Raw genomic sequence first — 57,179 nt, 5'->3', positions numbered from 1 at the left:
ACGAACGACTTATCTTTAGAATGGTTTGGTTGTTCTCAGTATGGGCTAGGTGATGGATTATTACTTCAATAGGTACTTCAAAAAAAGTAGCTTGATCGGAAGATACCACGATCTTGTACGTATACCTTTTTCTATCGTTGAGCCCATTTAGGCCCAAAATGCTCATCGGCTCTGAAATTTGACAGACCAAAACCTCTTCCTCCGTATCCTTGGTTGTTGTAAAATAGTCAAAGGTGCCTTGTAGTAACCATCGGAACGTATTCACTTTGGAATGTATGTTGCAAATGGCATGTCCCTTTTGGTGTATGTTTAGGATACCGTTGGGAAATTGTTTTTTTAGATAAACTATATCCGTTTCAATTTGGTTCACAGGCCTGTTTCAAGTGTGGGTTGGTAATGTTAACTTCATCAAAAAAAAGCGGTTGACGAAAGAATTTGGGAATAAAAATCAATTTCAAAATAGGAGGGAGGTATGATAGCGATATTTATAAAATTAAGCCTTGTTATTGATCAATCCAATATTGCGAAGTGATCAAAAATATATCAGTTTTTGACTTTTGTAGTACTGCAGGAACATGTTGTGTTCAGACTGTTGAAAACTGATAATGGTCATGGTATTTAGGTTTAATGTGGGGTACTTTTAATACTTAGAAGGAAATCTTGCTTTCTTCAAAGAGGAACTGGGATATTTACAATTAACTATAACAATTATGAACCAAAATCAAAATAAACTGAAAGCCAGTGTTGCCTTGCTTCGCATCTTTATCGGGTGGCACTTTTTGTTTGAAGGTGTGGTGAAGATGTATAATCCGGAATGGACATCTTTTGGGTATTTGGCCACCGCACAAGGACCATTTGAATGGTTTTTTACCATGTTGATTGGTGATGCAACCATAGGTTGGGTAGATACCATGAACATTATTGCCCTTATGGTGGTAGGTGTAACCTTTACCTTGGGGGTTTTTGAACGAATCGGTGCCTTTGTCGGGGTAGGGCTATTGGCACTTTATTTTTTGGCACATCCGCCATTCCCAGGACTCACCCAAATGAACGTCGAGGGAAACTACTGGATCATCAATAAAAACTTGATTGAGCTGGTGGCCTGTATTGTAATATATCAATTGCCCACGGGAAGTTACTTTGGCTTGGATTATCTCAGAAAAAACAAACTTAAAACACAGGAACAATGAAATGGACTAGAAGAGACCTATTGATAGGGTTGGGCGGCCTTCCCATACTTGGAGCTGTATGGTGGGCAGGAGCGGCAACCTCGGTCAACTCGCGCAAGAAGCGTTCAGAAATATTGGAGCAGCTCAATATAAAACCATCATTGCCACCTGCGGTTCCCGGGATAGGAGGCGACCCAGTTCGCATAGGGGTAATTGGATTTGGTATTCGTGGAGAGCAATTGACAAGGGCCTTGGGCTTTGCTACCGACGAGTGGAAAGAAGAAATGCGCTTGGCTGCCGAAGAAGACCCCAATAACAAAAGACTGGAGGATTTTGAGGCCCAAGAACGTCTCAACGTGAAATTGGTGGGCATTTGTGATGTATTTGATGTGCGGGCAGAGAAATTCATCAACTCTTTCTCCACGGAGGACAATAAGATCAAAAGATATTTGAATTATAAGGATATGATCAAAAGTGGTGCAGTGGATGCCGTGGTGATCGCAACACCAGATCATTGGCATGCCCCCATGTCCATTGAGGCTTTGAACCATAATGTACATGTCTATGTGGAAAAACCTATGACACATACGGTTGAAGAAACCTACACTTTGCGCGATGCTGCCGAAAAATCCGAAGCAGTGTTCGCTGTGGGACACCAGCACAGGCAAACCCTAAGTTTTAGTACCGCCCGCGATATTGTGGAAAAAGGGACTTTGGGACATGTGTCGTTGATCCAGACCAACACAAACCGTAACGATGACAATGGCGCTTGGAATTATGATCTCCATGAGAAAGCCAGCCCCGAAACCATTGATTGGGAACAGTTTTTAGGCACTGCACCAAAAGTACCGTTCAATAAGAACCATTTTTTTAGGTGGCGTAAGTGGTGGGCCTATGGTTCGGGTCTTTCGGGCGATTTGTTGACCCACGATTACGACAGGTTAAATTGTGTGCTGAACATGGGTATTCCGACTGCGGTCAGCGCTTCGGGCGGAATTTACACCCATAACGATGGTAGAAATGTTCCGGATGTGATCCAGGTGAATATGGAATTTCCCGAGTTCAGTACCGGAAGCAGTCAAACCAAGGGCAAAGAAAGGGGAATGACCTTTTGTTACAGTGCCACTTTGGGTAATGGTTTTAATCGACCTACAATTTTAATGGGACACGATGCTACCATGGAACTGGGCAATAGATTAACTGTTTGGCCCGATAGCGCATCCACCCGATATGCCGACATGTTGGAGGCTGAGAAAATGAAACCCAATGTGCCCATTTACCAATATGATCCAGCTGCAGGGTCGACCGATGCGGTTTCATCGGCCACATCGCAATATTTTGCCGATAAGGGTCTTATGTGGACCTATATAGATGGTGTTCGTGTAGATTCTACTTTCTTACATATGCGGGAGTGGCTGAGTGTAATTAAGAATGGCGGAAATGTGAGCTGTGGTATTAAAGAAGGTTTTGATGAGGCCATTTCGGCACACATGGCCGGCTTGTCCTGGAAATTGGGCAGAAAAATAGAGTGGGATGCGGCCAGTCAAACATTAAAGCCTATTGAGGGTGTCGATTTTGACCAAGTACTGTTGGCCAACGATAATTGGAACATCCAGCCAGAAATGGTTGATGAGGTTTCTTGACTTTTAGGATTTTAATCCGGAAGTGGGATGTTGCCGAGTAAGATAAGATTACGAGGCAATGTCCCGCTTTTTTATAATGGTATATTTTAGGGATGGATTATTTCTTCCTCTCCAACTCGATTTCATAAATTTCTCTTCCTAACTGTGCCAGAAACGGGATTCCTATTTCGTCATACTCATAAGTGTTATCGTTAAATATGCCATTGCTGTTTACCAATATAGTTGCGGTCAGTATAAAATCCACATCGTTTTCTGCGTCTTTAATGTAGGCGCAATCCGTTAAGGTGCCGTAGGCATAGCCTACTTTGTTGTATATTTTTATGTGGTCTGGCATGGGGTCCGTATTGTCTCCAAACATAAAAAACTTAACATAACTATCGTAATACTCATCCGGGTCATAACCCACCTTAGCGGGTAAGGTGTGCATGGCGGTGTGGAGAAGCTCGTATTGTTCTTCATTTAAATTAAAACGCTCTTCTGCTGGAAATGCTTCAGGAAACATCACTCTTTTTAATAAGTTGCTCTGGGCTTGGATAGGGTAGTAATTCTTTAAACTAAAATCGAACGGGGTCTTTTGGAGTTTATCATCGCCCATAAAACCGATTCCCTTTTTAATGTTTTGCAAATCTAATGGGAGTATCGGATCGTTGACTATAGGAGCGCCCATGGTGGTCGTGGAGTCGTTTAGGTAAAAAACCAAAGACTTTGTGGTGACCTCGTCGGCATTGCTGGTGGATAAACGGTGGGAAATCCTAATGGGGGAAACGCCACGCTCCAACATTCTTTTATTAAGGTCGTCCTGACCCAAGAATTCAATTAACCTGTTGTTGGCGGCATTGTCCGAAACCGCAAAAATCTCCGATATGGCCTTTGCGAATGTGGTTTGTACAGAATCGCCTTCCACAAAAAAGGTGGAATGGGCGTTCAGTGTATCGATTTCGTTCAACTTTTCCAAGGCAGCCACTGCAGCAGGGAACTTGACTGTGCTCGCTGGATAGAAATAATTGTTTTTTTCTACCTGAAAATCATAATCGGTAAATATAATGCTGTCGTTCCTACGGTCAATTTGAGTATATCTGATCTGCACTTCGTGGGCATCCAGATTTTGCATAACATTGGCAATCTTTGGATCGGTAGAGGAAAGCGCTTTTTGCAAAGGGTCGCTGGGGCCATTCTCTGCACAGGACGTTATTAAACCCAGCATACAGAGAATTGAAAGTTTACGTAACATATACTTAAATTTCACCGTTATACACCTGACCCCTGTGTGGTTTAAGGATGCTTCTCACTTCCTTTAGCTCAAATTCTGCGACGACCAAAAAGGCAATACTGTGCGTGGGACTGTAATGTTCGATACCGCCCAGGTCGTATTTTAATTCCTCGACTTCAACAAACTCTTTTAGGTGTTTTAAATAGTGTTCTGCGGTATGGGCTGCGCTTGGTCCTCTAAAATCCCAAATAATTTTTATTTTTCTATCCAAAAGTTTTTCCATTGTTTTTAAGATTCGGTTACAGATTTACCGGTTTCGGCAAAGGCTTTAAAGTCTTGCATATATTTGAACGATTGTTTTTTGAACGCTCCGGGCATTAGAAAACCCATTAACTTCATACCAAATCCAGAAAATTGAAACTCGGTTTCGGAAACCCAACGGGTTTTATCTCCTTCATCCTTAAAGTAGTTTTTTTGGATGTTGTGCACTCCCTTGGTGTCGTAGGTCATGTGCATTTCTTCGGGCAGTTTTCTTTTGATGATGGTCTCTACCATGTCCATTTCCCTTTTCCCCATTTTATAGCTGAGGCTCATTTGGGCACCTTCTTGTCCGGGCGTCTTGGACAGTTGTTCATACTTGATCAATCCTCGTTGCCAATGTTTCATATTTTCGGGGTCGTCCATTTTTTTAATGAACTCGTCCCGTGGAATATCCACAACAATTTCGGTAGTGTACTTCATTTTTAGTTTGGTTTTGCACTAAAGTAGCAATTTCTGTACATCTATCCCGATTAAAAAATCTGTTAATGATATGAGAACCTTCTTGTAAGGGATTTAGTAATTGTTATTTTTGCGAAATGCTTAAGCACCAAAAAAATACGCTTTTCCTTTTTTGTGCATTGTTGGTCATACTTTTTTCTTCGTGCGAAGGTATGTTCAATAAAGATGAAGAAAAGGAACCTTTGGCACGTGTGGGGGATGTCTATCTGTACAAAGAGGATGTTGCATCGTTGGTAGATGATGACATGACAGCCGAGGATAGCACAATTTTCGTTACCAACTACATTAATACTTGGGCATCCAAACAATTATTGTTGACCAAGTCAAAAATCAACTTGCCTGGAGAAAAGTTGGCAGAATTCGATCGTTTGGTGTCCGATTATCGTGCTGATCTCTACACAAGGGCCTATATAGAAGCATTGGTGAACCAGTCCCAGGATACTGCTGTTACCCAAGGCCAATTGTTGGAATTTTACGAACAGGAAAAAGAAAACTTTAAACTTAACGAAAAGTTGGTGCAGTTGAGGTTTGTGGGCATGTCCAGTCAGTTTTTGGATAGGAAAGGTGTGGAGGACAAATTAAAAAAATGGGACAAGGCCGATAAGCGATATCTTGATTCTATTGCGGTACAGTTTAAAAAAATACATTTTAACGACTCCATTTGGGTAAGCGCTTCGAGGGTAATTGCAGAAATCCCGCCGTTGAACCGTGCCAATGAAGAGACGCACTTAAAAAAATCACAATTTTTTGAGTTACAAGATTCGTTAGAAGTATATTTGGGCTTGGTGACCAATGTATTGGAAGTCAATGAAACAGCTCCTTTTGATTATGTTGAGCCCGATATTAAACAACTGATCTTGAACAGAAGACGATTGAGCTACGTAAAAAAACTTGAAACCGATATTATTGATGAAGCCATTAAGAAGAAAGAATTTGAGGTTTATGACAATGAGAATTAAAGGACTTTCCATCGCATTTTTTGCCATTGTAGGATTGGTGCAAGCACAGGAAATGGACCAAGCACTTGGAACAGACTCCACGGCTAGTGGAAACAAAATAAAACTGGATGGAATTGCCGCAGTGGTAGGAGATTACGTAATCTTGGAATCCGACATAGACAAAACACTTATCGATTTAAAGAACCAAGGCGCCTCCACCGAAGATATTACACGCTGTAGCCTCTTGGGAAAATTAATGGAGGATAGACTTTATGCGCACCAAGCCGTACAGGATAGCTTGTTGGTATCGGACGATATGGTAAATGCACAAAGTGACCGACAGATACAACAGCTTACCCAACAGATCGGTAGTGTGGAAAAAATGCTCAGCTATTATAAAAAGCCGGATATGGAAAGTTTTCGTGAAGAGCTTTTTGAAATAAACAAACTTCGAATGCTTTCCGAAAAAATGCAAAGCAAGATCGTAGAGGAAATCGAAGTTACTCCCGAGGAAGTACGTCAGTTTTTTTACAAGATACCCGAAGATGAACGCCCGGTATTTGGTGCAGAACTGGAAATAGGACAAATTGTAAAACAGCCCGAAGCACCAGAAGAAGAAAAACAAAAGGTGATCAATGAGCTGAACAAGATCAGGCAAGATGTTCTGGAAAACGACGGAAATTTTAGGGTAAAAGCCATTCTACATTCAGAGGATCCCGGTTCTAGACCAAATGGCGGTTTTTACAGCATTACCAAAGAAACTCAATTTGTTAGGGAATTCAAGGATGTGGCCTTTAGTCTAAATGAAGGCGAAGTTTCCGAACCATTTGAGACTATTTTTGGCTACCATATCATTTTCGTGGAGAAAGTGAGAGGGCAAGAGCGGGATATTCGTCACATTCTCATGATTCCGGATATACCACAAAGCGCAATAGATAAAGCAGTAAGCGAATTGGACACGATTCGTCAGCATATATTGGATGGCAAATACACTTTTGCAGAGGCAGCATTGAACTTTTCCGATGAAAAAGAAACCAAGTTCGATGGCGGATTGTTGCGTAACCCTATCAATTTTGATTCTCGTTTTGAGCTTACCAAAATGGATCCAACACTTTACAACCAAGTTAGGGACCTAAAGGATGGGGAAATATCAAGGCCCATCCGTGAAGATGATCCAAGAGGAGGACCTCCAAAATTCAAGATCATGAAAATCTCTAACCGTTACGATGAACATGAAGCGGATTTTGCCAAGGATTATCTAAAAATCCAAGAGCTCGCCCTAAGGGAAAAACAGTTTAAGGCCATAAAAGAATGGATGGACGAGCATATCGAAGACACTTATATCCATGTGGACGATGAGAGTAAAAGCTGCAATTTTGCGAACAACTGGGTAAAGCAATAATTGTATGTCGGATGTAACAGCGGTTGAAAACCTGGTAAAAAAGCACCAAGATTTAAAAAAAGAGATCGCCAAGGTCATTGTTGGCCAAGAAGAGGTTATCGAGCAAATACTGCTATCCATATACACAGGGGGGCATTCACTGTTGATCGGTGTTCCCGGTCTGGCAAAAACCTTGATGGTCAACACCATTGCCCAGACATTGGGGCTGGACTTTAAAAGAATACAATTTACACCAGATCTAATGCCGAGCGATATCTTAGGTAGCGAGGTGCTGGATCAAAACCGCAATTTTAAATTTATAATGGGGCCGGTTTTCGGTAACATTATTTTGGCGGACGAAATTAACCGTACCCCGCCCAAGACCCAGGCAGCTCTGCTGGAAGCAATGCAAGAAAGAGCCGTTACCATTGCGGGCAAACAATACAAATTAAATCGGCCTTATTTTGTTTTGGCCACACAAAACCCGATAGAACAGGAGGGAACCTATCCGTTGCCCGAAGCCCAATTGGACCGTTTTATGTTTGCCATAGAACTAAAATACCCCTCCATTGAAGAAGAAATACAAGTGGTGAAATCTACCACTTCGGATAATGAAATCCAGATAAATACCCTGTTTAATGCCGACGAAATCATTGAGGTTCAGCACTTGATCAGGCGAATACCCGTTCCGGACAATGTGGTGGATTATGCCGTAAGACTGGTTAACAGAACCCGGCCAAATCAAAACGGTGCATCGGACTATGTAAATAATTATATCGATTGGGGGGCAGGCCCACGGGCATCACAAAATCTGGTACTCGCAGCTAAGGCACATGCGGCAATCCATGGAAAATTCTCTCCGGACATCGAAGATGTAAAAGCAGTGGCCCTGGGAATATTGCGCCATAGGATACTTAAAAACTACAAAGCGGAAGCAGAAGGTATCACAGAGGATAAAATTATTGGGGAATTATTATAAAATAATTTTCCTCGCACTTATTTAGTACGATTCTAATTCCAAATTACTTTACGATTTAGTAAATTTACCGAATTACGAAAATCTAAAAACTCAATTGTATAATGGCATTTGATATAAACATGATTAAGGGCGTTTACGCTTCCATGGGGGAACGCGTGGAAAAAGCCCGAGAACTGGTTGGTAAGCCCCTAACGCTTTCGGAAAAGATTTTATACTCCCACTTGTGGGACGGCGATCCAGAAAAGGCATATGTAAGAGGAAAGGATTACGTTGATTTCGCTCCCGATAGAATAGCTTGTCAGGATGCAACAGCCCAAATGGCCTTGCTACAGTTTATGCAAGCAGGAAAAGATAAAGTGGCGGTGCCGACCACAGTTCACTGTGATCACTTGATTCAAGCCAAAGATGGTGCTGCGGCAGATTTAAAGCATGCCAACGAGACCAGTAGCGAGGTATTTGATTTCTTGGGTTCTGTATCAAATAAGTATGGAATAGGATTTTGGAAACCGGGAGCAGGTATCATCCACCAAGTAGTATTGGAAAATTATGCATTCCCGGGCGGAATGATGATCGGAACAGATTCCCACACCGTAAATGCAGGTGGCCTGGGTATGGTAGCTATCGGAGTTGGTGGAGCCGACGCGGTAGATGTAATGGCCGGTATGGCATGGGAACTTAAATTCCCAAAGTTGATCGGTGTAAAACTTACCGGTAAACTTTCTGGTTGGACAGCACCCAAGGACGTAATTCTAAAAGTGGCCGAAATCTTGACCGTAAAAGGGGGAACAGGTGCCATTGTTGAATATTTTGGCCCTGGCGCAACCGCAATGTCCTGCACAGGAAAAGGAACTATTTGTAATATGGGGGCCGAGATAGGTGCAACCACTTCTACCTTTGGATACGACGAATCCATGGAGCGTTACCTAAGGGCGACCGATAGATCTGATGTAGCCGACGAGGCCAATAAGGTAAAAGAGCACTTAACAGCAGATCCAGAAGTATATGCCGACCCAGAGCAATATTTTGATCAAGTGATCGAAATTAACCTATCCGAGTTGAAGCCCTTGTTGAACGGTCCTTTTACCCCGGACTTGGCAACGGAAGTTGGAACTATGAAAGAAAAAGCCGAAGCCAATGATTGGCCTTTGGCAGTGGAATGGGGATTAATAGGATCCTGTACGAATTCGTCTTATGAAGACCTTTCAAGAGCATCGTCCATTGCGCAACAAGCGTTGGACAAAAAACTAAAAACAAAAGCGGAATTTGGAATTAACCCAGGTTCTGAGCAAGTTAGATATACGACGGAACGTGACGGTATCTTGGAAATATTCGAAAAATTGGATGCCAAGATATTTACCAATGCCTGTGGACCTTGTATTGGTCAATGGGCACGTTACAAGGACCCAAAAAATGCACCAAAGAACAGTATTGTACACTCCTTTAACCGAAACTTTGCAAAACGTGCGGACGGTAACCCAAATACCCACGCCTTCGTAGCTTCACCGGAAATGACCGCTGCAATAGCCATTGCAGGCCGTTTGGATTTTAACCCGTTAACGGACAAGTTGATCAACGAAGATGGCGAAGAAGTAATGTTGGACGAACCAACAGGATGGGAGTTGCCACCAAAAGGATTCGAAGTAAAGGAAAACGGATACGAAGAGCCCCAAAAAGATGGAAGTGGTGTGGTTGTAAAAGTTTCTCCGGATTCTGAGCGTCTACAACTTTTGGAACCTTTTACACCTATTACCGTGGATAACCTACAGGGTATGAAGTTATTGATCAAAGCCTTCGGAAAATGTACCACGGACCACATTTCCATGGCAGGACCTTGGTTGCGTTTTAGAGGTCATTTGGACAATATTGCCAACAATACGCTAATTGGTGCGGTAAATGCATTTAACCAAAAAACCAATTTTGTCAAGAATCAATTGACTGGAGAGTACGGCGGTGTGCCAGATACGCAACGTGAGTACAAAAAGAATGGAATTATGACGATAGTTGTGGGTGATCATAACTATGGAGAGGGATCTTCCAGAGAGCATGCTGCCATGCAGCCACGTCATTTGGGCGTTGCGGTCGTTTTGGTAAAATCCTTTGCAAGGATCCATGAAACAAACCTTAAAAAACAAGGGATGTTGGCCTTGACCTTTGCCAATGAGAGTGATTACGATTTGATTCAAGAAGACGATACATTCAATATTGTGGATGCTGCAGAATTTGCGCCGGACAAACCATTGACCATTGAGGTTGTCCATGCGGATGGAAGCAAGGATACCATCATTGCCAACCATTCGTATAACGATGCCCAGATAAAGTGGTTCAACGAAGGTTCGGCCTTGAACTTGATCAAAAAACAGAATGCTTAATTGTATCTAAATAATTTGTCAAAACTCCTGACGTTATACTGATGTCAGGAGTTTTTATTTTTTGAGAAACACAATTTAATGAAGATCAGTAGAAAGACCATCCTCAATGTTATATTGATTCTTTTCATCCTATCTTTTTTTGTTACTCCGATTGGGTATTATGGGAAAATTTGGTTGAACCGTGCTTTTTCATTTTCACCATCGGTAATAGAAAAGTCGGAACGTCAACAAATAACCGATTACGATTGGCAGCTAAAAGATGAAGATTGGAACTTTTTTAACTTTAAAAGATCTAAAGGAAACGTAATCCTTATCAATCTATGGGCATCCTGGCGATTGCCCTCCGAGGCTGAACTTGCAAGTATTCAAGAGTTATACGACAAATATAAAGGGAAGGTGGATTTTTACATCGTTACCAACGAAGAGCAAGAGCCTGTTAATGCTTTCATGGAAGAAAACAATTTTACATTCCCTGTTACCTATTTGATCATTGGGGAAAAAACCGCAGTGGATACTAGTAAAGTGCCAACCTCTTATGTAATCGATAAAGCGGGAAATATTGTAATCCATAACGAAGGAATCGCTGACTGGAGCACTACAAAGGTGTACAATTTACTGGATGAATTGATTGCGGAATGAAAATTACCAAAGAACAGATCAGTAATGGTATATGGATATTGGCCATCTTGCTAATACTTTTTACACCTATTGGTTTTCATGTAAGGGTTTGGGTCAATAAAGTGGTTGCTGTTGTAGTTAGTCCGGGCACGGTAAACAAAAACGAGCAGGCGGTACTGGAAGATTACCATTGGGAACTTGTGGATAGGGAGGGGAATAAAATGAACCTTATTTCTCACAAAGGCAAAGTTGTATTGATCAATGTTTGGGCTACATGGTGCCCGCCTTGTGTGGCAGAATTACCAGGTTTCGCCGCTTTGTACAAGGATTATGGCGATAAAGTTGTTTTTGCTTTTGTCGCCAATGATGAGGAGGACAAAGTTTCGGCCTTTTTAGAGAAAAAGGAATATGATCTTCCCGTTTATTTTCAAGCTTCCTATACGCCAAAAGTTTTGGCAAGCAACTCAATTCCTGTTACTTATATTTTAAATAAAGAAGGCAACATTGTGGTCAATAAAACAGGTGCTGCCAATTGGAACTCGGACAAGACCAGAGCACTTTTGGATAATCTACTTGCCGAATAAAATCAGTTTTTCTTAAAATATTTAAAGGGAACCAGCAACATGCCAAAACACTCGCCATCTTCTTTTCCCAGATGCTTGTGGTGAATTTTGTGCGCTCGGCGAACACCTCGCGCATACCAATTATTGGCGTTTCTAAATATTTTGAAGCGTTGGTGTATAAAAATATCGTGGACCATAAAATAAGCGATGCCATAGGCAAGTATTCCAAAACCCAATGGCCAGCCGTACCAGAAGGACGTATAGCTGCCCAGATAAAATAGTACCATGCTCACCACGGCATAAAAAATAAAGAAGGCATCGTTCCGCTCAAACCACGAGTCGTGGTCCTTTTTGTGATGGTCCTTATGAAGGCTCCACAAAAAGCCGTGCATGACATATTTATGGGTGAACCACGCCATAAATTCCATAAAGCAGAAGGTCGATAAAAATATTAGTATCCAAAGTGCTACTTTCATTGTACCAGTTGCAATTTATAGTTTACATAGGATTGGGCCAAGAGACCAAATTTTTGATAATTGGGTACTCGAATCCGGGTATTTTTGATTTCCAACGGGGGAGTGCTCTGTAATTTTTGAAGCAATTTTTTGTAGTAGCGATACGCAGTGTAGACTCCAAATTTAGCTTGTTCCGGTAATTGAACAATACCCGAATACCCTAATGCAAAATCAGCTTTAATTTCGTCCACGATACGTTTTTTGGAAGCTTCGTCGAGTTCCATTAAATCTGTATTCGGGAAATAAGTTCTGTTAAGTTCTTCGTAATCGGCTTTTAGGTCCCGGAGAAAATTTACTTTTTGGAAGGCAGAACCCAGTGCCATCGCAGATTCTTTTAATTTTTCGTATTTCTCTTTATCTCCTTGAACAAAAACGCATAGGCACATCAATCCCACAACATCGGCAGAACCATAAATGTATTCGCGATATTCATCAAATGTCTCGTACCTCTTTTTGGTAAGGTCCATTCGCATACTTTTCATAAAAGAGGCAACCAAATGGTAAGGTATATCGTACTTGTGATAGGTGTGCTGAAAAGAGTTCAATATTGGGTTGAGGCTAATTTTTTGCTCGATAGCGCGATCCATCTCATTCTCAAAAGCATCAAAAAGCTGCTTTTTGTCGTACTCATGAAAGGTGTCCACAATTTCATCCGCAAATCGAACAAAACCATAAATGTTGTAAATGTCCGCTCGGATGGAGGGAGCCAACATTTTGGTCGCCATGGAAAATGAAGTACTGTAGGACTGGGTTACAATCTTACTGCAACTATACGAAACGTCGTCAAAAATAGTTTTCATCTCTTTTCTTCTTTAATGATTAAATCGGCCACCAGTTTACCGGATATCAGGGAAGGTGGGACCCCTGGTCCGGGAACGGTCAACTGACCGGTAAAGAACAAGTTTTGGACCTTACTACTTTTAAGGTTAGGTCGCAAAAAAGCGGTCTGGCGCAGAGTGTTGGCCATACCATAGGCGTTTCCTTTGTATGAATTGTATTGTTCCACAAAATCGTTTACACAAAAACTATCTCTAAAAATTACGGAATTTTTTACAGATTGTTGGGTCAGATTTTCGAATCTGTCCATAATTATATCAAAATATTGGTCTCGCAGTTCGGGCGTATCCTCAAGGTCTGGAGCAATCGGTATCAAGAAAAATCCGTTTTCTTTGCCATTGGGAGCCATGGAGGCATCCGTTACGGACGGAAAATTAGCATAGAACAAAGGTTTGCTCGGCCATTGTGGGCGATCATAAATTTCCTCGGCATGCTGTTCAAAATCAGTGTCAAAAAAAAGATTGTGATGTTCAATGTTTTCCAGCTTTTTATCGAATCCTACATAAAAAAGAAGAGATGAAGGGGCGTATGTTTTTTTATCCCAATACTCCTCGGAGTACTGTCTATATTTTTTGTCCAACAGGGTTTCGGAATGGTGGTAATCCGCTCCACTTACCACAAAATCGGCTATCTGGTTTGTGCCCTTGCTTCGGATACCGAGCACTTTGCCCTCGGATACCAAAATATGGCTGGCTGGACTGTTGGTGTGTATGGTTACGCCCAAGGATTCGGCCAAACTCTTCATGGCCTTTATAATCTCGTACATTCCTCCTTTTGGATGCCAAGTGCCCAGTCCAAAATCGGCAAAATTCATAAAATTGTAGAAAGAAGGTGTATTACTGGGTTTTGCGCCCAAAAACAAAACGGGAAACTCTAGCGTGGATACCAATTTTGGGTTTTTGAATCGCTTTCTAACCTGCTGGCTTATGGTTTTAAAAAATTGGTCGACTTTTAGAACGGTTTCTTTGGTTACCAGTTCCAACGGTGAAAGACCAGGTCTGAGAACAACTTTGTTAATGGCAATGTTATAGTTTTCCTGGGCTTGGCCTATAAACTGTTTTAGGTGCTGACTGCTACCGGACTCAATACGTTCAAATTCATCACAAATGGCATCCATACAGTCCCCAATGGTCATGGTATCGTCTTGGAAGAAGATCTTGTAGGCGGGGTTGAGTTTGTCCAATTGATAGTAATCGGAAGTTTTTTTACCGAAATCGGCGAAGAATTTATCAAAAATATCGGGCATCCAATACCAACTTGGACCTATGTCAAAAGTAAATCCTTCCTTGGTCAGCTGCCTTGCCCTGCCGCCCACAGTGTCGTTTTTTTCAAAAATTTCAACGGAATAACCGGCCTTTGCCAAATAACAGGAGGCAGAGAGCGAGGAAAAACCAGAACCGATTACTATTACCTTTTTCATTCGTCTTTAAAGTGATTCAATAAGTTGGTCTATGGACTTGAAAATTTTTATGGGCTCCTTAGGTTTTAATTCTCCTATTTCTTGGATTTGATGTCCGAGGACAAACAATTGGGAGGTTGGGGATTTTTTCAGGACCTTTAGGAATTTATTAAAATAATCCCCCATATCATCTTTTGTAGGAGCAACAGTAAAATAAGAAACAAAGCGTATGTTGGTATAATATTTTAACAGATCTTCCAAGCTTTCGATGGGCATGGTCTGTCCCAAATATATGGTTTTGTACCCTTTTAAAGCCAATTGATAGTTAATGTACAAAAGACCTAATTCATGAATTTCGTTTTCTGGCAAAAACAGGACATACACTTCGTCTTTTCTGGAAGGTGTCTCAAACTGAAGCATCTCGGTGTGTATGTATATTTTCTGTTTGATCAAGTTCGAGATAAAATGTTCGTGGGCCGGACTGATCGTATTGGTCTGCCATAACAACCCGAGCTCGTTGAGCAGTGGTATAAAAACCTCGTTGAAAATTTGGGTAAAAGACTTTTCTTCCATTAGACCGTTGTAGGTTTTTAGGAAGAGTGACTGATCAAAATTGAGCATAGCCAACTTAAAAGAATTTATGGAGTGGCTTTTCTCGCTATTTTTAGCTATGATTTCGTTGACCAAAGATGGTATGTTTTGGTCCCCTAACTTGGCGATTTTGGAAATTTTGTACCCATTATTGTACAGTAAGGTTACGTTCAAGAGCTTTTGTAAGCTTTCCAAGTTGTAGGTGCGAATGTTTGTATCTGTTCTTTCCGGACTGAACAAATTGTATCTTTTTTCCCAAATCCTTATAGTGTGGGCCTTGATTCCGGATAGGTTTTCCATATCCCGAATGCTGAAAGATGTTTTTACATTGTTCATTGTTTGAGTTTAAACGTTAAACAAATTTACGATTAAAAAAATGTTGTCCTAGTTTTTTATCATAAATTTTAGAATCCACTTCGGTAATATCAGGCTTTTGGGAAAAAGTTTGAGGATTTTTCAGGAAAGGTTGATGAACAAAAAAACCGCAAGTTATTGCGGTTTTTTTCTGTGCCCACGACTGGAGTCGAACCAGCACGTCCTTTCGAACACTACCCCCTCAAGGTAGCGTGTCTACCAATTCCACCACGTGGGCCTTTGGAATTTTAAGTGTGCAAATATAATTTTTTTGTCTAAAAGGTGAGGGTATAAATATCTTTTTATGGGTTTTAAAAGAGTTTTATTGAATAGAGCATAGATTTGTTTTTAATTTACCCTAATCTTATTGTTTTGCTTTTGTTGAAGGGTGGATAAATTCCTGTAATTTTGTGGATTGTTGGCTTAATAACTCACTATGGACAAGGAATATGGTCGCTTATTGTACAACTATCTTCTAAAAACTGGCATGGCAGAAGGTTTGGCCACTTATCTCAATTTGATATTGCTTCTTTTGGGTGTTCTGGTCGTAGTGTTAATATTGGATCTGCTTATTTGGAAGACACTTCGCGCCATATCCGTTCGGGTAGCCCGTAAGTCGAAGAACAATTTCGATAATTTTCTGGTGACACACCGAGTTCCCAGATATGTAGCGCACATAGTTCCCTTTGTAATATTTCTAGAATTTATTCCTGTTGCGTTCGTGGATTTTCCTTATGCACAGGGTATAGCCCTGAAAACCACAAAGATTTTCTTTGTTCTGCTAATTCTTTTGATTTTCAGGAAGTTTTTCAAAAGTGTGAACGGTTATCTAAAAACACGGCCCAGATTTAAGGACAAGCCTATTGATAGCTACGTACAGGTATTTATGATCTTTGCCTGGATAATCGGAATACTTACCATTTTTGCCATAGTTACGGAAACAACGGTGTGGAAGTTTTTTACAGCGTTGGGGGCGGCCTCTGCGGTAATTCTACTCATATTTAAAGATTCCATTCTTGGTCTTGTGGCAAGTATTCAAGTTACCATAAACGATATGGTCCGCATTGGGGATTGGATCACATTCGAAAAATATGGTGCCGATGGTGATGTGATCGAGATAAGCTTGGCCACGGTAAAGGTCCAGAATTTTGATATGACCATTACCACCATTCCAACATATGCATTGATCTCCGATTCATTTAAAAATTGGCGGGGCATGCAGGTCTCGGGCGGAAGAAGAATAAAAAGATCTTTGTTGATCCGACAGAAAAGTATCCGTTTTTTAACACCCGCGGAAATAGAATCACTTAAGAAAATACACTTGGTCGAGGCATATATCACCTCAAGGAACGATCAGATCAATTCTTATAACGAAGCCAATCAGATCAATAAAGATCTGTTGGTGAACGGCAGGAACATGACCAATTTTGGTCTTTTCAGAAAATATGTTTCCAATTATTTGGAAAATCATTCCGCCATCAACAAGAAAATGACATTGATGGTAAGACAATTGCAACCGACCCCGCAAGGAATCCCTCTGGAAATCTATGCATTTAGTTCTGATAAAAGATGGGAAAACTATGAATACGTGCTGGCCGATATTTTTGACCATTTATTGGCGGCATTGCCCTATTTTTCTTTGGAACTTTTTGAATATCCCGTTTCCAAAAATGTGGTCGATTTTAGCGATGACACTTTGAATGCCTAGCTTTACGTTATTGCGGCTGCAAGGGCAATTTGGACCATGTCCCCGAATGTGGTTTCGCGATCCTTGGCCGGAAGACGTTCACCTGTTACCAAGGAGTCGGAAATGGTAAGGACTGTTAGCGCCTTAATATTGTATTTGGCGGCGATGGTGTACAAACCTGCCGTTTCCATTTCCACGCAAAGTACACCATATTGGGCCCATAACTTGTATTCCTCAGGATCATCGCCGTAGAACTCGTCCGACGATAGCACATTTCCTGCTTTTATGTTGATATTGTTTTCCCTGGCGTAGTTCACGGCCTTTATAAAAAGGTCAAAATCGGCTGTGGGCGAATAATCCGAGTTTATAAACCTGGAGTTGTTCATACCAGAAGTGGTGGATGCGGCCATCGCGAGGACCACGTCGTTTAGTTTTACATCTTTTTGATACGATCCTGCCGAACCTACACGGATTATATTTTTTACGCCATAATCATTGATGAGTTCATGAAAATAGATCATGGCCGAGGGCATTCCCATTCCACTGCCTTGTACCGAAACCCGATTTCCTTTATAAGTTCCGGTGTAACCCAACATGCCCCGAATCTTGTTATAGCAAATGGGATTTTCCAGAAAGGTTTCCGCAATCCATTTGGCCCGTAAAGGATCACCGGGCATTAAAACGGTTTCGGCAATTTCACCAGGTTTGGCTTCTATGTGAGTGCTCATGGAATACTTATTTTATTAAATCGGGCCCAGAGGATGTGCCAATTCTGGAAACTCCTAGCTCAATATATTTTTTTGCGGTTGCTTGATCTTTTACTCCGCCAGATGCTTTTATTTTTAGTTCGTCGCCGACTATCCCCTTCATCAGTACAACATCATCATAGGTAGCTCCTCCCGTTCCAAAACCAGTGGAAGTCTTTACAAAATCGGCTCTGGCATCCTTGGCTAAAGAGCACGCTTCCTCCTTTTCGGCATTGGTAAGGTAGCAAGTTTCTATAATCACTTTCAATACGGTTTCCCCTATGGCTTCTTTTATGGCCTTGATTTCTTCACGAACTGCATCGAACATGCCCGATTTTAACCAACCAATATTGATCACCATATCAATTTCGTCCGCACCATGGTCTATGCAGTCCATTGCTTCAAATATTTTGGCTTTGGTGGACATGGCGCCAAGTGGAAATCCGATTACCGCAGCAAGCTTTACTGGTGATTCCTTTATTGCTTTCTTGGCAACCGCAACATTACAGCCATTTACACAAACGGCATAAAAATGATGTTTTATGGCCTCATCACATAATTTTTGGATATCCGAAACGGTGGCCGTGGGTTTTAAATTGGTATGGTCTATAAAATCGGCTAATTCCATATTAATGGTTAAAGAGTTGCTTAAGTTTAAAGATCGTAAGCATTTCCGACCTGTTTTTTCCTGCAAACGAATTTGCAATGGAATCGGCAGTTTCAACAATCAGTTTTTTAAGACTTTCGGAAAACTTTTCGGGGTGATCTTTATAAAAATCCTTAAACTCGTTAAAATATTCATCTCCCTCCTTTTCTTCACCTTCCAGCCAATCGAACACAATCTCGATCTGATAGGCCGCATCGGTATGGAATTCGTCCTCAACATCGTCCACATCCAACCAGAACTGCCTAACATATTTCCGCAAGCGTTCGACTTCTTTGGGCCTAACATTGTTGTCTGCCATGGCCACGGCGTAAAATAATTTTCCAAGGTTTTGGTAAAATTCGTTTCCTATTTTCTCAGAATTCAGCATACCCTCATTTTTTAGTTTTCATAAATGTAGAACCAATACTACTTATTTTTTATGACATTGCTCAATAAATGTATGTCGTTGAAATGATTTAGGGGTTTGTTTCGCTCTCCATTTTAGTTAATCCCATGTTGATTCCATTTGATCTAAATTGAAACAACGCATCTATGCTAAATAATTATGACAATAATTTAACAAACAGATAAAGTAGAATAATATCGATAAATTTAAAGAAGTGCGTAATATTCAATTTTATAAATTAAACTAGAAGTATGGTAGCCAAACAAAGATTTTCGGCACGTAGATTTTCGTTGATGGTCATGTTGTCCATTTTTGCGATTTCGTGCAAACAGACCAATACCAAATCTAACGACCATCATAACCAAGGAGATGGAAATGATGGCCACCACCACACACACTACGTGGAGTTGGATACGGTGCTTTCCCATAAACTGATATTTCCAAGTAAAGTCCCGGATAGGGTAATTGCCAATTTGCCAGAGAATGCCTCCACAACACTAGCGGTGAACTGGCGTACCAATCAACAGATAGATACCGCTTATCTAGAGGTTGCGGTGGCTACCGATGGCCCCGAATTTAAATTGGGAGATGTTCAACGTATAAATGCATCTACCCAAAAATTTGAAAATAAGCATGAAAGGCACAATGAACCTTTGGTGAAGGCCAATTTTCACTCGGCCAGTATAACGGATTTACAGCCCAATACCACTTATGTATACCGGGTGGGAACCGATATGTTCGGAACAGATGGTGATAAACTTTGGACTGAATGGTTCCAGTATACTACAGCTTCCGATAAAGAAGGGGAGGAATTTAGCTTCATATATTTTGGTGATGCACAGAACGATGTTAAATCCATGTGGAGCCGTGTAATCCGAAATTCGTATAAGAAATTCCCGTCTGTGGATTTTATGTTACATGCAGGGGACTTGATCAACAGTCAAGATTCCAATTTGGAGTGGGGCGAGTGGTTCCATGCCGGAAGTTTTATCCATGCCACAGTACCAAGCATGATGACTCCGGGCAATCATGAATATCGGGGCGAAGAGCTCACAACTTTATGGAAGCCCCAATTTAATCTGCCCAAAAATGGTCCTAAAGATTTGGAATCGGTTTCTGAGACCACATATGTTTTGGATTATCAAGATTTGAAAATAGTTTCCATAGACGCAGTACTTTTTGATAGGAATGAAGAATCCAGGGAGCCACAAGTTCAATGGCTGGATTCTGTTTTGGCCAGCAACACCAAGAAATGGACAGCTCTGACCATGCACTTTCCCCTGTACACCCCTGCCCAGAGAAGAGAAGATAATGCCGCCTTGATAGAAAACCTTAAACCATTGATAGATAAATATAAGGTAGACCTAGTTTTGCAGGGGCACGATCATACTTATGCAAGAGGACAGATCAGTAACGAAAGCTCTGGGGTAACCACCATGTCCGACGCAGGAACAATCTACGCAGTATCCGTTAGTGGCCCTAAAATGTACGAATCCACCAATAAGGACTGGATAGAAAGAAGAGGGGAATTTACCCAATTGTTCCAGATCATAACCATAAAAGGGGATAAGTTGAGCTATGAGGCCTACACACCGATCGGAACTTTGTACGATGCCTTCGATTTGATCAAAAAAGGGGAGAAGAAACAATTGATCAATCGCATTCCAGATACGCCTATTCGACTAAAAAAGGATTTTGTTGAGTAAATAAACATTAGGGAATACCTCTTCTCCACGAAATTTAATATGCTAGGGGTAGGTATTCTGAAATATAGGCTGGTCGCTTTGGTTGTGCAAAAGCGACCAGCTTTTTTTATGGGTTGATCTTAAAACAAAAACCAATGAACGGTGTTCGTCGGTTTCCGTAAAAGTAACCTGACTGGGCTCGAATCTCCCTTCATTAGCCCAGTATTTATCAATATCCTGAGAAGGTTCACATCTGTTATTGACGAATTACTTTCTTAATTTCAGATATAATAAAACAGTTGGACATGATTGGCATTTAAATGATAAGTAATCGTTTACTTGAAATTTAATGGGGTTGGCCTTAATTTTTCATAAGTGTTCATAAAATCGATTAGTATTCAAAGATGATGATGACATGGGCTGGTTTTTACAGGTGAACTTTGGTCGAACAAAAGATGATTTTCTTCCCGGTATTGAATAATAATTGGTTTTCGTTTCCGATTTTCATTTTGGCAAGCACAAAAATTCTCATGCAAAAATTCTAATTATGTGTTTTTTCCATTTCATGTATCATTTCTTTGGCAACAATGGCGGAAGAGGGAAGAAACATCGTTGTTACAATTCGCTCGTCAACCAACACATCATGTTTATCGTTCAGGTCACTTTTGTTTTGAAACTTAGCTCCATTAGCACGTAATTGATCCTCTAGCATTATAGGCAACAAGGTTCCTTGTTTAGCCCAGCTTTTGGTAACCTCCGTTGAATTTGGAAATCCGGTCACTTTTTTATCCTTGACCATATATTCGCCATTACTCAGTTTGACATTGGCAAAAGCGCCAGGACCATGTCCGCATCCCCCGACGACTCCGACAGCTTCATATATATTGGCAATTATTTCAAGCATATCTTCGTTATCTGCAACATCAAATAGTGGCCCATAACCCCCTCCAATAAAAACAGCCTTATAGTTTTTATAATCTACCTGATCTGGTGTTAATGAGGCTTCAACCTTACCATTGAAATCTTCATATTTAATGGCATAACTGCTTATGCCCATAGGATCCATGGAGAAAGGCACCTTTTCACCCGTGGGTGAAACAAAATCCACTTCATATCCATGAGAAACAAAAATGTGGTATGGAGGTGCTACCTCCCATAGATTGTTGCCCGCGAAGTGTTTTTCTGGGTCTCCCATATCTTCTGTATTTGAAACTATAATTAGGACCTTCCCCTTTTCATCCTTAGTGCAGGCAAGGATAAATGAGACTATCAATAAGACTAAGCATACTTTTTTCATTTTTTACTTTATTAAAATTTAAACCATTTCTTTGTTACAATAGGTAGCTTTCTCGAAATCCCTTACATTCATTGAAATAATGGGAACCTTTGGAAACATTGCTTTTAATGCTGTTACAATTTGTTTTGACAGGTTCATTTTTTGGATAGTATTTCTTCCTTCCATGATGTTCGCAAAAACGTGGATGAAATCATCATCCGTATTTCCCGTATTGTAATGTTGAAAAGGACGAATACGTACTTTTATTTCTTCCGGCACAAATAATCCGGTTGATTTTACCGTGTCATAGACTTTCTGCATGATATCTTCCGGCAACTCCTGCTCTAGAATTGGTGTTGAACAGTCTATTACAAAATGTGGCATAATTTCATTTTTTAATTTTTTTGTCTCAACCTATTCACCTCATGTGATAGATCATCCTATTGTCCCTGCGTGCACTTTGTTGAAACTGACAATCCCTAGCAGTTAGATTGCAATGGCTTCGTCCTTTTCATCTGCATCTAAGTTTCCTAGGATTATTGGTCTTTAGCTCAAAACACACCTATTCGAACACCAGAGATAGACATTATCAGTTTCAGCTGGTGGATTTAAGCAGTTTTTCAGCTTGTTCTTTTAGCAGGTTTTTAGAAATCAATTCGTTAGCTATATCCCTTGCTTTTTCTTTTTCATCCAACGAAATATAGGTTTTGGCCAATAACAATTGTAGATTCTCATTAAAAAAGTATGGTGAGGCCAACTCGATCAATTCAGCTCCTTTTAATAATCCCTCATTGTTCTCGGTGGAGGCCAGAATTTTATAATAGCCGTAGGCTGCTATCAATGGTATGTCGTAGTTGGCTTTGTTTTTGGTAAGTTCTGTTTCAACCCATGCCATGGTTTTTGTGTTATCCAATAGGTCCTGTATTAGATATGCACTCCTCTCATCATTGTACAATGCTCTTTTAACAGGAGTAAGGCCCATAGATGCCACAACAGCTTCGGCCGTACCTGTTGTAGAGAACGGGTTTTGACCGGTAACAAACTTTCCCGACACAACAACTTTGGACAACATAAAATCAGTTTGCTTAAAAATGGCGCCCCTTGACTCTAATTTGGTTTCCAAGCTAAACGGGAACTCCTTTACCCATTTTTTTCCAAAAAGCTCCTCTTCTATATTACAAAAACTGGTTAACTCAACATCTTTGATAATGTAGTCATCACCGTTTTTGACATTAACAAAGGCCGCTGGACCATGACAAACCGATGATATTACAGCTCCTTGCTTAAGGTACAAATTTGAAATGATATCTTGAAGGGCAGGGTCGTAGGGCAGATCAAACATCGCTCCTTTACCGCCAACAATATAGATGGCATCATAATCTTCGGCACTAACATCGGAGGTAGCTTTGGTATCGTCCAGTAAACTGAGAGCTGATTTGTCCTCTAGGAATATTTTGTTGTAAGACTTGTCCTTGTTGTATTCGTCCGATTCTACCGGTCCTCCCTTTGGACTGGCGACATCAATGGATAGCCCATTATTTTTAAAAATTAAATAGGCTTGGGAGAATTCGTCAAATTCGTAACCCGGTCGTGTCGATCCCATATCCTTTCCATAACTACTGACCACCATCAAAACTTTTTTGTGGGTGTCTTTGGATTGGGAAAAAAGGATTACAGGTAAAATAAATGCAATGATTAAAATAGTTTTCTTCATTTTTTGATTGTAGATAAAGAACACGATCGGATGACTCTTTTGTTACACAATACATTGAGGTAACCGCAAATAAGAGATTCCTTTTATGATTGAATCGTTACTTTAAACCTGTTAAGCTTCGAACGAATATCTTCTTTCAAATTTTCGTCAGTGATTTTTCCATCCATAAAGTGTTCATAAAATGAAGGCAACGAAAAAGTATCCGTAACCTTTGCACCCATAAACGGAAAGTAGCCCCTTGCGGATTCTAATACGGTCGCTCCACCTCGAGTGCCAGGTGAGGTGGCCATCAAGAGCATGGGTTTTTCTCTCCATACCTTCATATTTGACCTGGATAGCCAGTCTAAGGTATTTTTAAACACTGCTGCATATGAGCCATTATGTTCGGCGAGTGATATCAGAAAGCCATCCGCAGTATCAAATATTCTGTCCAGTTTCTTGACTGCAGGAGGAATACCGTTCTCAGTTTCAAAATCAACCCCATAAATGGGCAAAACATAATTGTTGAGGTCGATTGGGATAATTTCTACGTTTTCAAGTAAGCTGGCCGTGTAGGTCAACAGAGTTTTGTTAATGGAGTTTTGACTGTTGCTTCCTGCTATTGTGATGATTTTTTTCATGATTTTTGTTTTTGGATTAATAGGATTTATAAAGTTTTTCGGTAATACAGGCCGAAAGATGTTTTTTCAATAGGGTCGGGACCATATTGGTCATAGTCAACGCCAATACCAATTTGGTGCCCTGTAAACGATACTCCTGCGCGTAACTGCTGAAAACTTCTTGAGTGCGTTTTAAATTTGTCCCAGATAGTTAAAAATTGTCCGTTTAACCAAAGGGAAGCTTTGTCGTTTATAGGTGAGTTGAACTGAAACTGCGCAAACACCTCGGCATAGCCGGCTTTCTTTTGTTCGGAATGGGCAACCGTGGGAATAAGTACAAACAGTGTCTGTGAATTTTTTAGAATGAGCCTTGCGGAAAGGCGTTCCGCATAACCGGCAAAACTGTTGTAATAAATTGAAGGGCCAACTCCTATATGCTTATTGATGTTCCAAAATAACGTGGGCTGCACGCCTACTTCATCAAAAACTGAGTTCTCGTTTTTTCTGAATTTTTGAAAGAAAGCAAGGGTAGCGATACTGAGCGTATTTTTGTTATTGATGGGATAACTTGAATAGATCGTGAAGTCTGTCTTGTCCAAACCTGAAAACAGCTCTACTTGGGTAAATTGCGCATTCAAGACTCCTGCAAATACAATGAATTTCAACGAAGTAAGTGTGACTATTTTTTTCATGCTTCAAAATTCCGAGAGGATTGCACGAAAAAAAATAAACTAGTTTAAGACTTTTACATCCGGTTGACCTTGGAGATGATCTTGCTCATAAACTCTGGAGTAATGCCAATGTAGCCCGCGAGGTCCTTTTGGGTAATTCGATGTACAATATTGGGATATTTTCGTTTAAATTCGATATAACGCTCCTCTGCGGTCAAGGATATACCCTGGTTGGAACGTTTTATATAGCTTATGAGTGATTTTTGATAGAGTATTCGGTAGAAGCGTTCGAATTTTGGTATCTCTTGGAAAAGTAAATCGTAATTGGTCCTTGAAATACCCAATAATTCAGAATCCTCGGTAGCTTTTATAAAATAATGCGATGGGGTCTTGGTCATAAAACTGGCCATGTCGCCCGTCCAATGATCCTCAACGGCGAACATAGAAATATGTGGAGTACCTTCTTTATCCAAAGTATAGACCTTTAGGCATCCTTTGGTTATAAAATATTCGTACCGGGCAATTTCCCCCGCTTGCAATAAAAAGGCTTTTTTTCTGACCCTTATTTTTGTAAGCAAAGAAGTATATTTCTGTTTTTCGAGCTCGGTCAAATCAATGAACCTACATACGTTATCAATAATTAGTTGATGTGGGTGCTCCAAGGTGAAGATAGTTTTGTGTACGTTCTTTAAAATTAAGGATTTGATCGAGGATGTAGCGAAGTTGTCCTCTTTTTTTTCAATGAATGGTTTGTGGTCGGTTGTCTGATTGTTTAATCTATTGAAAGTTTTGGTACAGAAAATTCAAATTTCAGTTGAAAACCATTCCAAATAAAAAAGTCTGCTCATGGTAAGCAGACTTTTATAAAGCGATATGTTTTTAAAGTGACCTGACTGGGTTCAGAACCTGTGTTCATCAGCCCAGTGTATATCAATATCCTGAAAGAGTTCACATTATATGTTGACGATTTGTGAACTTTTATGGTTGAATTTCTTTCGTCATATCAAATATAATTAAACTGTCATAAATGGGTGGAATTGTAATGATGAGTTGTCGTTTGTTTAAACTTTGATTTATCTCAGGTCCTCTTAAATCCCATCAAACTATTTTGAGGTCAATTGCCCCCAAGAAGAAGACTAATACTCCTTGCACCTAATTTAAGCCAGATATATTTTAGTTAACTTAGTGATTAAGAGTGATGAAAAAAATGGCCATAAATAAATATAATCTTATTTGCATTCTTACATCAATAGGTATTTCATCATTTGGCCAAAATATACCCCAAGAGTTTTTGACCAACCAATCACAAATAGATTCCCTTTCAAAAATCCCAGCATATGATGATGCACTTCTGCTGGCATTGCAAAATTTGAAAATTGCAAAAAATATGTCCTCACTTTTTCTCTTGGGCAAAGCGCAAAGTGAGGTGGCCAATAACTACTTTCACAAAGGAAATTACGATTCCACACAGCACTATGCCAAAAAGGCCATCGCTTTGGGGACGGAGAACAATTTGCCCGAAGTGACCACCAGTGCACTACTTTCCATTGGAAACATACATTATTCAAAGTTTGAAGATGTTGATGCAATAGCCACCTACCAGCAAATAGATTCCATTGCAGAATTTTCGGGAGAAAAGAACCCATATGTTGTCAAAGCGTTGTTCAATTTAGGCAAAGTACTTTTAAGGACCTACAGCGTACAGGACACTTCTTATATCGGAAAGTCTGAACAATATTTTAAAAACGCCATACAAATGGCTTCGGAAATAAATGATAGCGATCAGGAACACTACGGCTATATTATGCTTGGAAATATTTTTGGACAACGAAAGGAATATCAAAAGGCCAAGCCCTATTTTAAAAAAAGCTTGACATATTTTAAAAGCAACGGTTCCATTGAAAACGTAGCTAATATTTATTGGTCCTTGGGTATCATAGAGACAGACCTCAATAATTATGATCAAGCCGATGCCTACTATAAAAAAAGGCTTGCCCTGCTCACTGACACGGGGGACCCTAATCAAATTGCCAACGCCAATCGGGTCTACGCTGGGTTTCTTCTAAGAATTGGGCGCTATAAACAGGCCGTACCATATTTTGAAGACGCCTATGCCTATTTTAAACAAGCCGATGCCGGTTCTAGTGGTGTTTTGTTGGGAATCACAAAAAACCTAGCAGAATCCTATGGAAAAACCGGGGACTTTGAGCAAGCGGTCGAATACTATGGACGATCATTCGTTCTGCAAGATTCTCTAGAGGCCCGAAAGCAAAAAAGCCTTGCTCTGGACCTTGAAGCCAAATACCAAACACAAAAAAGAGAACAAGAAATAGCACTGTTGAAATCACAAAATGAACTCGCCGAACAACAAAAAAGGAATCAGCGTAATCTTTTTTTGGGAGGAATAGGTTTAACATCCGTGGCAGTATTGTTTCTCTTTGTGCTTTATCGCAACCGTCTAAGAACGAATCAAAAATTAAGAGAGCTGGATGTGGCCAAATCAAACTTTTTTGCCAACATATCCCATGAACTGCGTACACCTTTGTCTTTGATACAGGGTCCGGTAGAACAGCAACTGGAGCGTGCGGAACTAAGCCAAGAAGATAAGCGGAACCTGACCATTGCCAAAAAAAACACCCAACAGCTCGCTACTTTGGTCGATCAGTTGCTGGACCTATCAAAACTGGAATCAGGATTTTACAAATTGCATGTAGGTAAAGCAATATTGTCCACTTTTTTGAAATCACAGGCGGAATCGTTCTTGTTCAGCGCTGAAAAAAAGTCCCAACAACTCCAAATAAAAATCTCCAAAGATCAAAATCATTATTGGTTTGATGCTGACATACTTCAGAAGGTCGTGGGCAATCTTTTGGGCAATGCACTAAAATACAGCCCACAAAATGCCAAGATAAATTTTGAGGCGGAAACCATAGAGGGCGTTCTCTCATTAACGGTGACAAATACAGGTGTATCCCTAACAAAAAATGAATTAAAGGAAATATTCAACCGCTTTCATCAAATTCATACCAATAAAAGAGGCACGGGCATTGGACTGGCGCTTACCAAAGAACTGGTCGGATTGCATAAAGGAAAGATTAAGGCCAAGAGCGGTCCGGAAAGTGTCACATTTCATGTAGAATTGCCCATGCTTGAAACCGACTACTCAAACGAGGAAAAAGTAACTGGCACAAAATCAACAAGTTTAAAGGAAACCTATCAAGAAAATACAGATGCCGTTGAAGATGAGAGTAAAGTATCCAGTACGAAAAGTGATGAAAGCCGGGACATTATTTTGATCGTTGATGACAATGAGGATCTACGCACCTATGTTTCTTCTATTTTTAATGACGAATTTAATATTGTTACGGCAGATAATGGAAGCATCGGTTTTGAAAAAGCACTGAAACAGGTTCCCGATCTTATCATAACAGACCTGATGATGCCCGAAGAGGATGGACTGAAATTGACCGAAAATTGTAAGACCAACGATGCTACGTCCCACATTCCCATTCTAATGCTCACGGCAAAGGCCGGTGATGAAAATAGACTGACAGGATTGGAAACAGGTGCCGATGCCTATCTGACCAAGCCATTCAACAACAAAATTTTGAAGCAGACTGCCAAAAACTTATTGGAGAGCCGCAGAAAACTACAGGAGCGGTTTAGTCAAGAGATTATTTTAACCCCAAAGGACATATCCATCAGTTCTTATGATGAACGCTTCTTGGAGTCCCTCCAAAATGTTTTGGACGATCATTTGGTCGCATCGGACTTTAATTCAAAAGATTTTGCAAAAGCTTTGGGTATGTCCAGAATGCAACTGCACCGAAAATTAAAAGCGCTCACGGGACAGACCACTACGGAATTTATTCGTAGCCAAAGGCTAAAATTGGCCGCTTCGCTACTACAAAAAAGTGATGTCAATATCTCCGAAATTGGCTATCAGGTAGGCTTTAACGATCATTCCTATTTTACAAAGTGTTTTAGGGAAACCTATGGAACATCTCCCTCTGAATTCAGTAAAAAATAACCTTCCCACGTCTTCTTAAGGTCAAGGTTTTCTGCCTTGTTACATATTTCATAGCCTTTGATACATAATTCATAGTCCTCAGCATTATGTGCCATTATGTTTGCTCCAGCGTTGAATGGTGGCCTACAACCATGCATTCAAACTTACCGATTGACTAACACAAAAACACTTCATATCACCATGAAGAAAAAGAGGTATGAAGGCATACTTGAAGAAGTTCCCCGATATGAGATTTATTTGAACGTGAACAAATTGCAAAAGGGAAAATATAAGCTAAAGATTATGAATAAAAACAATGTCATCAAAAGCACACAGTTCTCTAAAGAATAGGCCAAGGAGAAAAAACTAGTAGGGCAAAAACTGGGTTTATTGCAATAATCTACCACAACGTAATGAATCACTTTGGCCCAGTCCCTTAATAAACAAACTATTACCAAGAACAACCTAAAATTAACATACTTATGAAGCTTTATTTCAAATCAATTATCGTTTGTCTTATCCTATTGTGCCAAGGTTGCGGCAATGATGACAATGGAAACGGAGTTGTCGTTATTGATGATGATGGTGATGAGCCAACTATAAAAACATTGGCAACCTTGACTCCGTCTAACAACGAAAGCCCAGTTTCCAAAACACCTTCGATTAGCTGGGAAAATTACGATAGCGACCAACCGATAACATATTCCTTATTCCTTGGAACTACAGAAAATTCACTGACCGAAATCGAATCAGGACTCACAGTTACTTCGTATGAGATTGAAACGGACGATGCCCTTGATTTGAACACCGACTATTTTTGGCAAATCATTGCTTATGAAGAGGGCGAAACGGTGGCGGAAAGCGAAGTTCAAACATTTACCACCGAACTCGTATTCCCAAGCTTAATTACTGAAGACGCTGCATACGGTTCCAGAAAAGCCGCCGGGGTTGAAGTCTTTGATGATAAAATTTGGGTGATTGGAGGACGAAATGAAGCAGATGTTGCCCTTACGGATATATGGTCCAGTGATGATGGTGAGAATTGGACGTTGGAAGGCGATTTTCCTTTTGGGGGCATCTATGGACATGAATTGATTGCCTTCAACGGCAAGTTATGGATTTACGGAGGTATTTCTGAAGGTATCCTGTCCAATAAGATTTTTAGTTCAGAAGATGGCATTGCTTGGGTGGAAGAAACGGAGACTACGCCATTTATACAATATCAAAATTCAAAGTTTGAAGTTTTTGGGGATAGCATATTTAGAATTGCCGGCTATTCGGGCGATATAGATGACCTATCCCCAGAACGCAATGTGTACAGCAGTATCGACGGATTGAATTGGAATTTGGAAATAGAAAATCACGGGTTTGATACCAAGTACAGTTTCCAAATTGAAAACTTGAATGAAACCCTTTATTCCTTCGAGCCCAATCCAGATTTGGACATTGAAGAAATCAGTACAAGGACCAGTATGGATGGAATCAACTGGTCGAGCCCGGAAGTCTCAGAAATCCGTGAGAGGGGCATAAACTCGGTAAGGACCGTAGTATTGGATGATAAAATTATATTGATGACCACCCCTGTGGATGGCCCAAACCCCGATTCAACCTTTTACGAATCTTCCAACGGAGTAGATTGGGTAGCTGCCACAACGATTGATTCGGTTCCAATAAGAGCCATTTTCTATGCATTGGTCAATCTAAATGGAGAACTATTTGCCATTGGTGGAACACAACGGAGCAATTTTTCAACAACAAACAATACCGTTTGGAAACTTAACTGAAGATCTTAATCAATTCAATTAAATAAGCTTATGAAATCAATTGTTAAATTATTATTGGCCACCATGGTAACAGGTATTTGCACGCTGCATGCCCAAAAGTTGCCCAAGAACACAAACATCAATATTTCTCAGACCTCCAAAATAGATTTGAGCAATAAAATCATTGCCAAACCACAAAGGATAGACGTGAAAAAATTTGAAAGCCTTAATGCAAAACAAATAGCAAAACTTCCCGCAACCACATATGACCGTTCTGCGTTGTTAAGGCTTAAGTATAACAAATCATGGGAAATTGAACCTGGACGAATGACCGATAAGGATATGAAGGTAGTGTCATATTTTGGAAAATTTGAGCAGTCCCCTAGATACATCAGTGTGTATCCAGAAAACAAATATTATCCGCGAGTAAATAATGGAGCACCAGGGTTTCTGCCTGAAATGAGGTATCTGGTTTTGCAATTCAATCCAGAGGCCGGACAGAGATACCGCGTGATCATCAAACTTAAACCTGGGGAATACGGAAACAAAAAAGTGATGACCAATGTCACAGGAAGATATAACGATACGTGGTTCATCAATAACCAATACGACGAAATTATGTTCGATTTTATTGGTGATAGCAGAGAGATAAAGATAAGTCCGATTATAGCGGGGGCAGAGAACTATTATATCAAGTATGAACCATTGGAGATAGCGAATATTAAAGTTGATAGAATTGATGAATAGGCTTAACAGTAAGCCAAATTCAAAAATAGGAGTGCCTTAAGAAACATAATAACATCATTATGAAAGTATCAAACATAACCATTGCCTTTTTGGGCGTGTTGCTAATAGCTGCTTGCGGCAATACCAGTAAAGAGGAAAAATCAACTACAGAGAGTTCTGGGACAGATCTAAAATTGGAAGCTGCCAGCACAATGGATTTGGAGCAAAAAGGGGACTATGCCCAACTATACACGCCAAATGCAGATTGCAAACTTACCCCCTCCCAATTGGCGGAAGCTTTGGGATACAGCGATGGTCAAGTAGAAGAACAAAGCAACTATCAAGGAAATTGTTGGTATAAAGTGACCCATCCAGGCAATTTTACGGTCAACTACGGAATAAGCTTAGAAAAATGGGGAGACAAAAATATTGTCGAAGATGAAATAGAAAGTGGGCTGAAGAACGAGATGGTCGATGTGAGCATCAGTGAATCTGGCGATACCTATATAAAAAGACATCCGGTACAAGGCTTCCTGCTCCTGTTAAATACCAACTATGAAAACCCAATAAATATCAGCTATAGTTATTTGAACACCAGTGGCCCAAAACTGACGGATTCCCAAAGGGAAGAACAGAAACAGAATACTTACAAAATTGCCAACTATCTTATTGATCACTACCAAAAATAAATTAAGATGAAACCATTGCAAAACATCTTGTTGTTTGGCCTCTTGCTCATTGGTGCATTTCAAGGATCTGCCCAACCTTTTACCTTGGACAAAGCGATTCAACCTGTGGAACTAAAACTCTTGGCAGACACTAGAGCGGGGCACGAAGGGGAATTGGGCATTGTTTATTTTAATAGACTAAAGGATTCCGCAATGTACCACTGCGTTACCGGGCACGACCTTTATAATTTTGTTGACGTTTTGGTGACCAGTGTAGACGGCACTCCATTAAAAGTAAGTTTGGCAAAAGATAATTGGGAAGCCGTGCAGGCCCAACAAAACACTGTCAATGCGCGAGATGGGGTAGCGGACTTCAAAATACGCACCTGGGGAAGTTTTGGAATAAAAATAGAGCCGGAGCAACCCAACAATTCAATCTATACCATTGCCGTAGTGGCCAGCCCCGAAAAAAAAACCTATTTGGGCAGTGCCTTTAGGTCGATCAATGAAGATGAAATGACATCCAGTGGTGAACCCTCACCGAATGAAGCTGCTGGGACGAGCGGTGATGGAGGTGGGACCAATTACCTGTTGTACATTGCCCTTGGGGTTGCTTTACTGGTCATTGGTATTTTGGCAGGAAAGCTTATGGGAAGAAAAGGAAAAGGGACTGCAGTGGTTTTGGTGCTTCTATCATTAATGCCATTATCAAGCTTTGGACAAGATGGGGGCGCCGTGTTGACCATGGAAGAGTTTGAAAATTGGAAGGAGCAACAAAATTCAAAACATGCCATGGTCATGAGCCAATTGGCGGCCTTGGAAAGCGAGCGCAAAGCTGTGGACAAAACAGTCAAGGATCTAGACAAGACCATCTCTACGATACGGAAACAATGGGGCAACGTTAAATTGCTCTATGATACCTATAACAACGGATTGGGTAAATGTATCAGTTCCACTCCGCCGGCCCAGGCGCCCTCCATCCCTTCCATTTGCGCCGATTTGTATTTTGATGATAATGGGGAAATCTCTGAAGAGGAAGATCAAGAGTGCGCCGAATGTTTTCTGGAGGCCCGAAAGAAGTTTAACAACATGCGATACCAGTTTGAAAAGCTTGCCACGATCTATAAATGCACTAAGGACTTTTCCAATGCCGCAATTTCTTTTGGTGATGACGTATCTGGTTTTACCCCCAGTGGAGTAGGTGGATTGGCCTGGCAAACCCAACGAAGAAATATAGAAAAATCCGTTACAGAACTTGAACAGGCTTATGACAAAAAATATGGCGAGTTTCTTCAGAGCTTGGCCGATGCCATGATGGAACTCAATATTTGTGAGGCCAAGTACGGGGTTGAAGACTGGTACGACCGTTTTGGTTATATGTATTTTGAATTTATGAAAGAGAAATATCAAAGAAAAGACTAATGAAAGCAAAGAAATTCAAGTTCATCGTATTATTGTTCCTAGGCTTGGGCACATGGGTCAACTGTAAATCCATAAACCCAATAGTGACTTCCACCGATTCCAATATCATTGGATCATGGGAAGGATGTGACGGACGTGTAGTTACTTTTTATACCAATGAAAAAGGCGAAATAGAGGGACGGTATTCAAAACTAGGGGGGCTTGGAAGGTACAAGTTCACCTTGGATGAAGTAGGATTCCATCTTTCTCAGCAAACCCCTGGCACCTATGTGGGACAGGTGAAATGGAGAAATACTATGGGAACGGAAACTTGGAGGGATGAAACCATCATAGTAAAAGAAAATGTCCTAGAAACATCAAGTTCGGATGATTGTAGCAAGGAATTGACTAGAGTTGAACAAAAATGAGTCAATGATTTATGAGATAGTCCTTGAATAATATTTTTGAATCGTTTATTTAAATGTTGTTTGATTTAATGGATACTCACTTTAACTCATCGAATATATTTCTTGAGTCCAACAGAAAACCAGAACATTTGATTAAATAGGCTTTCATTTTGTTGTCGAATAGTTTTACTCCATCCTCTGCCAAATCCACCTAATACTTCAAACTTAAGGTTCTCGTTTAAAGAAAACTTAGCCCCGATTCCAGCAATGGATGAAATATCTAGTTTACTTCGAATGTTTTCTTCCGCAATTTCATTACCAAGTTAATCAGTCTTAATCAGATAGGAAAATCCTGGACCTAGAGTTATGAATGGTTGAAATTGTTGATCGTTAAACGGATAGTACCTAAAAAGAGTAGTGGCGTTAACGTAGTCCAATTTACTTTTAAAGTTGTCAATTCCGATTCTCAGTTTGCTTTCTTCATCAAAGTCTCCACCGTCTCTACCTTGATATCCTAGGCTTACATCCAATCCAAAATGATTAGAAAATATAAGTTCGTAGGTTATAGAGAAATTTAGTCGAGTCAAATATTCAATAGATCCTGTATTTGCAGTTCCAGTATTGTCTCCTGTTCTCAATGTGGCAAAGTTTACCCCAGTTCTAAACCCAATTTCAGAATTTTGACTTTTTACGGTTAAAGAAAAAAAGAAGGCTAAGCAAACTAGAAGGTTATAGTATTTCATTCTTATTGTAATCGTTTATTTGAACTTTATGAGTGATTAATCCTTGGTGTACTCATATTCTTTTAGCTCATCCAATTCTTCCGATATTCTTAATCTCCATTCAAGAAACTTTGGATAGTTAACCAAGACTTCATAGTCGTACTTTTCTTGCGTCGATTGGCATAAATTATATATGCTATCGGAAGTAGAGGTGTAAATTTCTTCATCATTAATGTTTCCTTCACTATATAATTTTCGCAATTTTCTTGTGTATAGCTCTTGAATGTCAAAATGAAGTTGCTCATGCTCTAAAGTTTTGGAATCATTTGTATTTGTCCATGAACGACATTTTTGGAAATAACATAGAGGATAAATCTCAACTTGCCCATAAACATTTTTCATGCTAATGTATTGAATTGTCATTCCGGTACCAGCCCTATTATGTATCCTAACTGGGGTAGGCGGCCCCTTGAAATCATCCCAAGTTAAGGGCCTATTTTTATTCCACAGGATTAAGGAGTCATTTTCTTGAATTATTTCTTGTCCAAATGATGCAAGACCCATATGAAACAACAATATTACGAATGCACTTCTCAAATATTCTATTTCTTGTTTTGAATGGTGGTTAATCGTTTATTTGAACTTTTATAAATGTAGGAATTTTCTAGTCGTTAAAAATTGGGTTTTCGGTGTAAAGATGGAATAGTGGTCAATCGGTATTGAGTGATTTAACTTAATTATAGGGGTAATAAAGGGTCTAAATGGGAAACCAATTAAGTGTACGGAAAAAGTAAACTTTTTAGAATCAGTGGACTCGTTTTACACTGAAAGTTCAATTAAACTGTGGGTTAAAATTCCCTTGTTCTAAATGGAAATCCAGAAAAAAGGCGAACGCAACGAAGTGGAGTGCTGCAAGGCCCATATCTTACCCTTAACTAATACTACTGAGCTAGGCAATTTTAACTATTAATCCGATATACTCTTCTCATTATTTGAGATAATCCAAAGTTTTGTTGGCTTCAATTTAATACCGTTTCAATCTCCATTCCATTACTTCAAGCTTCAGATAACTCTTTGCAAAACTGTTCTTGACCACCGGTTCCTTTCTTTATTCTGTCATTTGTTGATTGCTTTTCCAAAGGCCCAATTTTGTTTTTTCGTCAAATTGCCTCAATTTTTTCGTCAAAAATCCCCAGTGTTTATTGGGCCTCCGAGGGCATTTACTGTAGATTTCCGAAAAGTCTACTGTAGCCCCTGTTTTTGCCAAGTATTCCAAAATCCATTCAAGCGACTGGTTTTCAACTTGTTGAAGACCCGAAAGCAACCGAGATGGCGCAATTTGCGCATCACCCTCTTGCTATTCGTTTTTTCACGCGAGCGTGAAAACCCAAATACCTTTCTTTAGTGTATAGAGTATCAATTAACTAAGTGGCTGTTGTTTCATTGGAGCTGTTAATTGAACTTGTCTTTCCAAACACCACAAAAAGCCGATAGGAACCAAATGGAAAAGTCGAAGGTAAGACTTGGGACCTGAATTATTTTTTATTTTGGACGTGTTACTTTTTTTTGTTGGGTACTTTGATTTTTTAGCTTGGATCTAAGCTGTTGCATATCATTGCTGACCTTCTTTTCAATAACACGTGCATAGATCTGAGTTGTTGCCAATTTGGTATGGCCAAGCATTTTTGATACTGTCTCAATGGGAACACCATTTGACAATGTCACGGTCGTTGCAAAGGTGTGGCGAGCCATATGGAAGGTAAGATTCTTTTTGATCTTGCACAGGTCAGCAATCTCCTTTAGGTAGCTGTTTAATTTTTGGTTGGATATTTTTGGTAATAAGGTACCCGTTGCTTTTGTTCTTGCATGTCCAAGGTATTTATTTACAAGAGAAAGCGGGACATCCAATAAGGGGAGTTCATAGGGAACTCCGTTTTTATTTCGTTTTGCGGTTATCCATTTATTCCCATCAATCCCGATGACAAGATTTTTATGGGTAAGTTGTACGATGTCTCCATAGGGAATACCTGTATAGCAACTAAAAAGAAAAAGGTCTTTTACAATTTCAAGACGCTCGCATGTGATTTCTAAATGAACAATGTTCTTAAGTTCTTCCTCAGTCAGAAACTCCCTCTGCCTTTTTTCCATTTTAGGGGTAAATTTTTTAAATGGATCGTCTTTCAACCAATTCAGTTCAACTGCCAACTTTATTTGTTTTCTGAAACGTTGGATATGTTTCATTACAGCATTGTTGGCAATGGACTTTCTGTAATGTTTCTTTGGGTCATAAGCGCGCAGGAAGCTCTCCAATCGCAAAAGGAAAGGATAATCAAGTTCGTGTAACGGATAATCATTTTTATTGTATTGTTGTTTGATGAATTCAAGAACATACTTTTGATTGGTACTATAATGGCAAAGGGTTTTGGGAGCCAATTTTTCCTTGTTGGTCTCATTGTGGAAATCAAAGACCTCACTCAAATAATGTGCCTTTTGGTTCTCACCAAGATAATGGGATTTAATCTTTTCCACGGTAACTAGACCATGTTCCGCCTTCAGTTTCCGGTACAGTTGGAAAACATCCATTCTGACCTCCTCCAGGTATTCGTTTAAATATCTGGCTGATGCTTTGGTGCCTTTGGCACGTTGTTTTTTTGAGTCCCAACTATTGACATTCAGTTTTTTCTTCAGGCTGATGTTGGCCTTTTTGCCGTTAAGACTGATTCTGGCGTAAAGATTTGCTTCATTATTGGCATTTGCTCGTTGGGCGTATTGCCAAATTAGGATGGAAAATGTGTTAGTTGATCTCATAGAGACGAGTTTTTAATTAAACAATCTGCTACGAAAGTCAAATCAACCATACAGTCAAATCGTCCGATTTTCAATGCCAAAATTTCATGTTGACGAATTGAAAAACTTATGTTGACGATTTGTGAACTCTTTTAAACCATTTTATATCAAATTAAATGATATGCCAAAAAATGCAAAATCCTGTAAATCAATTAGATTACAGGATTTTGATATCTTATGGTTTGTTAAAAAGTGACCTGACTGGGGCTCGAACCCAGGACCCTCTCCTTAAAAGGGAGATGCTCTACCAACTGAGCTATCAGGTCTTCATTAAGTGCCCAGCTGTTTGGCTAAGCGGGTGCAAATATAACATCAATAATCTATTTTCCAAGGTGAATTAATGATAAATTTGTGTTTTTTTAAAATCAGATAAAATTCTTAAACATGAAATTGGTTTTACTAGGATATATGGCAAGCGGAAAGTCGACCGTTGGAAGATTGTTGGCCAGGCATTTAGATGTTAAGTTTATCGACTTGGACGAGTATATCGAGGCACATCAAAAAAAATCGATAAAAAATATTTTTTCTGAACATGGAGAGATATTTTTTAGAAAACTGGAACATCAACTACTCTCCGAAGTATTGGATAAAGATGAATCCATCATACTTTCTACCGGAGGAGGAACACCTTGTTATGGAAATAATATGGAAACAATCCTAAATAAATCCGATCATTCCATCTACCTAAACCTGGGCATTCCCAATTTAGTGGAAAGAATAGTAAAGGGCAAGGACAAGCGACCGCTGGTCAAAAATATAGAAGATGCGGAACTTCCGGAGTTTGTGGGAAAACATTTGTTCGAGCGCCGACCCTATTACGCCAAGGCCAAACATATTTTGGATTGCAATGGGGACGACCCGGATACTACGGTAAATAAAATACTCTCGCTACTCTAAATAGACCGCGTTGTTTTTGGGTTCAAAATCCACCTTAATGTGCTCGTTCAAAGAGGTAGATAGGGAAATGCCCTTAAAATCGGCCTTAATAGGGTATTTTTTATGATTTCTGTTCACCAATACAGCTGTTTTAAGCTGTTTTATGGGTGTTTTAAGAAAGTGATGGGTTCCATATATCAACGTTGTTCCGGAATTAAGTACATCGTCCACCAATACAATGGATTTGTTAAGATAATCCGCTTCGGGAAGTGAAGTGCTCACGCCACTTTCCAACGGATTTTTTTTGTTCATATCCACTTTGCACAACACAATTTCCGAATCTGTAATCTTTTTGAGTACGGCGATTATTTTTTTCGCAAAACTTAAACCACTTCCATTTATGCCCGCGATAACAATTTCCTTTTCGTTCACATTGGTCTCATAGATCTGATAGGCGATTCGTTTGGCAATATGCTGAATTTGGTCGTGGGTAAGAATGCGGTTTATCATGGTAAATTATGCTTGGTTCAAAGATATAAAAACGGTTTATTCCGGTTCGTCCATAAAGTCGTCCAAATCGCGACGGTCCTTTTTTGTAGGTCTTCCCAATCCCTTTTTACGGTAATGTTTTTTTGCATATTGAAGTAGTTCGCTGTGTTCAAAAGCATCTTTGGGAGTGGTGTCCTTTCGGTAAATATCCACCAGTTTTGCACCAACGCGGCTATCCGGAAGGTCCAAAACGGTAAGTTGGTAATCTATCTGGTTTTTTCGGACCAATATTTTATCCATGGGATAAACCTCTCGGGAAGGCTTCACAGCATTTCCGTTTACCTTTACATGACCTTTTTTTACCGCATTGGATGCAATGCTCCGGGTTTTAAAGTATCTAACGCACCAAAGGAACTTGTCTATCCGCATGTCTTCGCAAATCTTTGTTAATGGACAAAGCAAAAATAACGGAAAATTGTATCTTGCGCGCCTAAATAATTGACTTGATGAGGTACGGAATTACAATTTTCTTATGTTTTGCGATCGCTCTCGTATCCTGTAACAATGATGACGATGACGGTGTAGTTGAGGTGCCACCTAGGTTATTGGCCGAAGTAGCGACCGAAGATCACGAAACCATCAAAGAGTTTTTGAACACCCACTTTTACAACTACGAGGATTTTGATACCCCTCCTTCAGATTTCGATTATAAAATTGTTATCGATACCATTGCTGGGGAGAATGCGGGCAAGAAACCATTAATGGAAGATGCGGTTCCGTTGACCATAAAGGTGTCGTCCAACCAATTTGGTTTGAGCGAAGAAGAAACGGATGTAGAGCACACCTATTACTATATTGAGGTTCGTGAAGGCGAGGGGGGGAGCCCCACCTATGCAGATTCAACATTGGTGAGATATCAAGGTTCCGCCTTGGATGGTGAGCTGTTCGATGAAAATCAAGATTTTACGTGGCAGGAGTTGCCTTCGACATACAGGGGCTACGCTAATGGCATTTCCAACATGAAAGCAGGGACTACCGACCAAGTGGTGGATAATCCCGATGGTACCTATCAAATCAACAATAGTGGTTTGGGCATTATTGTTATGCCATCTGGTTTGGCCGCGTTCAATGGTACAGCAGGAACCGCTGGAACCTATGCGCCGGTGCTTTTTAAAATAGAACTAGGCCTTTATGTGGAAGATACCGACAGCGATAATGATGGCATTCCGTCTATTTTGGAAGATGTGAACGGAAATGGTTATTTGCTGGATGATAATACCAATGCCGATGAAGAAAGATTTAGTCCGGTTGCCAACTTCCGTGACCCGGACGATGATGGCGACGGAGTTTCGACCAGAAAGGAAATTTCTGATGAGAACGGCAATATTATACTGCCCTATCCCGATTCGAATGGTGATGGTACACCGGATTATTTAGATCCCGATATCAATTGATTGGTAGTAGATGTAAATAGAATATAAAAAAAGCCCTGTTGGTACCAACAGGGCTTTTTTTATATGGTCAAAACAATTCCTATAATTTGAGCGATAGTGCAAAGATAACTTGGGAAGGCCTGGAGTCTACCCTTCCTTCGACATTGGCAACATTTGCATCAATAAATTCAGCTTCGTTTTCGGAGAAGCCTCTTTCATATCTAACATCGAGTCCCAATTTTCCCAAATTAACGCCGACACCGGCATTTAAACCTACGGTAAAATCATTTTTTACATCTTCAATTTCAAGATCGCCCAAATCGTTGTTCAACGTATATTGGAAAGCAGGACCGGCAAAAATATGTAGTGGGCCTATCAATTTATATCCTAAAAGAACGGGCATATCCAATTTGGAGACATCATAATCCTGAGAATCACCTGCGACCTCGTACGAACTCTTGGTTTTGGAATACACCAATTCAGGTCTCAAATAGATTTTAGGAAAATCCAATTTGCCCCAAAACCCAAAATGATAACCGGCCTTACCTTTGGCTCCTTCCACAATATCGGAACCACCTTCTCCGACCGAGCTGATCAAATCACCGTTCTTGTTGTAAGATAAACCGGCCTTGATACCAAAACCAGAGCCACTTTGGGCCATTACCGTTGTTCCGATTAGAGCAAAAACTGCTACTAAAAAAGTTTTTTTCATAAGTGTTGTTTTTTAAAAGGTTGAAAAAATATTCCAAAGGAATATCGTATCGAAACTATTTTCGCTTCAACACTTTTAAAACGGCTGCTTCAATGGCTTTATTGTTCAATCCGTATTTCTCCATAAGCTGATCTGGAGTGCCACTTTCCCCAAAAGTATCTTGAGTTGCCACAAACTCTTGTGGGGCAGGATTATGCGATGCCAGAACTCTGGAAACACTTTCTCCAAGCCCTCCCAAATAATTGTGTTCCTCGGCCGTTACCACACATCCGGTTTTTTTAACGGAATCCAAAATTGCCTTTTCATCCAAAGGTTTTATGGTATGGATATTGATCACTTCTGCCGATATACCTTGGTTTTCCAATGCTTCGGCAGCTATTAGGGCCTCCCAAACCAAATGTCCCGTTGCGATTATGGTGACATCGGACCCTTGGTTGAGCATTAGAGCTTTTCCAATTTCAAATTTTTGGTCCACTGGAGTAAAGTTGGCCACTTTGGGCCTTCCAAAACGGAGATAAACCGGACCATGGTGCTCCGCAATGGCAATGGTGGCAGCTTTTGTTTGGTTAAAATCGCATGGGTTGATGACCGTCATTCCCGGTAGCATCTTCATAAGGCCTATGTCTTCCAAAATTTGGTGTGTTGCACCATCTTCACCTAGGGTTAGTCCGGCGTGAGAGGCACATATTTTTACATTTTTGTCCGAATATGCGATGGATTGTCTAATTTGATCGTAGACCCGCCCTGTTGCAAAATTTGCGAACGTGGATGCAAAAGGAATCTTACCGCCGATGGTCAGACCTGCAGCAATTCCCATCATATTGGCTTCGGCAATACCTACTTGAAAGAAACGCTCAGGGTTTTCCTTAATAAAAGTTTCTATTTTAAGGGAGCCTACAAGGTCGGCACAGAGGGCTACTACATTTGGATTGGTTCTCCCCAATTCCGTCATACCAGCACCATATCCGCTTCTCGTATCTTGTTTTCCTTGATCTGTATATTTAGTCATTGTTTCTGTTTCTAAGATTAGTAATCGCCTAAAGTTTCTGGGTTCTGTTCCAATGCATTTGCCAATTGCTCATCGTTCGGAGCTTTACCGTGCCATGCATGGGTGTGCATCATAAAGTCTACTCCATTGCCCATTTCGGTTGTCATCACAATACAAACAGGCTTTCCTTTTCCAGTTCTGCTCTTAGCTTGGTTCAAGGTGGCAATTACGGCATCAAGATCGTTGCCGTTTTCCAGTTCGATGACGTCCCATCCAAATACCCTGAATTTTTCTGCTACATCGCCCAACGGAAGTACGTCTTCCGTTTCACCATCTATTTGTTTGCCATTGCGGTCAACGGTAGCGATCAAATTGTCGACCTTATTTCCGGCCGCATACATGATCGCTTCCCAGTTTTGTCCTTCCTGTAGTTCTCCATCGCCATGAAGGCTGAATACCAAATGATCATCACCATTTAATTTTTTTGCAAGTGCGGCACCAATGGCTACCGACATGCCTTGACCCAAAGATCCGGACGCCACACGGACCCCGGGCAATCCTTCGTGTGTGGTGGGGTGGCCCTGTAATCTTGAATCGATTAATCTAAATGTGTTCAATTCTTCAACAGGGAAGTATCCTCTCCGAGCTAAAACACTATAAAAGACCGGTGAAATATGGCCATTGGACAAGAAGAAAAGGTCTTCTCCGATTCCATCCATATCAAAACCATCTTTTAAATCCATAATGTCGTTGTAGAGGGCAACAAGAAATTCGGTACAGCCCAAAGATCCCCCGGGGTGTCCGGAATTTACCTTGTGCACCATTCTTAAAATATCCCTTCTTACCTGTACTACCAGGTCCTGTAATTCTTGCGTATTCGGCATGGTGTCTCTAATTTAAGCATCAAATGTACTGGCATTATTTGTGGAAAACAAGTGCCTAAAACACAATGGTCGGCATATATGCGGTTGGAAACTTTATTTTTTTGTTAAGGATTGGCGAAACTGAGTTGGTTATATTTGCGGTTTTAAAACAAACAATTGGATTTTACCCTATTACAAACGGATAGCAAGACCAAGGCCAGGGCAGGTAAACTTGAAACTGACCATGGAACTATACAGACCCCTATTTTTATGCCCGTAGGAACGGTTGCCACCGTAAAGGGCGTGCACCAGCGAGAATTAAGGGACGAGATAAACCCCGATATTATCCTGGGGAATACGTATCACCTTTATTTAAGACCCAAAACCACCATATTGAAAGAGGCAGGGGGACTCCATAAATTTATGGGTTGGGACAGGCCTATATTGACGGATAGTGGTGGCTACCAAGTATACTCACTATCGGACAACAGAAAAATAAAAGAGGAAGGCGTAAAATTTAAATCCCATATAGATGGATCCAACCACTTTTTTACACCTGAAAATGTAATGGAGATACAGCGGACCATTGGCGCCGACATTATCATGGCTTTTGATGAATGCACACCCTATCCTTGCGATTACCAATACGCGAAGCGATCTATGCACATGACGCACCGATGGTTGGACAGATGCATCAATCATCTGGAAAAACTGCCGTACAGCTATGATTATACCCAAAGTTTTTTTCCCATTGTGCAGGGTTCCACGTATAAAGACCTAAGAAAACAATCGGCGGAATACATTGCTTCCGTAGGAGCGGAAGGAAATGCGATTGGTGGTTTATCCGTGGGAGAGCCTGCAGAGGAAATGTACGAAATGGCAGAATTGGTCTGCGATATTTTACCAGAAGATAAACCAAGATATTTGATGGGTGTTGGTACACCGATCAATATATTGGAGAATATTGCGTTAGGAGTGGACATGTTCGATTGTGTTATGCCCACCCGAAATGCAAGGAACGGAATGTTGTTCACGGCGCATGGTACCATCAACATCAAGAACAAAAAATGGGAAAACGATTTTTCGCCTATTGATGAAATGGGAATTACCTATGTGGACACCGAATATTCCAAGGCGTATTTGCGCCATTTATTTGCTGCCAACGAATATTTGGGCAAGCAAATTGCCACGGTTCACAACCTTGGATTTTATTTATGGTTGGTGCGTACCGCTAGAGAACGTATTTTAGCCGGAGATTTTTTGGAGTGGAAAACCAAAATGGTCCGTCAAATGGATAAAAGATTGTAATGTTTACCATACTCGATAGATACATCTTAAAGCGCTACTTGATCACCTTTATGGGGATGCTCTTGTTGTTTGTGCCTATCGGGATCATGGCCAACCTGGCCGAAAAGATTGGTAAGATCATAGATAACGAAGCCCCATTGGCAGAAGTAATCGTGTTCTATGGGAATTTCACTTTAGTGATCGGCAACCTTCTGTTGCCCATATTCCTTTTCCTGTCCATAATATTTTTTACATCCAAACTGGCAAGCAACACCGAAATTGTGGCCATTTTAAGTTCGGGCGTATCTTTTTGGAGGTTTTTGCGCCCTTATTTTGTGGGTGCTACTTTGGTGGCCATTCTTATTTTTATGATGGGTATGTTCATTGTGCCCCATGCCAGTATCGGGTTCAACGAATTTGAATATAAATATTTTAAAAAGGGAAAACGAGACCGGGTAACGGAGAACATCTTTAACCAGTTGAACGAGAACGATTATATCTACGTTAGCAGTTTTGATCCCAATCGTCAGATCGGTTACAATTTTACCTACGAGCATTTTGATTCCATTGGAAAGTTGGACTACAAAATTTTCGCAAGTAACATTAGATGGGTCGAGGACGATAGTATCTACAGACTTACCAATTACGAAAAACGAACCATATTGAACGAAAGGGAGTTTATAGATGCCAAAAGGCGACTCGATACTGTTTTCTCCTTCAAAATAGACGATTTAACGCCAGTTTCTTACGTGGCCGAGACCAAAAACCTTTTTGAACTGAACAAATTTATTGAAGATCAACGCAGAAAGGGAGCGTCCAATATTAATGCCTATGTCCTGGTAAAATATAAACGATGGGCTTTGCCCATTGCTGCTTTTATTCTTACCGTAATAGCCGTTGCCGTTTCCTCGGTAAAGCGAAGAGGGGGCATGGGGCTTAATCTGGCCTTTGGTATAGGAGTGGCCTTCGTATATATTTTCTTTGATAAAGTATTTGGGACCCTGGCGGAACAATCTGGTTTTTCACCATTGCTCGCTGTGGTAATTCCCAACTTACTTTTTGGTGTTTTTGCCGTTTATATGCTCATGAAAGCTAAGCGATAAACCATCAAATTTGATCTATAGGGCTGAAGTTAAAACATTTGCATATTTCATGCGAGTAAGCCATAATGTTATATATTTGTCCCCATTGTTTTTTGTGAAAATAAATGACTTCCCATGGAATATCTAGATTTTGAACTCCCCATCAAAGAACTTGAAGAGCAACTTCAAAAGTGTATGATCATAGGGGAGGAAAGTGATGTGGACGTGTCCGAAACGTGCACACAGATCGAACAGAAACTTGATCAGACCCGAAAGGACATCTATAAAAACCTAACTGCTTGGCAAAAAGTACAATTGTCAAGACACCCCAGTAGACCTTATACAATGGATTACATTAAAGCCATTTGTGGAGATACCTTTTTGGAGCTCCATGGAGACAGAAATGTAAAGGACGATAAGGCGATGGTAGGCGGACTTGGAAAAATAGGGGACCAGAGTTACATGTTCATTGGTCAGCAAAAAGGGTACAATACAAAAACGCGCCAGTACCGAAACTTTGGAATGGCCAATCCGGAAGGGTACCGAAAGGCGCTCAGATTGATGAAATCCGCAGAAAAGTTCAAAATCCCAGTAGTATGTTTTGTAGATACTCCGGGAGCCTACCCAGGTATCGAGGCAGAGGAGAGGGGGCAAGGTGAGGCCATAGCCCGCAACATTCTCGAGATGACCCGACTTAAAGTACCGATCATCGTTATTATTATTGGTGAAGGAGCATCGGGAGGCGCACTGGGCATTGGAGTAGGAGACAAAGTACTTATGTTGGAGAACACATGGTACTCCGTTATATCCCCAGAATCCTGTTCATCCATACTTTGGAGGAGTTGGGAATTTAAAGAGCAGGCCGCCGATGCACTGAAGTTGACCGCAACCGATATGAAAAAACAAAAGCTGGTCGATGAGATAGTGAAAGAACCATTGGGCGGAGCACATGCCAATAGAGAAAAAACATTTGAAACCGTCGCGAACAAAATTTCGTCACATTTCGAAGAGCTCAAAAAGTTATCACCAAAAGAATTGGTGAAAGCTCGCATGGATAAATATGCGAATATGGGTGTCTTTAGTGAATAAATCTTGTTTTTCGGGGGTTCACCTTTTTCTTTAGGTTTTATCCTCAATTTTTTTTATGTTATTAACAGGTATTTTAAGTTATCAACAATCCAATTGTTGAGTACCTGTGGAAATCGTATTCATCTAATTTAAAGTTAACTTAAGGTTAATTAGCTACTTTCGCATTCATGGAAAAACCTAGCCCTATCGTAGGACATCGAGTGGACAAATCTGCCCTAATCAATCTTGAAAGAGGTAAAATACCGCCTCAAGCTGTTGATTTAGAGGAGGTTGTATTGGGGGCTATGATGATCGATAAAAAAGGTGTTGATGAAGTAATCGATATTCTGCACCCAGACGTATTCTACAAGGATTCCCATAAATATGTTTATGAAGCCATCTTCAAGTTGTTCGAATCTTCTGAACCAGTGGATTTATTAACGGTCTCCGGACAGTTAAAGAAAGATGGGAAACTAGAAGCGGTAGGCGGGGACTTTTATTTGATAAAACTGACCCAAAAGGTCGCTTCATCCGCACATATCGAGTTTCACGCGCGGATCATCCTTCAAAAATATATCCAACGAAGCCTGATTAAAATATCCAACGACATTATTGAAGAGGCATATAGCGATGCAACCGATGTTTTTGATCTGTTGGACAGTGCCGAAGCAAAATTGTACGAGGTAACGCAGGGCAACTTAAAGCGTTCTGCGGAAACTGCACAGAATTTGGTAATACAGGCCAAAAAACGAATTGAGGAAATTTCCAATAAGGAAGGGCTTAGCGGTATCCCATCAGGATTCGATAAATTGGACAAGCTTACATCCGGGTGGCAACCCAGTGATTTGATCATTGTTGCGGCAAGACCTGGTATGGGTAAAACGGCATTAACGCTTTCCATGGCACGTAATATTGCCGTGAATTCCGAAATTCCAGTGGCGTTCTTCTCCTTGGAGATGTCCTCCGTACAGTTGATTACCCGTTTAATATCTTCCGAAACAGGATTGTCCTCCGAAAAATTGAGGACCGGTAAATTGGAAAAACACGAGTGGGAACAATTGAACGTTAAGGTAAAGACCCTGGAAAAGGCGCCTTTGTTTATAGACGACACCCCTTCGTTGTCCATATTTGACCTTCGTGCCAAGGCCAGGCGATTGGCATCCCAACACGGAATTAGACTTATAATAATAGATTATTTGCAGTTGATGACCGCAGGGGGTAGCCAAAAAGGAGGAAACCGTGAACAGGAGATTTCTACCATATCCCGTAACCTAAAGGCATTGGCCAAGGAACTTAATGTTCCTGTAATAGCGCTGTCCCAGTTATCGCGGGCGGTGGAGACCCGTGGAGGTAGTAAAAGACCTATTCTTTCCGATTTGAGGGAATCCGGGGCCATTGAACAGGATGCGGATATTGTATCCTTTATCTATAGACCGGAATATTATAAAATTGACGAGTGGGACGATGAGGAACGCACCCCGACCCAAGGTCAAGCAGAATTTATTGTGGCCAAACACCGTAATGGTGGTTTAGAAAATATTAGGTTAAAATTTGTGGGTGCTCTGGGTAAATTTGATAACTTGGATGACTTTGATTCCCCATTCGAATTCCAATCGAAGATGAATGCGGACGAAGAAAATCCCTTTGCGACACCAAATCTTCCGAGTGCGGACGATGCTTTCGGTAGCGCAATGAACAGTAATGACCCAGATGATAACGACGTGCCGTTTTAAAAAATTACTTTCCAAAGTGTCATTTCGAGCGTATGCGAGAAATCTCACCTACATGTTTGTTTTGTTTTTTTTCTTTAAAGCTTCAGCCTCCGTTATTCTGATTCCAATGGATGCCGAAGGGCAGAAAAATCATTTAAAAGCTTACGGAATAACCTATTGGGTACTCTCCAAACAACAAAAAGTGCAATGGTTGCTCAATTATCGGGGCGGTTCCTTTATTTTGCCCGATGGAGATGCCATTCGAAAGGAATGCCAAATTCGAGGTGTTTCCTTTGAGGTCTTGTCCGACGCACAGGCCGAGCAAATCTTGGATGACATTTCCAGTCCTTCCCAAAATCAAGATGCGGTAATCCTAGAAAAAGCACCAAAGATTGCCGTGTATTCCCCAAAGGGAAACCAACCTTGGGACGATGCCGTTACCATGGTGCTTACCTATGCCGAGATTCCCTATACAACCATTTATGATACCGAGGTTTTAGGAGATAAACTGGCCTTGTACGATTGGCTGCACCTCCACCATGAAGATTTTACAGGTCAATACGGCCGATTTTACGGACATTACCGTGCAGCACCATGGTACATCAGAGATAAGGAGAAGGCAGAAGAGTTGGCCAAAAGTCTCGGCTATGCCAAGGTCTCCGATCAGAAATTGGCAGTGGCCCTAAAAATAAGAAATTATGTTATCGGAGGTGGGTTTATGTTTGCCATGTGTTCCGCGACCGATAGTTTTGATATTGCCCTTGCGGCAGAAGATGTGGATATTTGCGAACCTATGTTCGATGGGGATCCCTCGGATGCGAATTATCAGGCCAAACTTAATTTCAACAATACGTTCGCCTTCACCAATTTTACTTTAGAACGAAACCCCATCCGCTACGAGTTTTCATCCATCGATATGACAAATAAGCGAGCCAATGTCCCCAAGGAATCAGATTACTTTTCGTTGATGGAATTTTCCGCTAAATGGGATCCGGTGCCCACTATGTTAACACAAAACCATACAAGTTTGGTAAAAGGGTTTATGGGGCAAACAACAGCCTACACCAGAGCGCAGATCAAACCGACCGTTATGGTTTTGGGCGAGAACAAAATCAATGGAGAGGCCAGGTATATCCATGGTATTAAAGGAAAGGGTTTCTTTACTTTTTATGGTGGTCACGATCCGGAAGATTATCAGCATAGGGTAGGAGACCCGAAAACGGAGCTGGAACTGCATCCTACTTCGCCCGGTTATCGTTTGATTTTGAACAACGTTTTGTTCCCTGCTGCCCGCAAAAAGAAGCAAAAGACCTAGCTCAAGTGCTTTTTGAAGAAATCTATGGTCCTTTCCCACGCTAAATTGGCTGATGCCTCATCAAAACGGGGGGTGGTATTATTATGGAAACCGTGGTTGACATCGGGGTAAAAATGCGCTTCGTATGCTTTGTCGAATTTTTTTAATTTGGCCTCGTAGTCTTCCCAACCAGCATTTACCCGTTCATCCAATCCTGCAAAATGAATTAATAGGGGGGCTTTTATTTGGGCCACTTCCTTCTCCTCCTTGGGCTGACTGCCATAAAAAGGAACAGCAGCGGCCAATTCCGGTACTTTTACGGCCATCATGTTCGAAATCCATCCGCCAAAACAAAAGCCGACTACCCCCACTTTACCGTTGCAGTTTTCATGGTTTTTGAGATATTCGTAAGCGGAGATAAAATCCTCCAACATCTCGTTACGGTCCCGTTCCCGTTGCATCGCCCTTCCCTCGTCATCATTTCCGGGATAGCCTCCAAGTGGGGTGAGGGCATCCGGAGCCAACGAAATAAAGCCTGCCTTGGCAGCTCTTCTTCCCACATCTTCAATATAAGGATTAAGGCCTCGGTTTTCGTGCACCACAACTACACCGCCCATTTTACCGGAGCTGTTTTTTGGCTTGGACAACAACCCCTTGATTTCTCCACCGCCCTTTGGGGAATTATAAGTAATGAACTTGGAATCCAATTCCGGATCATTGGGAGATACGGTCAAGGTGTCCTTGTAATTGGGCATCACAAAACTGAGCAGGGATGCCAGAGTGATGCCACCTACGGCATAAACGGAAAGCTTCTCCATAAACTCTCTACGATCTAACTGATTGTGGGCATATTTGTCGTATAGGTCAAAAACCTCTTGTTTAATGTCTTCTTTTTTTAGTGATGCCATAGTGTTGGTGTTTGGTTATCAATGACCTTAAGGTACAAATTATCCTATTGCTGAATCATAAAATTAATTGGAAAGTGCTTCTGCAGTGCCAAGCCGGAAATAGTTTTGATTACTTTTTTATGGTGAGACTATCCACCGGTTTATTTTTTGGCCATGCCTGACTGATCATGTGATCGGTGATCAACCATTTTCCCTGCATATTTTGATACACCCTCAAGTGGTTGATTATCCTGTCGTCCATGGGTGTTCCATCGGGCCATTTTTGATTTGTACGGATGTTTTGTGTTCGTACCGTGGCAATGGAATCATTTGGAAAACGGATATCGTTCGCTCCATAATTGTTTTCTCCGGACATAACAAAATTCAATCCAAAAATCGATTCCAAGAGTTTTTGTAAATCTTCCTTGGATCGTGCCCTATCACCAAAGGCATTGGTCCAGTCTATTTCATCGGCATAATATTTTATTGCAAGTTGAAGATCTTTTGATTCCCAGGCTTTATCCCAAGCATCAATACTTTCAATAATTTGGGCAGAGTCTTTGGCATGATCGATTTGGGATTCGACGATTTTGTTGTCACAACCAGCAAGAAGAAATATAAGGACCACTGCGTATGCTATATTTTTCATACGATTGATTTTTTAAAAAACGGGGGAAGTTGCAATCGACGTAATCAGCTGCTAATCATAAAGATATATAAAAAATACAATTCGGTCAGAAAATCTTAGAGGAGTTTTTCCAAAATGCGCTCCACACCATAATCGTCGTTGCTACTGGTTGTGTATTTCGCTGTTTTTAGCACATTGGGGTGTGCATTGGCCATGGCAAAACTATAATCCGACAATTGAAGCATTTCTAAGTCGTTGTTGTAGTCCCCAAATACCATTATTTCGTTGGAAGAGATATTGTATTGATCCATTACCTTTTGCAGGGCATAGCCCTTATGTGCGTTTAAGTCGGAAATATCGACCCAGTTGGCACCTGAGACCTTAACTTTTAAGTCGCGTTCCAGATGTTTTACATGAGGAAAAATGTGCTTTTCGGAGCTCTCAAAATGGTAGATGGCAATTTTTAAGACCTCTTCATCCACTTGTTTTTGGTGATCTACTATTTCAAACTCCGAATAGTATTCACGAAGCATGTCTATAAACTCATTGGAAGTACCACCTACAAAGGCATTGTTTTGACAGCATAGCACAGGATGTACATGCTCCAAAGGAAGCACGGTGTCCAGGATGCGGTGTACTTCGGATGTGCTAATTGGGGTCGAGAGCAAGGTTTGTTCCTGTTTTTTGATCAGGGCCCCGTTTTCGGCAATTATCAAAATTTCGTTCTTGATGGAATCCAATTTATCGACCATGCTATGGTACTGTCTGCCACTCGCTGCTACAAAAGCAATATTTTTCTTTTTGAGTTCTTGATATATTTCAAAAAAACGGGGGCTTACCTCATGGTTGGAATTTAATAGAGTCCCATCCATATCGGTGACCACCATCTTAATTTGTGATAAATCCATGTAAAATAGTTAAGCCACAAAGGTATTTTATATTCACAGATAGCAACGGTAGTTTTGGTAAACTTTATATTAATTTCGGGCAAGAGAATTTTTTGGCATGAATTTTTATCAGAAAGAAATACAACTACGGTCTTATTCTAGAGGATTCCATTTGATTACGGATATAATTCTTGATGCCTTGCCTGAACTCCGAAAGATAAACACTGGGTTTTTGCAGGTCTTCATCAAGCATACTTCGGCCAGTTTAACGATCAACGAGAATGCGGATCCCACGGTTCGAACAGATTTTGAAAGCCACATGAATATGATGGTACCTGAAAATGCGCCGTATTACGTGCATACTTACGAAGGACCGGACGACATGCCCGCTCACATCAAGGCCTCCCTAATGGGAACTTCGGTACAGATTCCTATAACCCAGGGTAGATTGAACATGGGTATATGGCAAGGTATTTACCTGTGCGAACATCGTAACCAAGCTTCGGGCCGGCAATTGGTGGTTACCGCTTATGGTCAATAAATGAAGTCGTATCGGTTTTTGCCCAGTGGAGAACATATATAAAATAAAAGATCCCGCACGAGGCGGGATCTTAAAATAAGCGGGGTAAGTTTATATTAACTTTTTACTTTACTTTCTCAACGATTGCCTTGAAAGCATCTGGGTGGTTCATGGCCAAATCGGCAAGAACTTTTCTGTTAAGCTCTATTCCATTGGCTTTTACTTTACCCATAAATTGAGAGTAAGACATTCCGTGCATTCTGGCACCAGCATTGATACGGGTAATCCATAGCGAACGGAAAGTACGCTTTTTGTTTCTTCTATCACGGTAAGCGTAAAGCATTGCTTTTTCTACCGCATTTTTGGCTACCGTCCAAACGTTTTTACGTCTTCCAAAGTAACCTTTGGCTTGCTTCATCACTTTTTTTCTTCTAGCTCGTGAAGCAACTGAATTTACTGATCTTGGCATAATGTGTCATTTTTTTGTAGCAGGCGCCTCAATTTTTGAGGACTTGGTTGGCCCGACTCCATGGTTAATAAATAATGTACCGGTGAACAATTATTTTAAACGTAACTGTTCTTTGATGTTGTCCTCATCCGCTTTGTGAACCAAAGTGGAATGGGTCAACTTCAGCTTTCGCTTTTTAGATTTTTTGGTCAAAATGTGACTCTTAAAAGCGTGCTTTCTTTTGATTTTACCAGAACCGGTAAGCTTAAAACGCTTTTTGGCACTGGATTTTGTTTTCATCTTAGGCATTTTCCTAGTATTTAACTCCGCTTATTAGACCGAACTATGTTCGGTTTTATTTTTTACTTGTTTTGGGTGCGATGAACATGGTCATTCGCTTACCTTCCAATTTTGGCATTTGCTCAACCTTACCTAGGTCTTCCAATTCCTGTGCCAACCTTAGAAGTAATATTTCGCCTTGATCTTTATAAACGATGGAACGTCCTTTAAAGAATACATAGGCTTTTAACTTGGCTCCGTCTTTCAAGAATTTCTCTGCGTGTCTTTTCTTGAAATCGTAATCATGATCATCCGTCTGTGGGCCAAATCTAATTTCCTTTACGACCACTTTACTCGCTTTGGCCTTCATGGCTTTGTCACGTTTCTTTTGCTCGTAAAGGAACTTTTTATAGTCCATTACCTTACAAACAGGGGGTTCGGCATTTGGTGAAATTTCTACCAGGTCCAATTCCTGTTCGGTTGCTATTTCCCTAGCTTTTGATATGGGGTAAACACCCATTTCAACATTATCGCCGACAAGACGTACTTCCCGGGCTTTTATTTTTTCATTGATGTTGTGAGGGTTTTTGTTTTCCCTCCTGGGTTGGGGTCTAAATCTTCTTCTAATTGCTATGACGTAAACTTTTTAATTAAACTTAATTTTTTAGAACGACTTTAAGGTACTATTTATTTCAGTAGTTACCAAGTCTGAAAAAGCATTAACGCTCAGACTTCCTAAATCTTCGCCGCCATGACGCCTAACAGAAATGGTAGCAGACTCTTCTTCCTGTTCACCTACAATGATCATGAATGGAATTTTTTTGAGTTCTGCTTCACGGATTTTTTTCCCTACCGTCTCGTTCCTATTATCAATGAGCGCGCGAATTTCGTGATTTTCTAACGAATTCAAAACTTTTTCCGCATATTTTTCGTGTTTCTCGCTGACGGGCAGTACAATAGCCTGTGTCGGAATCAACCAAAGCGGGAAGTTTCCTCCGGTATGCTCCAGCAATAGGGCAACAAATCGTTCCATACTGCCAAAGGGCGCACGGTGGATCATTACCGGTCTGTGCAGTTCATTATCACTGCCTTTGTAAGTCAGGTCAAATCGCTTCGGTAAATTATAGTCAACCTGAATGGTGCCCAATTGCCAGTTTCTGCCTAGGGCATCTTTTATCATAAAATCCAGTTTTGGACCATAAAACGCAGCTTCACCACTTTCGATTATGTAGTTTAGACCTTTCTCTTCGGCAGCGTTGATAATTGCGCTCTCTGCTCTGTCCCAATCTTCGGCATTACCAATATATTTGTCGGGATTTTCCATATCCCTTATGGATACTTGGGCCGTAAAATCGTCAAAACCCAATGAGTTGAGTACATATAAGGTAAGATCGATAACATTTTTGAACTCGTCGTTCAATTGCTCGGTGGTGCAAAATATGTGCGCATCGTCTTGAGTAAAACCCCTTACCCTGGTAAGGCCGTGCAGTTCACCACTCTGTTCGTACCTATATACAGTGCCAAACTCCGCATAGCGTTTTGGCAAATCCTTGTAACTGTATGGTTTGCTGTTGAAAATCTCGCAATGATGAGGGCAGTTCATGGGTTTTAACAAAAACTCTTCGTCCTCTTTTGGTGTATGTATGGGTTGAAAGCTATCTTCACCGTATTTGGCATAGTGACCGGATGTAACATAAAGTTCCTTTTGGCCAATATGTGGGGTCACCACCATTTCATAACCGGCTTTCTTCTGTGCTTTTTTAAGGAATTGTTCCAAGCGTTCACGTAATGCTGCTCCATTGGGCAACCATAAAGGGAGGCCTTGGCCAACCTTTTGTGAAAATGTGAAAAGCTCAAGTTCTTTCCCTAATTTTCTGTGGTCCCTTTTTTTGGCCTCTTCCAAGAGCTGAAGATATTCCGTTAATTCTTTCTGTTTTGGAAAAGAAATACCGTAAACGCGGGTTAACTGTGTATTGTTTTCATCGCCGCGCCAATAAGCACCGGCAACGCTCAAAAGCTTAATTGCTTTTATAATGCCTGTGTTCGGAATATGCCCTCCTCGACACAGGTCGGTAAATGTGCTATGGTCGCAAAATGTTATGGAACCATCTTCAAGGTTTTCAATGAGCTCAACCTTATACTCGTTCCCTTGTTCTTTATAATAAGAAAGAGCCTCTGCTTTGGATACGCTTCTCATTTTATAGTCGTGCTTGCCTCGAGCTATTTCCAAAGCTTTCTTCTCTATCTTCGGAAAATCTTTTTCGGAAATGGTATGATCGCCAAAATCCACATCATAATAAAATCCGTTTTCAATGGCCGGACCAATGGTTAGCTTAATTCCAGGATAAAGCTCTTCCAAAGCTTGGGCGACTACGTGGGATGTAGAGTGCCAAAATGCTTTTTTGCCCTCAGCATCTTTCCAAGTGTAAAGAGTCAATGCGCCGTCTGTGGTCAATGGGGTGGAAGTCTCGACCGTTGTATCATTGAACTTTGCAGAAATAACGTTTCGGGCAAGCCCTTCGCTAATACTTTGGGCGACAGAAAAGGGAGAAGTTCCCTTTTCGACTTCTTTTACAGCACCATCAGGCAATGTGATCTTTATCATGTTGTTTAAACTTCTAAGTTTTATTTTCAAGACGACAAAGATAATACCTTGTATAGATGCTGCAATACCTATTTACTATATAAGCATTAATTTTCTTGGTATCAAAAGGTGATTGTGGTCGATTTGTAAAAGGAAACGGTTGAAAACGAATGCAACTTTTGAATTTTTCAAAAAAATTGTATTTTTATCTGCTTTGTTTTCAGTTGATTGACGATATGTTGTTGGGAGAATTAAAAAAACCTCTTGTTTATTCTCAAAATGGTGTTACATTTGCAGCCCCAAAAACAACAAAGGGTTTGTTTTTTGGAGACGTTCACAGGCATTTTGAAAGACTGTTTTTGGCAAAAGAAAAAAACAGAAAAAAATAAAGCAAAGCATTGTGTAATCAAAAAAAGCATTTTACATTTGCAGCCCGAAAAACACCAAGGTGTGCAAGGGAAAAGTTCATGTAAAAAAAACTGTTTTTGAGGTCGAAAAAATGTTTTGAATTTTTTTTCAAAAAAATCTTGCCAAATAAAAAAACAGTTGTAAATTTGCACCCGCTTTACCGAATAGGTGAAGAGGTGAAATCGATAAGAAATTGATTTTGATTATCGGTTCGAGTGAAACAAACAAGTTCATATACATATTGTAACGACAGCGTAAGAATTATAAAGAACCATTTTGATGCGGGGACTCGTGTTTTCGGGTGTCGGACAGACATTCAAGGAAATACAATGAAGAGTTTGATCCTGGCTCAGGATGAACGCTAGCGGCAGGCCTAACACATGCAAGTCGAGGGGCAGCGGGAAAAAGCTTGCTTTTTTGCCGGCGACCGGCGCACGGGTGCGGAACGCGTATGGAACCTGCCCCTGTCAGGGGAATAGCCCAGGGAAACTTGGATTAATGCCCCATGGTACCGTTACATCGCATGATGTTTCGGTTAAAGATTTATCGGACAGGGATGGCCATGCGTACCATTAGTTAGTTGGCGGGGTAACGGCCCACCAAGGCAGCGATGGTTAGGGGCCCTGAGAGGGGGATCCCCCACACTGGTACTGAGACACGGACCAGACTCCTACGGGAGGCAGCAGTGAGGAATATTGGACAATGGGCGGGAGCCTGATCCAGCCATGCCGCGTGCAGGATGACTGCCCTATGGGTTGTAAACTGCTTTTATACGGGAAGAAACGCACCTACGTGTAGGTGTCTGACGGTACCGTAAGAATAAGGACCGGCTAACTCCGTGCCAGCAGCCGCGGTAATACGGAGGGTCCGAGCGTTATCCGGAATCATTGGGTTTAAAGGGTCCGTAGGCGGGCCTGTAAGTCAGGGGTGAAAGTTTGTGGCTCAACCATAAAATTGCCTTTGATACTGCAGGTCTTGAGTCATGGTGGGGTTGCCGGAACATGTGGTGTAGCGGTGAAATGCATAGATATCACATAGAACACCGATCGCGAAGGCAGGTGACCAACCATGTACTGACGCTGATGGACGAAAGCGTGGGTAGCGAACGGGATTAGATACCCCGGTAGTCCACGCCGTAAACGATGGATACTAGCTGTGGGGACTTCGGTCTCCGTGGCCAAGCGAAAGTGATAAGTATCCCACCTGGGGAGTACGTTCGCAAGAATGAAACTCAAAGGAATTGACGGGGGCCCGCACAAGCGGTGGAGCATGTGGTTTAATTCGATGATACGCGAGGAACCTTACCAGGGCTTAAATGCAGGCTGCATGGGGTAGAGATACCCCTTTCTTCGGACCGCCTGCAAGGTGCTGCATGGTTGTCGTCAGCTCGTGCCGTGAGGTGTCAGGTTAAGTCC

The 57,179-nt window shown here is 40.9% G+C and carries 57 protein-coding genes, 2 tRNA genes and 1 rRNA gene (2 of these 60 cut by a window edge); 26 read left to right on the top strand and 34 right to left on the bottom strand.

Annotated features, from left to right (window positions below; translation table 11 throughout):
- Nucleotides 1-370, bottom strand: partial view of a cyclic nucleotide-binding domain-containing protein gene (locus tag MJO53_RS01520; protein WP_252080184.1) — the beginning only. Its footprint begins 2,213 nt before the window's first position; 370 of the gene's 2,583 nt are visible here — the first part of the coding sequence; the start codon lies at nt 368-370; its stop codon lies beyond the left edge, outside the window.
- A 340-nt stretch (nt 371-710) separates the two neighbouring features.
- Here MJO53_RS01520 and MJO53_RS01515 point away from each other — a divergent pair, with 340 nt between their 5' ends.
- Entirely contained in the window at nt 711-1,190 is a 480-nt protein-coding gene (locus tag MJO53_RS01515) for a DoxX family membrane protein (RefSeq protein WP_252080183.1), read from the top strand.
- A complete protein-coding gene (locus MJO53_RS01510; protein WP_252080182.1) occupies nt 1,187-2,812 on the top strand; it encodes a Gfo/Idh/MocA family protein in 1,626 nt (541 codons plus the stop codon). The genes MJO53_RS01515 and MJO53_RS01510 overlap by 4 nt, the downstream gene beginning before the upstream one ends.
- Nucleotides 2,813-2,909: 97 nt before the next feature.
- On the opposite strand, the gene MJO53_RS01505 is transcribed toward MJO53_RS01510, so the two are convergent.
- Genes MJO53_RS01505 through MJO53_RS01495 form a run of 3 tightly spaced genes read right to left on the bottom strand, consistent with a single transcriptional unit; the run spans nt 2,910 to nt 4,763 of the window.
- Nucleotides 2,910-4,016 (bottom strand): serine hydrolase, encoded by a 1,107-nt coding sequence (locus tag MJO53_RS01505; RefSeq protein WP_252080181.1) that lies wholly within the window; start codon nt 4,014-4,016, stop codon nt 2,910-2,912.
- Nucleotides 4,017-4,047: 31 nt separating this feature from the next.
- The gene (locus MJO53_RS01500) at nt 4,048-4,305 is read right to left on the bottom strand and encodes a hypothetical protein (RefSeq protein WP_224837741.1); all 258 of its coding nucleotides are present in this window, start codon (nt 4,303-4,305) and stop codon (nt 4,048-4,050) included.
- A 5-nt stretch (nt 4,306-4,310) separates the two neighbouring features.
- Nucleotides 4,311-4,763 carry an SRPBCC family protein gene (locus MJO53_RS01495; protein ID WP_224837740.1) on the bottom strand — a complete coding sequence of 151 codons (453 nt, stop codon included), beginning with the start codon at nt 4,761-4,763 and terminating at the stop codon, nt 4,311-4,313.
- Nucleotides 4,764-4,879: 116 nt separating this feature from the next.
- On the opposite strand from MJO53_RS01495, the gene MJO53_RS01490 reads away from it, so the two are divergent.
- The 6 genes from MJO53_RS01490 (at nt 4,880) to MJO53_RS01465 (ending at nt 11,671) form a co-directional block, all read left to right on the top strand.
- Nucleotides 4,880-5,761, top strand: coding sequence for a peptidyl-prolyl cis-trans isomerase (locus MJO53_RS01490; RefSeq protein ID WP_252080180.1), 882 nt, complete (start codon nt 4,880-4,882; stop codon nt 5,759-5,761).
- Entirely contained in the window at nt 5,745-7,142 is a 1,398-nt protein-coding gene (locus MJO53_RS01485) for a peptidylprolyl isomerase (RefSeq protein ID WP_252080179.1), read from the top strand. Before MJO53_RS01490 ends, MJO53_RS01485 begins: the two co-directional genes overlap by 17 nt.
- Before the next feature lie 4 nt (nt 7,143-7,146).
- Nucleotides 7,147-8,100 carry an AAA family ATPase gene (locus MJO53_RS01480; RefSeq protein WP_252080178.1) on the top strand — a complete coding sequence of 318 codons (954 nt, stop codon included), beginning with the start codon at nt 7,147-7,149 and terminating at the stop codon, nt 8,098-8,100.
- Between the two features lie 101 nt (nt 8,101-8,201).
- Nucleotides 8,202-10,469, top strand: a complete 2,268-nt coding sequence (locus MJO53_RS01475) for an aconitate hydratase (RefSeq protein ID WP_252080177.1) — start codon at nt 8,202-8,204, stop codon at nt 10,467-10,469.
- A gap of 78 nt (nt 10,470-10,547) precedes the next feature.
- On the top strand, nt 10,548-11,108 hold the full coding sequence (locus MJO53_RS01470) for a TlpA family protein disulfide reductase (protein ID WP_252080176.1): 561 nt from the start codon (nt 10,548-10,550) through the stop codon (nt 11,106-11,108).
- Nucleotides 11,105-11,671, top strand: coding sequence for a TlpA family protein disulfide reductase (locus MJO53_RS01465; protein WP_252080174.1), 567 nt, complete (start codon nt 11,105-11,107; stop codon nt 11,669-11,671). The genes MJO53_RS01470 and MJO53_RS01465 overlap by 4 nt, the downstream gene beginning before the upstream one ends.
- 2 nt (nt 11,672-11,673) lie before the next feature.
- Here the strand turns inward: MJO53_RS01465 and MJO53_RS01460 are convergent, their stop codons facing one another.
- The 5 genes from MJO53_RS01460 to MJO53_RS01440 all read right to left on the bottom strand — a co-directional run bounded on the left by MJO53_RS01460 (nt 11,674) and on the right by MJO53_RS01440 (nt 15,584).
- The gene (locus MJO53_RS01460) at nt 11,674-12,126 is read right to left on the bottom strand and encodes a sterol desaturase family protein (RefSeq protein WP_252080172.1); all 453 of its coding nucleotides are present in this window, start codon (nt 12,124-12,126) and stop codon (nt 11,674-11,676) included.
- Entirely contained in the window at nt 12,123-12,965 is an 843-nt protein-coding gene (locus MJO53_RS01455; protein ID WP_224837732.1) for a phytoene/squalene synthase family protein, read from the bottom strand. The genes MJO53_RS01460 and MJO53_RS01455 overlap by 4 nt, the downstream gene beginning before the upstream one ends.
- Nucleotides 12,962-14,422 (bottom strand): phytoene desaturase family protein, encoded by a 1,461-nt coding sequence (locus MJO53_RS01450; protein ID WP_252080170.1) that lies wholly within the window; start codon nt 14,420-14,422, stop codon nt 12,962-12,964. The genes MJO53_RS01455 and MJO53_RS01450 overlap by 4 nt, the downstream gene beginning before the upstream one ends.
- A 6-nt stretch (nt 14,423-14,428) precedes the next feature.
- The gene (locus tag MJO53_RS01445; RefSeq protein ID WP_252080168.1) at nt 14,429-15,328 is read right to left on the bottom strand and encodes a MerR family transcriptional regulator; all 900 of its coding nucleotides are present in this window, start codon (nt 15,326-15,328) and stop codon (nt 14,429-14,431) included.
- A gap of 172 nt (nt 15,329-15,500) precedes the next feature.
- Nucleotides 15,501-15,584 (bottom strand) — tRNA-Leu (locus MJO53_RS01440).
- 198 nt (nt 15,585-15,782) lie between these two features.
- On the opposite strand from MJO53_RS01440, the gene MJO53_RS01435 reads away from it, so the two are divergent.
- Nucleotides 15,783-17,054: a mechanosensitive ion channel family protein gene (locus tag MJO53_RS01435; protein ID WP_252080166.1), complete on the top strand. Its 1,272-nt coding sequence runs from the start codon at nt 15,783-15,785 to the stop codon at nt 17,052-17,054.
- 2 nt (nt 17,055-17,056) lie between these two features.
- On the opposite strand, the gene deoD is transcribed toward MJO53_RS01435, so the two are convergent.
- The 3 genes from deoD to MJO53_RS01420 are packed head-to-tail and all read right to left on the bottom strand — an operon-like array spanning nt 17,057 to nt 18,813.
- Nucleotides 17,057-17,761 carry a purine-nucleoside phosphorylase gene (gene deoD / locus MJO53_RS01430; protein WP_252080165.1) on the bottom strand — a complete coding sequence of 235 codons (705 nt, stop codon included), beginning with the start codon at nt 17,759-17,761 and terminating at the stop codon, nt 17,057-17,059.
- Nucleotides 17,762-17,768: 7 nt separating this feature from the next.
- Nucleotides 17,769-18,407, bottom strand: a complete 639-nt coding sequence (gene deoC / locus MJO53_RS01425) for a deoxyribose-phosphate aldolase (protein WP_252080163.1) — start codon at nt 18,405-18,407, stop codon at nt 17,769-17,771.
- A gap of 1 nt (nt 18,408) precedes the next feature.
- Nucleotides 18,409-18,813: a hypothetical protein gene (locus MJO53_RS01420; RefSeq protein ID WP_252080162.1), complete on the bottom strand. Its 405-nt coding sequence runs from the start codon at nt 18,811-18,813 to the stop codon at nt 18,409-18,411.
- A 269-nt stretch (nt 18,814-19,082) separates the two neighbouring features.
- Here MJO53_RS01420 and MJO53_RS01415 point away from each other — a divergent pair, with 269 nt between their 5' ends.
- Nucleotides 19,083-20,537, top strand: coding sequence for a purple acid phosphatase family protein (locus tag MJO53_RS01415; protein ID WP_252080160.1), 1,455 nt, complete (start codon nt 19,083-19,085; stop codon nt 20,535-20,537).
- A gap of 520 nt (nt 20,538-21,057) precedes the next feature.
- Here MJO53_RS01415 and MJO53_RS01410 read toward each other — a convergent pair.
- From MJO53_RS01410 to MJO53_RS01385, 6 genes are all read right to left on the bottom strand, one after another.
- Nucleotides 21,058-21,813 (bottom strand): type 1 glutamine amidotransferase domain-containing protein, encoded by a 756-nt coding sequence (locus MJO53_RS01410; protein ID WP_252080159.1) that lies wholly within the window; start codon nt 21,811-21,813, stop codon nt 21,058-21,060.
- Between the two features lie 18 nt (nt 21,814-21,831).
- On the bottom strand, nt 21,832-22,176 hold the full coding sequence (locus MJO53_RS01405) for a 5-carboxymethyl-2-hydroxymuconate Delta-isomerase (RefSeq protein WP_252080157.1): 345 nt from the start codon (nt 22,174-22,176) through the stop codon (nt 21,832-21,834).
- Nucleotides 22,177-22,387: 211 nt separating this feature from the next.
- The gene (locus tag MJO53_RS01400) at nt 22,388-23,506 is read right to left on the bottom strand and encodes a DJ-1/PfpI family protein (RefSeq protein ID WP_252080156.1); all 1,119 of its coding nucleotides are present in this window, start codon (nt 23,504-23,506) and stop codon (nt 22,388-22,390) included.
- 83 nt (nt 23,507-23,589) lie between these two features.
- Nucleotides 23,590-24,126 carry an NADPH-dependent FMN reductase gene (locus tag MJO53_RS01395; protein ID WP_252080155.1) on the bottom strand — a complete coding sequence of 179 codons (537 nt, stop codon included), beginning with the start codon at nt 24,124-24,126 and terminating at the stop codon, nt 23,590-23,592.
- A 26-nt stretch (nt 24,127-24,152) separates the two neighbouring features.
- Nucleotides 24,153-24,797 (bottom strand): hypothetical protein, encoded by a 645-nt coding sequence (locus MJO53_RS01390; RefSeq protein ID WP_252080154.1) that lies wholly within the window; start codon nt 24,795-24,797, stop codon nt 24,153-24,155.
- Between the two features lie 53 nt (nt 24,798-24,850).
- Nucleotides 24,851-25,354, bottom strand: coding sequence for a Crp/Fnr family transcriptional regulator (locus tag MJO53_RS01385; RefSeq protein ID WP_252080153.1), 504 nt, complete (start codon nt 25,352-25,354; stop codon nt 24,851-24,853).
- Between the two features lie 809 nt (nt 25,355-26,163).
- Between MJO53_RS01385 and MJO53_RS01380 the strand changes: the two genes are divergently transcribed.
- From MJO53_RS01380 to MJO53_RS01350, 7 genes are all read left to right on the top strand, one after another.
- Nucleotides 26,164-28,806, top strand: a complete 2,643-nt coding sequence (locus MJO53_RS01380) for a tetratricopeptide repeat protein (protein WP_252080152.1) — start codon at nt 26,164-26,166, stop codon at nt 28,804-28,806.
- Nucleotides 28,807-28,986: 180 nt separating this feature from the next.
- Entirely contained in the window at nt 28,987-29,136 is a 150-nt protein-coding gene (locus tag MJO53_RS01375) for a hypothetical protein (RefSeq protein WP_252080151.1), read from the top strand.
- Between the two features lie 131 nt (nt 29,137-29,267).
- Complete coding sequence (locus tag MJO53_RS01370; protein ID WP_252080150.1) at nt 29,268-30,569, top strand: hypothetical protein; 1,302 nt, start codon at nt 29,268-29,270, stop codon at nt 30,567-30,569.
- Between the two features lie 30 nt (nt 30,570-30,599).
- Complete coding sequence (locus tag MJO53_RS01365; protein ID WP_252080149.1) at nt 30,600-31,295, top strand: hypothetical protein; 696 nt, start codon at nt 30,600-30,602, stop codon at nt 31,293-31,295.
- 59 nt (nt 31,296-31,354) lie between these two features.
- On the top strand, nt 31,355-31,963 hold the full coding sequence (locus MJO53_RS01360; RefSeq protein WP_252080148.1) for a hypothetical protein: 609 nt from the start codon (nt 31,355-31,357) through the stop codon (nt 31,961-31,963).
- Nucleotides 31,964-31,969: 6 nt separating this feature from the next.
- Nucleotides 31,970-33,364 (top strand): hypothetical protein, encoded by a 1,395-nt coding sequence (locus MJO53_RS01355; RefSeq protein WP_252080147.1) that lies wholly within the window; start codon nt 31,970-31,972, stop codon nt 33,362-33,364.
- Nucleotides 33,364-33,771, top strand: coding sequence for a hypothetical protein (locus MJO53_RS01350; RefSeq protein WP_252080146.1), 408 nt, complete (start codon nt 33,364-33,366; stop codon nt 33,769-33,771). The genes MJO53_RS01355 and MJO53_RS01350 overlap by 1 nt, the downstream gene beginning before the upstream one ends.
- 302 nt (nt 33,772-34,073) lie before the next feature.
- On the opposite strand, the gene MJO53_RS01345 is transcribed toward MJO53_RS01350, so the two are convergent.
- From MJO53_RS01345 to MJO53_RS01330, 4 genes are all read right to left on the bottom strand, one after another.
- Nucleotides 34,074-34,493: an outer membrane beta-barrel protein gene (locus MJO53_RS01345; RefSeq protein WP_252080145.1), complete on the bottom strand. Its 420-nt coding sequence runs from the start codon at nt 34,491-34,493 to the stop codon at nt 34,074-34,076.
- Between the two features lie 36 nt (nt 34,494-34,529).
- Nucleotides 34,530-34,733 carry a hypothetical protein gene (locus tag MJO53_RS01340; protein ID WP_252080143.1) on the bottom strand — a complete coding sequence of 68 codons (204 nt, stop codon included), beginning with the start codon at nt 34,731-34,733 and terminating at the stop codon, nt 34,530-34,532.
- Between the two features lie 1,281 nt (nt 34,734-36,014).
- A complete protein-coding gene (locus MJO53_RS01335) occupies nt 36,015-37,280 on the bottom strand; it encodes a site-specific integrase (protein WP_252080141.1) in 1,266 nt (421 codons plus the stop codon).
- 232 nt (nt 37,281-37,512) lie between these two features.
- Nucleotides 37,513-37,585, bottom strand: a tRNA-Lys gene (locus MJO53_RS01330).
- Nucleotides 37,586-37,703: 118 nt separating this feature from the next.
- On the opposite strand from MJO53_RS01330, the gene MJO53_RS01325 reads away from it, so the two are divergent.
- Complete coding sequence (locus tag MJO53_RS01325) at nt 37,704-38,216, top strand: shikimate kinase (RefSeq protein ID WP_252080140.1); 513 nt, start codon at nt 37,704-37,706, stop codon at nt 38,214-38,216.
- Here the strand turns inward: MJO53_RS01325 and MJO53_RS01320 are convergent.
- Nucleotides 38,208-38,705 carry a phosphoribosyltransferase family protein gene (locus MJO53_RS01320; protein ID WP_224837720.1) on the bottom strand — a complete coding sequence of 166 codons (498 nt, stop codon included), beginning with the start codon at nt 38,703-38,705 and terminating at the stop codon, nt 38,208-38,210. The two genes, MJO53_RS01325 and MJO53_RS01320, sit on opposite strands and share 9 nt — an antisense overlap.
- Nucleotides 38,706-38,741: 36 nt before the next feature.
- Nucleotides 38,742-39,113: an RNA-binding S4 domain-containing protein gene (locus MJO53_RS01315; RefSeq protein ID WP_252080139.1), complete on the bottom strand. Its 372-nt coding sequence runs from the start codon at nt 39,111-39,113 to the stop codon at nt 38,742-38,744.
- Between the two features lie 77 nt (nt 39,114-39,190).
- Between MJO53_RS01315 and MJO53_RS01310 the strand changes: the two genes are divergently transcribed.
- On the top strand, nt 39,191-40,138 hold the full coding sequence (locus MJO53_RS01310; protein WP_252080137.1) for an FKBP-type peptidyl-prolyl cis-trans isomerase: 948 nt from the start codon (nt 39,191-39,193) through the stop codon (nt 40,136-40,138).
- Between the two features lie 79 nt (nt 40,139-40,217).
- Here MJO53_RS01310 and MJO53_RS01305 read toward each other — a convergent pair whose 3' ends face one another.
- From MJO53_RS01305 to MJO53_RS01295, 3 genes are read right to left on the bottom strand one after another with little or no spacing between them, the layout of a single operon-like run.
- Nucleotides 40,218-40,829 (bottom strand): outer membrane beta-barrel protein, encoded by a 612-nt coding sequence (locus MJO53_RS01305; protein WP_252080135.1) that lies wholly within the window; start codon nt 40,827-40,829, stop codon nt 40,218-40,220.
- Nucleotides 40,830-40,884: 55 nt separating this feature from the next.
- Nucleotides 40,885-41,838 carry a transketolase family protein gene (locus MJO53_RS01300; RefSeq protein ID WP_224837716.1) on the bottom strand — a complete coding sequence of 318 codons (954 nt, stop codon included), beginning with the start codon at nt 41,836-41,838 and terminating at the stop codon, nt 40,885-40,887.
- 17 nt (nt 41,839-41,855) lie between these two features.
- A complete protein-coding gene (locus MJO53_RS01295; protein WP_252080134.1) occupies nt 41,856-42,701 on the bottom strand; it encodes a transketolase in 846 nt (281 codons plus the stop codon).
- Nucleotides 42,702-42,857: 156 nt separating this feature from the next.
- Between MJO53_RS01295 and tgt the strand changes: the two genes are divergently transcribed.
- The 5 genes from tgt to MJO53_RS01270 all read left to right on the top strand — a co-directional run bounded on the left by tgt (nt 42,858) and on the right by MJO53_RS01270 (nt 49,144).
- Nucleotides 42,858-43,988 (top strand): tRNA guanosine(34) transglycosylase Tgt, encoded by a 1,131-nt coding sequence (tgt, locus tag MJO53_RS01290; RefSeq protein WP_224837714.1) that lies wholly within the window; start codon nt 42,858-42,860, stop codon nt 43,986-43,988.
- On the top strand, nt 43,988-45,070 hold the full coding sequence (locus MJO53_RS01285; protein WP_252080133.1) for an LptF/LptG family permease: 1,083 nt from the start codon (nt 43,988-43,990) through the stop codon (nt 45,068-45,070). Before tgt ends, MJO53_RS01285 begins: the two co-directional genes overlap by 1 nt.
- Before the next feature lie 114 nt (nt 45,071-45,184).
- A complete protein-coding gene (locus MJO53_RS01280) occupies nt 45,185-46,138 on the top strand; it encodes an acetyl-CoA carboxylase carboxyltransferase subunit alpha (RefSeq protein WP_224837712.1) in 954 nt (317 codons plus the stop codon).
- 167 nt (nt 46,139-46,305) lie between these two features.
- Nucleotides 46,306-47,850, top strand: coding sequence for a replicative DNA helicase (dnaB, locus tag MJO53_RS01275; RefSeq protein ID WP_224837711.1), 1,545 nt, complete (start codon nt 46,306-46,308; stop codon nt 47,848-47,850).
- 52 nt (nt 47,851-47,902) lie between these two features.
- A complete protein-coding gene (locus MJO53_RS01270; RefSeq protein ID WP_224837710.1) occupies nt 47,903-49,144 on the top strand; it encodes an asparagine synthetase B in 1,242 nt (413 codons plus the stop codon).
- Here MJO53_RS01270 and MJO53_RS01265 read toward each other — a convergent pair.
- From MJO53_RS01265 to MJO53_RS01255, 3 genes are all read right to left on the bottom strand, one after another.
- Nucleotides 49,141-50,031: a dienelactone hydrolase family protein gene (locus tag MJO53_RS01265; protein ID WP_224837709.1), complete on the bottom strand. Its 891-nt coding sequence runs from the start codon at nt 50,029-50,031 to the stop codon at nt 49,141-49,143. The genes MJO53_RS01270 and MJO53_RS01265 overlap by 4 nt on opposite strands.
- Before the next feature lie 109 nt (nt 50,032-50,140).
- A complete protein-coding gene (locus MJO53_RS01260) occupies nt 50,141-50,659 on the bottom strand; it encodes a YybH family protein (protein ID WP_252080132.1) in 519 nt (172 codons plus the stop codon).
- Nucleotides 50,660-50,754: 95 nt separating this feature from the next.
- The gene (locus MJO53_RS01255; protein WP_252080131.1) at nt 50,755-51,546 is read right to left on the bottom strand and encodes an HAD family hydrolase; all 792 of its coding nucleotides are present in this window, start codon (nt 51,544-51,546) and stop codon (nt 50,755-50,757) included.
- 97 nt (nt 51,547-51,643) lie between these two features.
- Here MJO53_RS01255 and MJO53_RS01250 point away from each other — a divergent pair, with 97 nt between their 5' ends.
- Nucleotides 51,644-52,066 carry a secondary thiamine-phosphate synthase enzyme YjbQ gene (locus MJO53_RS01250; protein ID WP_224837706.1) on the top strand — a complete coding sequence of 141 codons (423 nt, stop codon included), beginning with the start codon at nt 51,644-51,646 and terminating at the stop codon, nt 52,064-52,066.
- A gap of 103 nt (nt 52,067-52,169) precedes the next feature.
- Here MJO53_RS01250 and rplT read toward each other — a convergent pair whose 3' ends face one another.
- The 4 genes from rplT to thrS form a co-directional block, all read right to left on the bottom strand.
- Entirely contained in the window at nt 52,170-52,514 is a 345-nt protein-coding gene (gene rplT / locus MJO53_RS01245; protein WP_014033571.1) for a 50S ribosomal protein L20, read from the bottom strand.
- A 90-nt stretch (nt 52,515-52,604) separates the two neighbouring features.
- Entirely contained in the window at nt 52,605-52,802 is a 198-nt protein-coding gene (rpmI, locus tag MJO53_RS01240; RefSeq protein ID WP_224837705.1) for a 50S ribosomal protein L35, read from the bottom strand.
- A 46-nt stretch (nt 52,803-52,848) separates the two neighbouring features.
- A complete protein-coding gene (gene infC / locus MJO53_RS01235; RefSeq protein WP_286037781.1) occupies nt 52,849-53,400 on the bottom strand; it encodes a translation initiation factor IF-3 in 552 nt (183 codons plus the stop codon).
- 36 nt (nt 53,401-53,436) lie between these two features.
- Nucleotides 53,437-55,377 carry a threonine--tRNA ligase gene (gene thrS / locus MJO53_RS01230; RefSeq protein ID WP_252080130.1) on the bottom strand — a complete coding sequence of 647 codons (1,941 nt, stop codon included), beginning with the start codon at nt 55,375-55,377 and terminating at the stop codon, nt 53,437-53,439.
- 713 nt (nt 55,378-56,090) lie between these two features.
- On the opposite strand from thrS, the gene MJO53_RS01225 reads away from it, so the two are divergent.
- Nucleotides 56,091-57,179 (top strand): 16S ribosomal RNA (locus MJO53_RS01225) (it continues 437 nt past the right edge of the window).

The sequence above is a fragment of the Flagellimonas marinaquae genome, assembly GCF_023716465.1.
GTDB classification, from domain to species: Bacteria; Bacteroidota; Bacteroidia; order Flavobacteriales; family Flavobacteriaceae; genus Flagellimonas; species Flagellimonas alginolytica.
Note: the sequence above shows the minus strand (reverse complement) of the source record. Positions and strands in the feature narration are given on the sequence as shown.

What these genes read in the sequence shown, in the direction of transcription:
- MJO53_RS01515 (WP_252080183.1), top strand. Translation starts at nt 711, where the DNA reads ATGAACCAAAATCAAAATAAACTGAAAGCCAGTGTTGCCTTGCTTCGC.
- MJO53_RS01510 (WP_252080182.1), top strand. Translation starts at nt 1,187, where the DNA reads ATGAAATGGACTAGAAGAGACCTATTGATAGGGTTGGGCGGCCTTCCC.
- MJO53_RS01505 (WP_252080181.1), bottom strand. Translation starts at nt 4,016, where the DNA reads ATGCTGGGTTTAATAACGTCCTGTGCAGAGAATGGCCCCAGCGACCCT.
- MJO53_RS01500 (WP_224837741.1), bottom strand. Translation starts at nt 4,305, where the DNA reads ATGGAAAAACTTTTGGATAGAAAAATAAAAATTATTTGGGATTTTAGA.
- MJO53_RS01495 (WP_224837740.1), bottom strand. Translation starts at nt 4,763, where the DNA reads ATGAAGTACACTACCGAAATTGTTGTGGATATTCCACGGGACGAGTTC.
- MJO53_RS01490 (WP_252080180.1), top strand. Translation starts at nt 4,880, where the DNA reads ATGCTTAAGCACCAAAAAAATACGCTTTTCCTTTTTTGTGCATTGTTG.
- MJO53_RS01485 (WP_252080179.1), top strand. Translation starts at nt 5,745, where the DNA reads ATGACAATGAGAATTAAAGGACTTTCCATCGCATTTTTTGCCATTGTA.
- MJO53_RS01480 (WP_252080178.1), top strand. Translation starts at nt 7,147, where the DNA reads ATGTCGGATGTAACAGCGGTTGAAAACCTGGTAAAAAAGCACCAAGAT.
- MJO53_RS01475 (WP_252080177.1), top strand. Translation starts at nt 8,202, where the DNA reads ATGGCATTTGATATAAACATGATTAAGGGCGTTTACGCTTCCATGGGG.
- MJO53_RS01470 (WP_252080176.1), top strand. Translation starts at nt 10,548, where the DNA reads ATGAAGATCAGTAGAAAGACCATCCTCAATGTTATATTGATTCTTTTC.
- MJO53_RS01465 (WP_252080174.1), top strand. Translation starts at nt 11,105, where the DNA reads ATGAAAATTACCAAAGAACAGATCAGTAATGGTATATGGATATTGGCC.
- MJO53_RS01460 (WP_252080172.1), bottom strand. Translation starts at nt 12,126, where the DNA reads ATGAAAGTAGCACTTTGGATACTAATATTTTTATCGACCTTCTGCTTT.
- MJO53_RS01455 (WP_224837732.1), bottom strand. Translation starts at nt 12,965, where the DNA reads ATGAAAACTATTTTTGACGACGTTTCGTATAGTTGCAGTAAGATTGTA.
- MJO53_RS01450 (WP_252080170.1), bottom strand. Translation starts at nt 14,422, where the DNA reads ATGAAAAAGGTAATAGTAATCGGTTCTGGTTTTTCCTCGCTCTCTGCC.
- MJO53_RS01445 (WP_252080168.1), bottom strand. Translation starts at nt 15,328, where the DNA reads ATGAACAATGTAAAAACATCTTTCAGCATTCGGGATATGGAAAACCTA.
- MJO53_RS01435 (WP_252080166.1), top strand. Translation starts at nt 15,783, where the DNA reads ATGGACAAGGAATATGGTCGCTTATTGTACAACTATCTTCTAAAAACT.
- deoD (WP_252080165.1), bottom strand. Translation starts at nt 17,761, where the DNA reads ATGAGCACTCACATAGAAGCCAAACCTGGTGAAATTGCCGAAACCGTT.
- deoC (WP_252080163.1), bottom strand. Translation starts at nt 18,407, where the DNA reads ATGGAATTAGCCGATTTTATAGACCATACCAATTTAAAACCCACGGCC.
- MJO53_RS01420 (WP_252080162.1), bottom strand. Translation starts at nt 18,813, where the DNA reads ATGCTGAATTCTGAGAAAATAGGAAACGAATTTTACCAAAACCTTGGA.
- MJO53_RS01415 (WP_252080160.1), top strand. Translation starts at nt 19,083, where the DNA reads ATGGTAGCCAAACAAAGATTTTCGGCACGTAGATTTTCGTTGATGGTC.
- MJO53_RS01410 (WP_252080159.1), bottom strand. Translation starts at nt 21,813, where the DNA reads ATGAAAAAAGTATGCTTAGTCTTATTGATAGTCTCATTTATCCTTGCC.
- MJO53_RS01405 (WP_252080157.1), bottom strand. Translation starts at nt 22,176, where the DNA reads ATGCCACATTTTGTAATAGACTGTTCAACACCAATTCTAGAGCAGGAG.
- MJO53_RS01400 (WP_252080156.1), bottom strand. Translation starts at nt 23,506, where the DNA reads ATGAAGAAAACTATTTTAATCATTGCATTTATTTTACCTGTAATCCTT.
- MJO53_RS01395 (WP_252080155.1), bottom strand. Translation starts at nt 24,126, where the DNA reads ATGAAAAAAATCATCACAATAGCAGGAAGCAACAGTCAAAACTCCATT.
- MJO53_RS01390 (WP_252080154.1), bottom strand. Translation starts at nt 24,797, where the DNA reads ATGAAAAAAATAGTCACACTTACTTCGTTGAAATTCATTGTATTTGCA.
- MJO53_RS01380 (WP_252080152.1), top strand. Translation starts at nt 26,164, where the DNA reads ATGTCCTCACTTTTTCTCTTGGGCAAAGCGCAAAGTGAGGTGGCCAAT.
- MJO53_RS01375 (WP_252080151.1), top strand. Translation starts at nt 28,987, where the DNA reads ATGAAGAAAAAGAGGTATGAAGGCATACTTGAAGAAGTTCCCCGATAT.
- MJO53_RS01370 (WP_252080150.1), top strand. Translation starts at nt 29,268, where the DNA reads ATGAAGCTTTATTTCAAATCAATTATCGTTTGTCTTATCCTATTGTGC.
- MJO53_RS01365 (WP_252080149.1), top strand. Translation starts at nt 30,600, where the DNA reads ATGAAATCAATTGTTAAATTATTATTGGCCACCATGGTAACAGGTATT.
- MJO53_RS01360 (WP_252080148.1), top strand. Translation starts at nt 31,355, where the DNA reads ATGAAAGTATCAAACATAACCATTGCCTTTTTGGGCGTGTTGCTAATA.
- MJO53_RS01355 (WP_252080147.1), top strand. Translation starts at nt 31,970, where the DNA reads ATGAAACCATTGCAAAACATCTTGTTGTTTGGCCTCTTGCTCATTGGT.
- MJO53_RS01350 (WP_252080146.1), top strand. Translation starts at nt 33,364, where the DNA reads ATGAAAGCAAAGAAATTCAAGTTCATCGTATTATTGTTCCTAGGCTTG.
- MJO53_RS01345 (WP_252080145.1), bottom strand. Translation starts at nt 34,493, where the DNA reads ATGAAATACTATAACCTTCTAGTTTGCTTAGCCTTCTTTTTTTCTTTA.
- MJO53_RS01335 (WP_252080141.1), bottom strand. Translation starts at nt 37,280, where the DNA reads ATGAGATCAACTAACACATTTTCCATCCTAATTTGGCAATACGCCCAA.
- MJO53_RS01325 (WP_252080140.1), top strand. Translation starts at nt 37,704, where the DNA reads ATGAAATTGGTTTTACTAGGATATATGGCAAGCGGAAAGTCGACCGTT.
- MJO53_RS01320 (WP_224837720.1), bottom strand. Translation starts at nt 38,705, where the DNA reads ATGATAAACCGCATTCTTACCCACGACCAAATTCAGCATATTGCCAAA.
- MJO53_RS01315 (WP_252080139.1), bottom strand. Translation starts at nt 39,113, where the DNA reads ATGCGGATAGACAAGTTCCTTTGGTGCGTTAGATACTTTAAAACCCGG.
- MJO53_RS01310 (WP_252080137.1), top strand. Translation starts at nt 39,191, where the DNA reads ATGAGGTACGGAATTACAATTTTCTTATGTTTTGCGATCGCTCTCGTA.
- MJO53_RS01305 (WP_252080135.1), bottom strand. Translation starts at nt 40,829, where the DNA reads ATGAAAAAAACTTTTTTAGTAGCAGTTTTTGCTCTAATCGGAACAACG.
- MJO53_RS01300 (WP_224837716.1), bottom strand. Translation starts at nt 41,838, where the DNA reads ATGACTAAATATACAGATCAAGGAAAACAAGATACGAGAAGCGGATAT.
- MJO53_RS01295 (WP_252080134.1), bottom strand. Translation starts at nt 42,701, where the DNA reads ATGCCGAATACGCAAGAATTACAGGACCTGGTAGTACAGGTAAGAAGG.
- MJO53_RS01285 (WP_252080133.1), top strand. Translation starts at nt 43,988, where the DNA reads ATGTTTACCATACTCGATAGATACATCTTAAAGCGCTACTTGATCACC.
- MJO53_RS01280 (WP_224837712.1), top strand. Translation starts at nt 45,185, where the DNA reads ATGGAATATCTAGATTTTGAACTCCCCATCAAAGAACTTGAAGAGCAA.
- dnaB (WP_224837711.1), top strand. Translation starts at nt 46,306, where the DNA reads ATGGAAAAACCTAGCCCTATCGTAGGACATCGAGTGGACAAATCTGCC.
- MJO53_RS01270 (WP_224837710.1), top strand. Translation starts at nt 47,903, where the DNA reads ATGTTTGTTTTGTTTTTTTTCTTTAAAGCTTCAGCCTCCGTTATTCTG.
- MJO53_RS01265 (WP_224837709.1), bottom strand. Translation starts at nt 50,031, where the DNA reads ATGGCATCACTAAAAAAAGAAGACATTAAACAAGAGGTTTTTGACCTA.
- MJO53_RS01260 (WP_252080132.1), bottom strand. Translation starts at nt 50,659, where the DNA reads ATGAAAAATATAGCATACGCAGTGGTCCTTATATTTCTTCTTGCTGGT.
- MJO53_RS01255 (WP_252080131.1), bottom strand. Translation starts at nt 51,546, where the DNA reads ATGGATTTATCACAAATTAAGATGGTGGTCACCGATATGGATGGGACT.
- MJO53_RS01250 (WP_224837706.1), top strand. Translation starts at nt 51,644, where the DNA reads ATGAATTTTTATCAGAAAGAAATACAACTACGGTCTTATTCTAGAGGA.
- rplT (WP_014033571.1), bottom strand. Translation starts at nt 52,514, where the DNA reads ATGCCAAGATCAGTAAATTCAGTTGCTTCACGAGCTAGAAGAAAAAAA.
- rpmI (WP_224837705.1), bottom strand. Translation starts at nt 52,802, where the DNA reads ATGCCTAAGATGAAAACAAAATCCAGTGCCAAAAAGCGTTTTAAGCTT.
- thrS (WP_252080130.1), bottom strand. Translation starts at nt 55,377, where the DNA reads ATGATAAAGATCACATTGCCTGATGGTGCTGTAAAAGAAGTCGAAAAG.